This is a genomic window from Roseateles sp. P5_E8 (genome assembly GCF_054177665.1).
This window is the reverse complement of record NZ_JBGCUM010000017.1, coordinates 1-54370: the sequence shown is the minus strand read 5'-3', so window position 1 is coordinate 54370 and position 54370 is coordinate 1. Positions and strand designations below refer to the sequence as shown.

General features: G+C 68.8%; 53 protein-coding genes and 1 pseudogene (1 of these 54 cut by a window edge). 29 read left to right on the top strand and 25 right to left on the bottom strand.

The window, feature by feature from the left end; translation table 11 throughout:
* Nucleotides 1–961, top strand: the 3' portion of a protein-coding gene (locus ACXRVZ_RS12440) for an endo-1,4-beta-xylanase (protein WP_457422226.1). Its footprint begins 191 nt before the window's first position; the window shows 961 of its 1152 coding nt (coding positions 192–1152); the start codon falls outside the window, past its left edge; the stop codon is at nucleotides 959–961.
* On the opposite strand, the gene ACXRVZ_RS12435 is transcribed toward ACXRVZ_RS12440, so the two are convergent.
* Genes ACXRVZ_RS12435 through ACXRVZ_RS12425 form a run of 3 tightly spaced genes read right to left on the bottom strand, consistent with a single transcriptional unit; the run spans nucleotide 949 to nucleotide 4043 of the window.
* The gene (locus ACXRVZ_RS12435; RefSeq protein WP_457422223.1) at nucleotides 949–1479 is read right to left on the bottom strand and encodes a hypothetical protein; all 531 of its coding nucleotides are present in this window, start codon (nucleotides 1477–1479) and stop codon (nucleotides 949–951) included. The two genes, ACXRVZ_RS12440 and ACXRVZ_RS12435, sit on opposite strands and share 13 nt — an antisense overlap.
* 51 nt (nucleotides 1480–1530) lie before the next feature.
* The gene (locus ACXRVZ_RS12430) at nucleotides 1531–2667 is read right to left on the bottom strand and encodes an acyl-CoA dehydrogenase family protein (RefSeq protein WP_457422221.1); all 1137 of its coding nucleotides are present in this window, start codon (nucleotides 2665–2667) and stop codon (nucleotides 1531–1533) included.
* A 56-nt stretch (nucleotides 2668–2723) separates the two neighbouring features.
* Nucleotides 2724–4043, bottom strand: a complete 1320-nt coding sequence (locus tag ACXRVZ_RS12425) for a hypothetical protein (RefSeq protein WP_457422219.1) — start codon at nucleotides 4041–4043, stop codon at nucleotides 2724–2726.
* Between the two features lie 100 nt (nucleotides 4044–4143).
* Between ACXRVZ_RS12425 and ACXRVZ_RS12420 the strand changes: the two genes are divergently transcribed.
* Nucleotides 4144–5958: a PAS domain-containing sensor histidine kinase gene (locus ACXRVZ_RS12420; protein WP_457422217.1), complete on the top strand. Its 1815-nt coding sequence runs from the start codon at nucleotides 4144–4146 to the stop codon at nucleotides 5956–5958.
* Nucleotides 5955–6314: a response regulator gene (locus tag ACXRVZ_RS12415; RefSeq protein ID WP_457422215.1), complete on the top strand. Its 360-nt coding sequence runs from the start codon at nucleotides 5955–5957 to the stop codon at nucleotides 6312–6314. The genes ACXRVZ_RS12420 and ACXRVZ_RS12415 overlap by 4 nt, the downstream gene beginning before the upstream one ends.
* A 237-nt stretch (nucleotides 6315–6551) precedes the next feature.
* Here the strand turns inward: ACXRVZ_RS12415 and ACXRVZ_RS12410 are convergent, their stop codons facing one another.
* From ACXRVZ_RS12410 to ACXRVZ_RS12380, 7 genes are all read right to left on the bottom strand, one after another.
* Nucleotides 6552–7022, bottom strand: coding sequence for a MaoC family dehydratase (locus tag ACXRVZ_RS12410; RefSeq protein WP_457422213.1), 471 nt, complete (start codon nucleotides 7020–7022; stop codon nucleotides 6552–6554).
* Between the two features lie 166 nt (nucleotides 7023–7188).
* Nucleotides 7189–9222, bottom strand: a complete 2034-nt coding sequence (locus ACXRVZ_RS12405; RefSeq protein WP_457422211.1) for a GDSL-type esterase/lipase family protein — start codon at nucleotides 9220–9222, stop codon at nucleotides 7189–7191.
* Nucleotides 9219–9884 carry an SDR family oxidoreductase gene (locus ACXRVZ_RS12400; RefSeq protein ID WP_457422209.1) on the bottom strand — a complete coding sequence of 222 codons (666 nt, stop codon included), beginning with the start codon at nucleotides 9882–9884 and terminating at the stop codon, nucleotides 9219–9221. The genes ACXRVZ_RS12405 and ACXRVZ_RS12400 overlap by 4 nt, the downstream gene beginning before the upstream one ends.
* Nucleotides 9881–10507 (bottom strand): LysE family translocator, encoded by a 627-nt coding sequence (locus tag ACXRVZ_RS12395; protein WP_457422207.1) that lies wholly within the window; start codon nucleotides 10505–10507, stop codon nucleotides 9881–9883. The genes ACXRVZ_RS12400 and ACXRVZ_RS12395 overlap by 4 nt, the downstream gene beginning before the upstream one ends.
* Nucleotides 10507–11685: an acetyl-CoA C-acyltransferase gene (locus tag ACXRVZ_RS12390; protein WP_457422205.1), complete on the bottom strand. Its 1179-nt coding sequence runs from the start codon at nucleotides 11683–11685 to the stop codon at nucleotides 10507–10509. Before ACXRVZ_RS12390 ends, ACXRVZ_RS12395 begins: the two co-directional genes overlap by 1 nt.
* Before the next feature lie 45 nt (nucleotides 11686–11730).
* Nucleotides 11731–12528: a hypothetical protein gene (locus ACXRVZ_RS12385; protein WP_457422203.1), complete on the bottom strand. Its 798-nt coding sequence runs from the start codon at nucleotides 12526–12528 to the stop codon at nucleotides 11731–11733.
* Nucleotides 12525–13373 carry a helix-turn-helix domain-containing protein gene (locus ACXRVZ_RS12380; protein ID WP_457422201.1) on the bottom strand — a complete coding sequence of 283 codons (849 nt, stop codon included), beginning with the start codon at nucleotides 13371–13373 and terminating at the stop codon, nucleotides 12525–12527. The genes ACXRVZ_RS12385 and ACXRVZ_RS12380 overlap by 4 nt, the downstream gene beginning before the upstream one ends.
* A 60-nt stretch (nucleotides 13374–13433) precedes the next feature.
* Between ACXRVZ_RS12380 and ACXRVZ_RS12375 the strand changes: the two genes are divergently transcribed.
* On the top strand, nucleotides 13434–14792 hold the full coding sequence (locus tag ACXRVZ_RS12375) for a cytochrome P450 (RefSeq protein ID WP_457422198.1): 1359 nt from the start codon (nucleotides 13434–13436) through the stop codon (nucleotides 14790–14792).
* Nucleotides 14789–15175, top strand: coding sequence for a hypothetical protein (locus tag ACXRVZ_RS12370; protein ID WP_457422196.1), 387 nt, complete (start codon nucleotides 14789–14791; stop codon nucleotides 15173–15175). Before ACXRVZ_RS12375 ends, ACXRVZ_RS12370 begins: the two co-directional genes overlap by 4 nt.
* On the opposite strand, the gene ACXRVZ_RS12365 is transcribed toward ACXRVZ_RS12370, so the two are convergent.
* Entirely contained in the window at nucleotides 15166–15417 is a 252-nt protein-coding gene (locus ACXRVZ_RS12365) for a DUF3297 family protein (protein WP_457422194.1), read from the bottom strand. The genes ACXRVZ_RS12370 and ACXRVZ_RS12365 overlap by 10 nt on opposite strands.
* Nucleotides 15418–15506: 89 nt before the next feature.
* On the opposite strand from ACXRVZ_RS12365, the gene ACXRVZ_RS12360 reads away from it, so the two are divergent.
* Genes ACXRVZ_RS12360 through ACXRVZ_RS12350 form a run of 3 tightly spaced genes read left to right on the top strand, consistent with a single transcriptional unit; the run spans nucleotide 15507 to nucleotide 18910 of the window.
* Entirely contained in the window at nucleotides 15507–16046 is a 540-nt protein-coding gene (locus ACXRVZ_RS12360; protein WP_457422192.1) for an ECF-type sigma factor, read from the top strand.
* Nucleotides 16043–18601, top strand: a complete 2559-nt coding sequence (locus ACXRVZ_RS12355) for a protein kinase domain-containing protein (protein ID WP_457422190.1) — start codon at nucleotides 16043–16045, stop codon at nucleotides 18599–18601. Before ACXRVZ_RS12360 ends, ACXRVZ_RS12355 begins: the two co-directional genes overlap by 4 nt.
* Before the next feature lie 12 nt (nucleotides 18602–18613).
* The gene (locus ACXRVZ_RS12350) at nucleotides 18614–18910 is read left to right on the top strand and encodes a hypothetical protein (protein ID WP_457422188.1); all 297 of its coding nucleotides are present in this window, start codon (nucleotides 18614–18616) and stop codon (nucleotides 18908–18910) included.
* Between the two features lie 151 nt (nucleotides 18911–19061).
* On the opposite strand, the gene ACXRVZ_RS12345 is transcribed toward ACXRVZ_RS12350, so the two are convergent.
* Entirely contained in the window at nucleotides 19062–19685 is a 624-nt protein-coding gene (locus ACXRVZ_RS12345; protein WP_457422186.1) for a hypothetical protein, read from the bottom strand.
* Nucleotides 19686–19870: 185 nt separating this feature from the next.
* On the opposite strand from ACXRVZ_RS12345, the gene ACXRVZ_RS12340 reads away from it, so the two are divergent.
* Together ACXRVZ_RS12340 and ACXRVZ_RS12335 are read left to right on the top strand one after the other, a co-directional pair.
* Nucleotides 19871–20239 carry a VOC family protein gene (locus ACXRVZ_RS12340; RefSeq protein ID WP_457422184.1) on the top strand — a complete coding sequence of 123 codons (369 nt, stop codon included), beginning with the start codon at nucleotides 19871–19873 and terminating at the stop codon, nucleotides 20237–20239.
* A gap of 80 nt (nucleotides 20240–20319) precedes the next feature.
* Complete coding sequence (locus tag ACXRVZ_RS12335) at nucleotides 20320–20682, top strand: hypothetical protein (RefSeq protein WP_457422182.1); 363 nt, start codon at nucleotides 20320–20322, stop codon at nucleotides 20680–20682.
* A 13-nt stretch (nucleotides 20683–20695) separates the two neighbouring features.
* Here ACXRVZ_RS12335 and ACXRVZ_RS12330 read toward each other — a convergent pair whose 3' ends face one another.
* Nucleotides 20696–21280, bottom strand: a complete 585-nt coding sequence (locus tag ACXRVZ_RS12330; protein ID WP_457422180.1) for a hemerythrin domain-containing protein — start codon at nucleotides 21278–21280, stop codon at nucleotides 20696–20698.
* Between the two features lie 145 nt (nucleotides 21281–21425).
* On the opposite strand from ACXRVZ_RS12330, the gene ACXRVZ_RS12325 reads away from it, so the two are divergent.
* Complete coding sequence (locus ACXRVZ_RS12325) at nucleotides 21426–22571, top strand: MORN repeat-containing protein (protein WP_458232440.1); 1146 nt, start codon at nucleotides 21426–21428, stop codon at nucleotides 22569–22571.
* A 26-nt stretch (nucleotides 22572–22597) separates the two neighbouring features.
* On the opposite strand, the gene can is transcribed toward ACXRVZ_RS12325, so the two are convergent.
* The 3 genes from can to ACXRVZ_RS12310 all read right to left on the bottom strand — a co-directional run bounded on the left by can (nucleotide 22598) and on the right by ACXRVZ_RS12310 (nucleotide 25462).
* A complete protein-coding gene (gene can, locus ACXRVZ_RS12320) occupies nucleotides 22598–23275 on the bottom strand; it encodes a carbonate dehydratase (RefSeq protein ID WP_457422176.1) in 678 nt (225 codons plus the stop codon).
* A 23-nt stretch (nucleotides 23276–23298) separates the two neighbouring features.
* Nucleotides 23299–24477: an isovaleryl-CoA dehydrogenase gene (locus tag ACXRVZ_RS12315; protein WP_457422174.1), complete on the bottom strand. Its 1179-nt coding sequence runs from the start codon at nucleotides 24475–24477 to the stop codon at nucleotides 23299–23301.
* Between the two features lie 88 nt (nucleotides 24478–24565).
* A complete protein-coding gene (locus ACXRVZ_RS12310) occupies nucleotides 24566–25462 on the bottom strand; it encodes a LysR family transcriptional regulator (protein ID WP_457422172.1) in 897 nt (298 codons plus the stop codon).
* A 108-nt stretch (nucleotides 25463–25570) separates the two neighbouring features.
* Here ACXRVZ_RS12310 and ACXRVZ_RS12305 point away from each other — a divergent pair, with 108 nt between their 5' ends.
* The 3 genes from ACXRVZ_RS12305 to ACXRVZ_RS12295 all read left to right on the top strand — a co-directional run bounded on the left by ACXRVZ_RS12305 (nucleotide 25571) and on the right by ACXRVZ_RS12295 (nucleotide 29926).
* The gene (locus ACXRVZ_RS12305) at nucleotides 25571–26257 is read left to right on the top strand and encodes a Bax inhibitor-1/YccA family protein (protein WP_457422170.1); all 687 of its coding nucleotides are present in this window, start codon (nucleotides 25571–25573) and stop codon (nucleotides 26255–26257) included.
* Nucleotides 26258–26348: 91 nt separating this feature from the next.
* Entirely contained in the window at nucleotides 26349–28064 is a 1716-nt protein-coding gene (locus ACXRVZ_RS12300) for a molecular chaperone HscC (protein ID WP_457422168.1), read from the top strand.
* Nucleotides 28061–29926, top strand: a complete 1866-nt coding sequence (locus tag ACXRVZ_RS12295) for a hypothetical protein (RefSeq protein WP_457422166.1) — start codon at nucleotides 28061–28063, stop codon at nucleotides 29924–29926. Before ACXRVZ_RS12300 ends, ACXRVZ_RS12295 begins: the two co-directional genes overlap by 4 nt.
* A gap of 7 nt (nucleotides 29927–29933) precedes the next feature.
* On the opposite strand, the gene ACXRVZ_RS12290 is transcribed toward ACXRVZ_RS12295, so the two are convergent.
* A complete protein-coding gene (locus ACXRVZ_RS12290) occupies nucleotides 29934–31904 on the bottom strand; it encodes an OPT family oligopeptide transporter (protein ID WP_457422164.1) in 1971 nt (656 codons plus the stop codon).
* 124 nt (nucleotides 31905–32028) lie between these two features.
* On the opposite strand from ACXRVZ_RS12290, the gene icmF reads away from it, so the two are divergent.
* Nucleotides 32029–35304 carry a fused isobutyryl-CoA mutase/GTPase IcmF gene (icmF, locus tag ACXRVZ_RS12285; protein WP_457422161.1) on the top strand — a complete coding sequence of 1092 codons (3276 nt, stop codon included), beginning with the start codon at nucleotides 32029–32031 and terminating at the stop codon, nucleotides 35302–35304.
* Nucleotides 35301–36134: a hypothetical protein gene (locus tag ACXRVZ_RS12280; RefSeq protein ID WP_457422159.1), complete on the top strand. Its 834-nt coding sequence runs from the start codon at nucleotides 35301–35303 to the stop codon at nucleotides 36132–36134. Before icmF ends, ACXRVZ_RS12280 begins: the two co-directional genes overlap by 4 nt.
* A gap of 68 nt (nucleotides 36135–36202) precedes the next feature.
* On the opposite strand, the gene ACXRVZ_RS12275 is transcribed toward ACXRVZ_RS12280, so the two are convergent.
* The gene (locus tag ACXRVZ_RS12275; RefSeq protein WP_457422157.1) at nucleotides 36203–37606 is read right to left on the bottom strand and encodes a serine hydrolase domain-containing protein; all 1404 of its coding nucleotides are present in this window, start codon (nucleotides 37604–37606) and stop codon (nucleotides 36203–36205) included.
* A 17-nt stretch (nucleotides 37607–37623) separates the two neighbouring features.
* Nucleotides 37624–38604: a transglycosylase SLT domain-containing protein gene (locus ACXRVZ_RS12270; RefSeq protein WP_457422155.1), complete on the bottom strand. Its 981-nt coding sequence runs from the start codon at nucleotides 38602–38604 to the stop codon at nucleotides 37624–37626.
* 65 nt (nucleotides 38605–38669) lie between these two features.
* Between ACXRVZ_RS12270 and ACXRVZ_RS12265 the strand changes: the two genes are divergently transcribed.
* From ACXRVZ_RS12265 to ACXRVZ_RS12250, 4 genes are read left to right on the top strand one after another with little or no spacing between them, the layout of a single operon-like run.
* On the top strand, nucleotides 38670–39251 hold the full coding sequence (locus ACXRVZ_RS12265; RefSeq protein ID WP_457422153.1) for a TMEM175 family protein: 582 nt from the start codon (nucleotides 38670–38672) through the stop codon (nucleotides 39249–39251).
* A gap of 2 nt (nucleotides 39252–39253) precedes the next feature.
* Nucleotides 39254–39850: a YdeI/OmpD-associated family protein gene (locus tag ACXRVZ_RS12260; protein ID WP_457422151.1), complete on the top strand. Its 597-nt coding sequence runs from the start codon at nucleotides 39254–39256 to the stop codon at nucleotides 39848–39850.
* A gap of 3 nt (nucleotides 39851–39853) precedes the next feature.
* Nucleotides 39854–40234, top strand: coding sequence for a DUF1801 domain-containing protein (locus ACXRVZ_RS12255; protein ID WP_457422149.1), 381 nt, complete (start codon nucleotides 39854–39856; stop codon nucleotides 40232–40234).
* Between the two features lie 4 nt (nucleotides 40235–40238).
* Nucleotides 40239–40724, top strand: coding sequence for a hypothetical protein (locus tag ACXRVZ_RS12250; RefSeq protein ID WP_457422147.1), 486 nt, complete (start codon nucleotides 40239–40241; stop codon nucleotides 40722–40724).
* A gap of 92 nt (nucleotides 40725–40816) precedes the next feature.
* Here the strand turns inward: ACXRVZ_RS12250 and ACXRVZ_RS12245 are convergent, their stop codons facing one another.
* A complete protein-coding gene (locus tag ACXRVZ_RS12245) occupies nucleotides 40817–41167 on the bottom strand; it encodes a DUF2200 domain-containing protein (RefSeq protein ID WP_457422145.1) in 351 nt (116 codons plus the stop codon).
* Between the two features lie 300 nt (nucleotides 41168–41467).
* Between ACXRVZ_RS12245 and ACXRVZ_RS12240 the strand changes: the two genes are divergently transcribed.
* Nucleotides 41468–41584 (top strand): PEP-CTERM sorting domain-containing protein, encoded by a 117-nt coding sequence (locus ACXRVZ_RS12240; protein WP_457422143.1) that lies wholly within the window; start codon nucleotides 41468–41470, stop codon nucleotides 41582–41584.
* Between the two features lie 86 nt (nucleotides 41585–41670).
* Nucleotides 41671–42306, top strand: coding sequence for a response regulator (locus ACXRVZ_RS12235; RefSeq protein WP_457422141.1), 636 nt, complete (start codon nucleotides 41671–41673; stop codon nucleotides 42304–42306).
* On the opposite strand, the gene ACXRVZ_RS12230 is transcribed toward ACXRVZ_RS12235, so the two are convergent.
* A complete protein-coding gene (locus ACXRVZ_RS12230; protein ID WP_457422139.1) occupies nucleotides 42292–44010 on the bottom strand; it encodes an ATP-binding protein in 1719 nt (572 codons plus the stop codon). The genes ACXRVZ_RS12235 and ACXRVZ_RS12230 overlap by 15 nt on opposite strands.
* 185 nt (nucleotides 44011–44195) lie before the next feature.
* Here ACXRVZ_RS12230 and ACXRVZ_RS12225 point away from each other — a divergent pair, with 185 nt between their 5' ends.
* The gene (locus ACXRVZ_RS12225) at nucleotides 44196–44876 is read left to right on the top strand and encodes a cysteine hydrolase family protein (protein ID WP_457422137.1); all 681 of its coding nucleotides are present in this window, start codon (nucleotides 44196–44198) and stop codon (nucleotides 44874–44876) included.
* Nucleotides 44873–46468, top strand: coding sequence for a hypothetical protein (locus ACXRVZ_RS12220; protein ID WP_457422135.1), 1596 nt, complete (start codon nucleotides 44873–44875; stop codon nucleotides 46466–46468). The genes ACXRVZ_RS12225 and ACXRVZ_RS12220 overlap by 4 nt, the downstream gene beginning before the upstream one ends.
* A 102-nt stretch (nucleotides 46469–46570) precedes the next feature.
* Here ACXRVZ_RS12220 and ACXRVZ_RS12215 read toward each other — a convergent pair whose 3' ends face one another.
* From ACXRVZ_RS12215 to ACXRVZ_RS12205, 3 genes are read right to left on the bottom strand one after another with little or no spacing between them, the layout of a single operon-like run.
* A complete protein-coding gene (locus ACXRVZ_RS12215) occupies nucleotides 46571–46978 on the bottom strand; it encodes a hypothetical protein (protein ID WP_457422133.1) in 408 nt (135 codons plus the stop codon).
* A 17-nt stretch (nucleotides 46979–46995) separates the two neighbouring features.
* Nucleotides 46996–47670: a hypothetical protein gene (locus ACXRVZ_RS12210; RefSeq protein ID WP_458232439.1), complete on the bottom strand. Its 675-nt coding sequence runs from the start codon at nucleotides 47668–47670 to the stop codon at nucleotides 46996–46998.
* Nucleotides 47671–47715: 45 nt separating this feature from the next.
* Nucleotides 47716–48216, bottom strand: coding sequence for a hypothetical protein (locus ACXRVZ_RS12205; RefSeq protein WP_458232438.1), 501 nt, complete (start codon nucleotides 48214–48216; stop codon nucleotides 47716–47718).
* 829 nt (nucleotides 48217–49045) lie between these two features.
* Here ACXRVZ_RS12205 and ACXRVZ_RS12200 point away from each other — a divergent pair.
* The 5 genes from ACXRVZ_RS12200 to ACXRVZ_RS12180 all read left to right on the top strand — a co-directional run bounded on the left by ACXRVZ_RS12200 (nucleotide 49046) and on the right by ACXRVZ_RS12180 (nucleotide 54079).
* Nucleotides 49046–50320 (top strand): amino acid deaminase, encoded by a 1275-nt coding sequence (locus ACXRVZ_RS12200; RefSeq protein ID WP_457422127.1) that lies wholly within the window; start codon nucleotides 49046–49048, stop codon nucleotides 50318–50320.
* A 69-nt stretch (nucleotides 50321–50389) separates the two neighbouring features.
* The gene (locus ACXRVZ_RS12195; protein ID WP_457422125.1) at nucleotides 50390–51490 is read left to right on the top strand and encodes a lactonase family protein; all 1101 of its coding nucleotides are present in this window, start codon (nucleotides 50390–50392) and stop codon (nucleotides 51488–51490) included.
* 138 nt (nucleotides 51491–51628) lie between these two features.
* Complete coding sequence (locus ACXRVZ_RS12190) at nucleotides 51629–51901, top strand: hypothetical protein (RefSeq protein ID WP_457422123.1); 273 nt, start codon at nucleotides 51629–51631, stop codon at nucleotides 51899–51901.
* 547 nt (nucleotides 51902–52448) lie between these two features.
* A complete protein-coding gene (locus tag ACXRVZ_RS12185) occupies nucleotides 52449–52913 on the top strand; it encodes a CreA family protein (protein ID WP_457422121.1) in 465 nt (154 codons plus the stop codon).
* A complete protein-coding gene (locus ACXRVZ_RS12180; protein WP_457422119.1) occupies nucleotides 52910–54079 on the top strand; it encodes a GGDEF domain-containing protein in 1170 nt (389 codons plus the stop codon). The genes ACXRVZ_RS12185 and ACXRVZ_RS12180 overlap by 4 nt, the downstream gene beginning before the upstream one ends.
* A 59-nt stretch (nucleotides 54080–54138) precedes the next feature.
* Here ACXRVZ_RS12180 and ACXRVZ_RS12175 read toward each other — a convergent pair.
* Nucleotides 54139–54370 (bottom strand): annotated as a pseudogene (locus ACXRVZ_RS12175) (IS110 family transposase); the annotation flags it as partial.

Sequence of the window (54370 nt, the reverse complement as noted above, 5' to 3'; positions counted from 1 at the left end):
TGCCGACCCCAACGGCTACAAGAACGCGATAGCCAACCCGGTCATCCTGAAGCACGCCAACTCGATCACCGGCGAAAACTGCTTCAAGCCCGCCAGCCTCGGCATCTCGCCCGGTGTCTACAACTGGACGACTGCGGACGAGCTGGCCAGCTTTGCCGCCGCCAACGGCATGGTCGTGCGCGGCCACACGTTGTGCTGGCATTCGCAGACACCCGATTGGTTCTTCGCCGGCACGGCCGCCGAGGTGCGCGCCAGGCTCGAGACCTACATCCACGACGTGGTGACGCACTTCAAGGGCAAGGTGGCCTGCTGGGACGTCGTCAACGAGTGCACCAGCGACGACGCCAGCTCGGCCTGGCGGAACTCCCGTTGGCTGCAGATCCTCGGACCCGACTACATCGAGCACGCACTGCGCGCCGCCCGGGCCGCCGATCCCGATGTGAAGCTCTTCATCAACGACTACAGCACGGAGGACCCGGCCAAGCTCTCGCGCCTGATGACCATCGTGGCCAGCCTGCAGGCCAGGGGCGTGCCGCTCGACGGCGTGGGCCACCAGTTGCACGTGAGCACGGCCTCACCGACGACAGCCAATGTCGACAACGCGCTGCGCAGCGTCGCCAACAAGGGCCTCATCAACCACGTCACCGAGCTGGACGTGTCGCTCTACAACGACCCCGGCTCCTGCTTCGCAAGCCGGACCGGCTGCGCGGCCGACATCACCGGCGACGCCACGTTGCTGGCCGCCGCCCTGAAGGCGCAGGCCCTGCAGTACCGCGCGCTATTCAACGTCTTCAAGCAGCACGCCAGCCTGCAAAGCGTCAGCACCTGGGGCATTGCGGACAACAGCACGTGGCTGTCCGGCTTCCCGACGACGCGGGGGAATCGGCCGCTGTTGTTTGACATCGCCGGTATCGCCAAGCCGGCGGCGCGGGCGATCACGGACGACGGTTATGTGCCTTGAGAGAACGCGGGACTCGAGGCATCACTTCTGACAGTCGAGCTTGGCTTCATTTTTGATGCCCCCAAATCGATCTGAAGGGCTGCCGGTAATTTTCGATAGATCGCCGGGTTCAGCTGCAAGAAACCAGTGCCCTCGTTGCCTCTGAAGAGTTCAATTGTGGTGATCGCCTCGGTTGGCAGTTCGGTGCCTTCCAGTCTGACAACGAAATCCATATCCGGATCGAACACCCGATTTGTTCTCAACACCTTGAGCACCGTGATTCTTGAACCCACGCGGACCGGCGTTCTGAAGCCGACTTCAGAGCCTCCGATCCCCGGCGGCGGAATCAATGTGATGAGATCAACAGGCGCCTTCGAGTGCTCGCGAATGCCATAGGCATAGACCAATCCGACAACTTCGTAACGACTCCCGACGAAGGCCTTGATTTTGGGATCGTCACTAACGTCTTTGGGCTTCTCTCCCGAACAACCCTGAAGCATTCCAAGCGCAGCGAGCACGAGTAGCAATAGCTTCTTCATGATGTCATGCAGAAAATTCGGGGTCAGGCCTCAATTTCTAAATCCTCTTTCTCACCCCGCCGCCAACGCCCGCCCGATCAATATCTTCTGCACCTCGCTCGTGCCCTCATAGATCTGGCACACCCGCACATCGCGGTAGATACGCTCGACGGGGAAGTCACTGAGGTAGCCGTAGCCGCCGTGGATCTGGATGGCGTCGGAGCAGACGCGCTCGGCCATCTCGCTGGCGAACAGCTTGGCCATGGCGGCCTCTTTCAAACACGGCCGGCCGGCGTCTTTCAGGCTGGCGGCATGCCAGATCAGCTGGCGTGCGGCCTCGATCTGCGTGGCCATGTCGGCCAGTTTGAACTGCACGGCCTGGTGGTTGAAGATGGGCTGGCCGAAGGTGACGCGGTCACGGCTGTAGCGCAGCGCCGCCTCGAAGGCCGCGCGCGCCATGCCGACCGACTGCGACGCGATGCCGATGCGCCCGCCCTCCAGGCCCGACAGCGCGATCTTCAGGCCCTGGCCTTCTTCGCCGAGACGGTTGGCGGCGGGCACGCGGCAGCTCTCGAACAGGATCTGCGCCGTGTCGCTGCTGTGCTGGCCCATCTTTTCTTCAATGCGCGCCACCGTGTAGCCGGGCGTGGCGGTGGGCACGAGGAAGGCGCTGATGCCCTTCTTGCCGGCGGCCTTGTCGGTCACGGCCATGACGATGGCAATGTCGCCCTGCTTGCCGCTGGTGATGAACTGCTTGACGCCGTTGAGCACGTAGTCGTCGCCATCCCTCACAGCGGTGGTGCGCAGGCCGCCGGCCTCGGAGCCCACATGCGGCTCGGTCAGGCAGAAGGCGCCCAGCATGTCGCCGCGTGCCAGCGGCTTGAGGAAACGCTCCTTCTGGTCGGCATTGCCAAAGCCCATCAGGATGGAGCAGACCGGGCAGTTGTTGACGCTGACGACCGTGCTGGTGCCGCCATCGCCAGCGGCGATTTCTTCAAGGATGACGGCCAGGGCCAGGTAGTCCAGGCCCGCGCCGTCCCACTCAGCGGGCACGGCCACGCCGTAGCAGCCCAGGCTCGCGAGGCCCTTCAGCTGCTCGGCCGGGAAGTGGTGCGTCTTGTCCCAGGCGGCGGCATGGGGGGCGATCTCGGCCTGCACGAAGGCGCGGATGGCGTCCTGCACGGCGAGGTGGTCTTCGGATAAGAGCATGGTGAGCTCGACCTCTGGTTTTGGGGTGAGCCATTGTCCAGCCGCGCGCGCTGCCCCTACAGCGCCGGCAACCTGATCGGGTCGCGCATGCCTTTCAGCTCAAGCCGCGCCTGGCAGCCCGCAAAGCTCAGGCCGCCGGCCTTGCGCTCGACGCGAACCGCGCTCGGCAAAGGCTGGCGCTGGACGGTGGCGAGCAGCGTCTGGCGCAGCAATTCCAGGTCGACCTGACGAGCAACGTAGCTCTTCCAGTGACTGCCCACCGTGTCGAGCAGCCAGCGCGTCACCGTATTCCGCCAGGCAGGCAAGGGCGTGGTTTCGACCCAGGGCTCAGCCTGCAAGACTTCACAGGCGGCCGGCCCCGTCGCTGGAAGCGTGGACAAGAGCTGTAGCCAGAGCGCGTCACTGTCCTGCCGGCTCTGCTCGGGCATGGAACCCAGCGCGAACCGGCACAACTGACGGTCCAACCACGACCCCGCTGGCTCGCCCTCCGCGTCCTTCGCCTGATGGCAGCCACGCACCGGGTCCACCAGGTCGCTCATCACTTCGCGACCGTACTGGGCCTCGTGGGGAATCCAGTTGCGCGGGCTGAGCGTGAGCGCCGGCAGCGGCTTCAGCAGTGCCACCAATTGGGCACGATCCAGGCCCCGCAAGGCAATCACGTCACCTGCCAGCACCCAGTTGTTCTCCACCGCGCTCAATCCGACCATCGTGCCGATGAGGCTGCGCGAGCCCTCCAGCGCCCGGCGAGCAAGTTCGTCGGCACGGGCCAGCAGCGCGAGCGCGCGGCTGTCGTCCTTCTCCAGCACGGCCTGCATGCCCAGCCAGCGCACGCACGAGGGCAGACCGGCCAAGCGCGGCATGGGCAGGGCCGCGAAGGGCAGCGTGGCCAGCGGGCCAGCGTCGGGCCGCTGCGGCCACGCCTCCTCCTCCCAGGCCGGCATCTGCGCAATGCGCTCGCAGCGAGCGCCGAGCACGGCGGCCTTGCCCAGTTCCTGGCGCAGTGCCGCTGCCTGGTCGTGCCAAAGCCTGGCGCAGTCGCTCCTGCTGGCACGGCAGTTCCACAACTCGCCCGTCGGCCAGCGCAGCCGGTCGCCGGCGGGGGGCGGCAATCCCTTCAACGCAGCCTGGCCAGCGGCATCGATGTCCGCACCGTCAGGGGCATCCAATCCCTGCACGGCGACGAAGCCGTTGTGCTCCGGAGCCGCCTGCACCGGCCGCAACAGCAGTTCGCGCGGCACCGGCTGCGGCGCCGCATCGGCCCAGCGGCCGTTGCTGGCGACCCATGCCAGCGTCAACAGCAGCAACAGCCCCAACAGCCCGAGCCCCAATCGGCCTAACAACTTGAACACACGGCGCATCGGCAAGTTCTCCCTCATGGCCGGCCAGCATAAGCAGGCTCCGGGCGGCGCTGCAGGTGAGTTTTGCCGTCGGGGCGCTAAAGGTTCCCTCGCCGGCGAGCGCTGTGCATACTCGGCCATGGTGAGCTCCGCCCCCGCCTCCACCTCGTCCCCCGCGCTGCCACGCAGCGCGCGGCGCGTGGCCTGGTTGTTGTTGGTGATGGCGGCGCTGCTGGCGGCGCTGGGCTTGTTCGCCGTGACCTCGCTGTCGGCGGCGCGTGCCTATGTGACCGGCGAGAGCCAGTGGTCACGCGCGCAGAAGAGCGCAACGCTGGCCTTGCTGGTGTATCTGCAGTCCGGCGACGAGGCGCAGTTCCAGGTGTTCGAGCGCGAGATCGCCGTGCCGCTGAGCGACCGGCGCGCCCGCGAAGCGATGGACCGCGGCGGCGCGCACGACGCCGAAGCCGTTCAAGGCTTCATTGACGGGCGCAACCATGCCGACGACGCGCCCGGCATGATCCGGCTCTACCGCTGCTGCAGCGGCCTGCCCTACATGGCCGACTCCGTGGCCGTCTGGCGCGAGGCGGACACGTTGATCGCCGAGCTGACCGCGCTGGCTCACCAGGCGCGCGCCCTGCCCACCGCCGACCGCACCGCGCTGCAACCCCGCGTGCTGGCGCTGGATGCGCGGCTGACGCCGCTGGAGCAGCGCTTCTCCGACAGCCTGAGCCTGGCATCGCGGCTCACCGGCACCCTGCTGAACGGCCTGCTGATCGTCGGCGCCCTGCTCTTCGGCCTGGTCGCCGCCGGTCTGGTGCTGCGCCGCGCCCGCCAGGACCAGGCCGCCGGCCAGGCCTTGCTGCGCAGCGAGGCGCTGTTCCGCTCGCTGTGGGAGACCAGCATCGACGGCGCCGTCATCATCGACGCCGACAGCCACATCCGCTTCGCCAACCCGGCCATCCACACGCTGCTGGGCCATGCGCCGGGCAGCCTCGCCGGGCAGCCGCTGGCGGTGTTGCAGCCCGAGGCACTGCGGGCGGGGCATGTCGCCGGCCTGGCCCGCCACATGGCCACGGGCGAGAAGCGGCTGGACTGGCGCGCCGTTGAAGCGCTGGCCCGTCACGCCGATGGGCGGGATCTGCCGGTGGAGATCCGCTTCGCCCGTTTCGAGCTCGACGGCGAGACGCTGTTCGTCGGCTTCCTGCACGACATCACCGAGCGCAAGGCCGCCGAGCACGTGGCGGCCGAGCACCGCCGGCTGCAGGCCGCGGACCGGGCCAAGTCCGAGTTCCTGGCACGCATGAGCCACGAGCTGCGCACGCCGCTGAACGCCATCCTCGGCTTTGCCGACCTGCTGCGCACCGGTCGCAGCGGTCCGGTCACCCCGGAGCAGGAGCGCCAGCTCGGCTTCGTGGCCAGTTCCGGCCGCCACCTGCTGGCCCTCATCAACGACTTGCTGGACCTGTCGCGCATCGAGGCCGGCCGCGCGGAGGTCAGCGTCGCGCCGCTGGACATCGCCGAGGTCGCCGCCGAGGTGGCCGGCCAGCTGCGGCCGCTGGCCGAGACACGCGGCCTCACGCTGACGCTGGCCATGGCGCCGTCGCTGCCCTGGCGGGGCGACCGCCTCAAGCTGACCCAGGTGCTGCTGAACTTGGTCGGCAACGCGATCAAGTTCAGCGAACAGGGCGAGGTCGAGGTCACTGCGAAGCTTGAGGGCGAACGCCTCGTCATCGCCGTGCGGGACCACGGCCCCGGCGTGCCCGAGGCACAACGCGCCCTGCTCTTCCAGCCCTTTCGCCAGCTCGACGGCGGCCTCGCCCGCGCGCAGGAGGGCACGGGGCTGGGTCTCTACCTGAGCGCGCAGTTGCTGGGCCTGATGAACGGCCGCATCCGCCACGAGCCGGCCGAGGGCGGTGGCTCGCGCTTCGTCATCGAGGTTGAAGCATTGCCATGACACACGTCCTGCTGGTGGAAGACAACGACCTCAATGCCTACCTCGCGCGCTATGTGCTGGAGGCCGACGGTTTCGAGGTCGAGTGGGTGGTCAACGGCCAACTCGCCCTGGAGGCCGCCGCCGCGCGCCGGCCTGACATCATCCTGATGGACATGCGCATGCCGGTGCTCGACGGCTACGACGCCACGCGCCGGCTCAAGGCTGACCCGGCGTTGTGCGACGTGCCGGTGCTGGCGATGAGCGCCCAGGCCCTGCCCGAGGAAAAGACCCGCGCGCTGGCCGCCGGCTGCGACGCCCACATCGACAAGCCCATCGATGTGGCCACGCTGGCCGCGCAGATCAGGGCTTGGCTGTGAGGCCCCTCGTCTAGGCACGCATCGCTGAACGCGGTGCGCGCCCAACCGGTCTTGCAGACCGCGCAGCCGACAGTGCGGCTGCCCTTCGGCAGGCACGACAAGTCCACAGGACTCGTCGTGTCCGGCCTCAGCCCCCGAGGGGACGGCGATGCATGCGGCGTTGAGCCGCATGCACATCGCCATGGCGGGCCGGCTTGGGAGCGGCCCGGCGCTCGGCCCGGGTGCACTACTCCTGCTTCAGTCTTGCCCGGCCTTAACTAGCAGCGTGCCGCGCCCGATGACGCAAGGGTGGGCGTGCCGCACCGTGGCGCGGCCGTCGGCGTGGAAGAGCCAGCCGTCCAGCGAGGCATTCCATTCGACGCTGGCCACTCGCCAGTGCAGCACCAGCTCCTGCTCGGCAAACACCGGTGCCTTGAACGAGAAGTTGAAATTCAGGCACAGCAACTCGCGCTCCTGACCGTCTTCGCTGCGCGAGAAGTGGCTGGCCGCGAGGCCGATCATCAATGCCGTCGTCTGCTGGCCGCTTGCAATGATTTCGCCGTGGCGGGCACGCTGGGCGGCCTGCACGTCGTGGTGCAGCGGGTTGCTGTCACCGGTTACTCGGGCGAAGGTGGCAATGTCCTCGCGCGTGAAGCGCACGATGCGCTCGCAGGTTTCACCCACTCGCACGAGGGTGCTGGTGCCGGATTCGGCAACGGTGGCGTCCATCATTCCTCCTGGTACTGCAATTTGGGGAGCGTCTCGGCTTGTGACCGGACGTTTCCGATCAATATAAGCAAGCACGATGCCCGGAACATGACGTTAGCAGCGGCTACCACCTGCTCGGAGGTAACAAATGCTTGCGCCGGTGACGCCCGGCAACCGGCGTGCCTGCTCAGTGCCAGCCCTGCTCGTTCTGAGCCTTGGGCGGCTGGGCCAGCACCCACATGAAATACAAGGCCTTGGCGGCCTTGGCGCGGCTGACGACTTGCCGAGGCTCCAGAACATCGCCATTGAGCATGCGGCCGCGCACAATGCCCTGCTCCGAGCGTATCAGCCCCAGCTCATAGGCCCGCCTGACTTGGGGCACCAGCGGGGGCGCAACCTGGGCGCCATCGACCAGCGCGGCCCAGGGCAGCAAGGGGTCGTAGCGCGCATTGCGTGCGCCGCCGTCCAGGTTGGGGTCGCGGCTAGGCGCGTTGGCTACTGCACTGGCACCGTTGTAGTCGGTCATATAGGCCGGCTTGGTGCTGAACCTGGCGTCGTAGGCACGCAGCAGCAACACCGCCATGGCTTCGCGGGTCAGCGGCCCGGTGCCGGCAGCCTCTGCGGGCGGCAGATTCAACAGCCGGGCCAGAGCGACGGCGAACTCGCGGGCGTCCATGGGCTGGCCGGGATGGAACAGCCGCTGCGCATCCAGGCTCAGCACGCCCAGCTGCAGCAGCTTCTCGATCTGGTTGCGGTAGTAGGCGCCGTCGCCATCGACGATGTCGCGCGCGATCTCGGGGTAGACGGCCGACCAGTCGCCCGTCGCCAGCGCCGCCTTCACGTCGGGCCGCAGCCAGGCCACCACGCTGCCGGCCAGTGCGTCGCCCTGCCCCGCGAGCCGCGCCAACTCGGTGACGACCAGCCGCGCGTACTGCCGGGACATCGCTTCCTTGAAATGGGTGCCGTCGATCTTGTCCGCCGGGTGGCCGTTGGCATAGCTGCCGGTGTTGGTCTTGCCCGGCGTTTCGCCGGCCTCGATGGACATGACCATCGCCGTGACGGCCGCCGGCCCGGCCTGGTTGTAGAACGCCACGCTGCGCGCGTTCAGGTCGACGACCGGCACGCCCAGCTCGGCGCCCAGGCGGCGCAACAGCGCCGGGAAGCGCCGCGTCTGGAAGGAGTCCACATAAGCCTCCCCTGGCTTCAGCGCGACGGGCACGCGCGCCATGGGCGTCACCAGCACCGGGCGCAGGCCACGCGCACGGATGGCCGGCAGGTAGACCGCGCGGATCAGCTCCTCCACCATCGCCTCGCTGCCGCCGCGGCCCCAGCGGCGGGCCTCGTCGGTGCTCTCGTCGTTGTGGCCGAACTGGATCAGCACCACGTCGCCCACCCGCGCCGCCAACAGCAGGTCGTTCAGCCGCCCCTCGGTGTAGGCGCTGCGCCAGGAGCGCCCGCCCATGGCGTAGTTCTGCAGCCTGACCTGCTCAGCGTCGAACAGGCGCCCCAGCACCTGGCCCCAGCCGCTCATGGGCGCCTCGTCGAAGGTGTAGGTCTTCATCGTCGAGTCGCCCAGCGTGAACAGCGTCGGCGGCGCGCCGTCCGCGCGCGGCTCGGGCGGCAGTGGCAGCAGCTCGATCTCCTCCAGCCCCACGGCCACGCCGCGCCGCCGGGGCTCCACCTCGATGTCGATGAAGCCGCGGCCGTTGACGTGGCGGTAATGCCAGTCCCGGCCCTGCACGCGCAGGCGGTTGCGGTGCGGCAGCAGGCTGGCGGCGTCCCAGTAGGCGGTGGTCAGCAGGCGGCTGGTCTGCAGCCCGCTGATGGACACGGTGGCCTCGTCCGCGCCCACGGTTGTGCGCACGCGCACCGCATAGGCGCCCGGCGGCGCGGCGATGCGAAAGGCCAGGCCGTAGTGGTTGGCGTCGTCGCCCTCTGCGCCGGCCTCGAAATCGGGCTCGCTGATCGTTGCGCCGTCCGCGCCGCTGCGCACCGTCGTGACGTGCACCGTGCGCGCCGGCAGCGCCGACGTGCGCTCGACGAAGCCGTAGCCGGCGGCCGTATCGAAGCGGGGCGCGCCGCCGTCGGCGTTCCAGCGCAGGCTGACCGCGCCCGGCGCCGGCGAGGCCGCAAAGCTGAAATGCAGCGCCGGGGGCGCCGCCGCCGCCGCCAGGCTCAGCGCCAGCGCGGCGGCGCCAAGCCAGGCCCGCAGCGCCTTCACCAGGCCAGCCTCTGCCCGTCGTAGTTGAAGAATGACCCGGAGTCGCCCGGCTTGACGCTGGCCAGCACGGTGCGCATGCCGGCGATGCTGGTGGCCACGTCGATGTCGGCGCCAGCGCCGCCCATGTCGGTGCGCACCCAGCCGGGGTGGAAGCTGATGACGGTGGCCTTGCCGGCAAGCGCCAGCGAGGCGTCCTTCATCACCGAATTGACGGCCGCCTTGGACGCCGCGTACAGCCAGCCGCGCGTGCCAGCGCGCAGGCCGATGGAGCCCATGCGCGACGACAGGACGGCCACGCGCGCGCCCGGCGCCAGTGCCTCGGCGATCTGAGGCAGCAGGCGCATGGGGCCCAGCACATTGGTGTGCATGACGGCGTCGAAGTCGGCCACCGTGGGGGCCTCCAGGCCCTTGCTGTCGGGGCCATAGACGCCGGCATTGATGACGACGACGTCGAAGCGCTCGCCGTCGACCAGCTCGGCCAGGCCCGACACGCTGGCCGCGTCGGCCACGTCCAGCTTCAGCGCGCGGGCGCCGTGCTCGCGCAGCCTGTCCAGCGCGGCGTCGTCGCGCGCCGTGGCGGTGATGCGCGCACCGGCCGCGCGGTACTGGCGGACGAACTCCAAGCCGAGGCCGCGCGACGCGCCGATGATGAGGACATTCATGGTTTGGTGATGGCCAGCTTGGCCGCGAGCAAGGTGAAAAGGCCGGCGCCGCCCAGGTTGAGGCCGCGCCCCACCCAGGGCCTCGGCCTGGCGCGCCGCAGCGGTGCGACCAGGGCGATCAACGTCAGCATGAAGAGCAGGCCCTGGACGATGAACCAGCCGCCGAGGAAGAGAAAAGCCAGCGTCTTGTTGGGCGCGGCGGCGTCGATGAACTGCGGCAGCAGCGCCAGGAAGAACAGCGCCACCTTCGGGTTCAGCGCATTCGTGAAGAATCCCTGCCGCGCCGTGCGCCACAGCGATTGCGGCGCAGCCACTTCAGCGGTCGCCGCAGGCTTCAGCCCGGCCTTGGCCATGCCCCAGGCCACGTAGAGCAAATAGGCCGCACCCACGTACTTGACGACTGCAAACGCTTCGGCCGACGTGGCCAGCAGCGCCGCGAGGCCAAACGCCGCAGCCAGCGTGTGCAGCACGCAGCCACCCATGATGCCGACCGCCGCCGCCACGCCCTGGCGCCAGCCGCCGCGCAGCGTGCTCGCCACGGCGTAGGCCATGTCGACGCCCGGCGTCGCATTGAGCACGAAGACGGTGGTAGCGAACAGCGGCAGATCGTGGGTGCCGAGCATCAGATCAGCTCGACCGCCATCGCCGTGGCTTCGCCGCCGCCGATGCAAAGCGCCGCGAGGCCACGCTTAAGGCCGCGTGCCTTGAGCGCGCCCAGCAGCGTGACGACGATGCGCGCGCCACTCGCGCCGATGGGGTGGCCCAGAGCGACGGCGCCGCCGTTCACGTTGACGATGTCGTGCGGCAGCTTGAACTCGGCCATCGCCGCCATCGTCACGGCGGCAAAGGCTTCGTTGACTTCCCACAGGTCCACGTCGGACGCCTGCCAGCCGGCCTTGGCCAGCGCCTTCTGGATGGCGCCGACCGGCGCGGTCGTGAACCAGTCGGGCGCCTGGGCGTGCACCGAGTGGCTGACGATGCGGGCGACCGGCGTGAGGCCGCGCGCCTTGGCCGTGCTCTCGCGCATCAGCACCAGTGCGGCGGCGCCGTCGGAGATGCTGGACGAGGTGGCGGCGGTGATGGCGCCGTCCTTCTTGAAGGCGGGCTTGAGCGTGGGGATCTTGTCGAGCTTGGCCTTGAAGGGTTGCTCGTCGAACTTGATGACGGTGTCGCCCTTGGGCGAGCTGAACGTCACCGGCGCGATCTCCCAGTCGAAGGCGCCGCTCTCGTTGGCGGCCTTGGCGCGCTGCGTGGACGTGATGGCGAACTGGTCCATCGCCTCGCGGCTGAAGGCGTATTTGGACACGCACTGCTCGGCGAACACGCCCATGGCCTTGCCGCGCTCGTAGGCGTCTTCCAGGCCGTCGATGGCCATGTGGTCGTACATCTGCGCCGCGCCGTACTTGACGCCCTTGCGCGCGAACATCAGGTGGGGCGCGTTGGTCATGCTCTCCATGCCGCCGGCGACGACGACCTCGGCTGAGCCGGCCGCCAGCATGTCGTGGCCGAACATCATGGCGCGCATGCCGGAGCCGCACATCTTGCTCAGCGTCACGGCACCGGCCGAATCGGGCAGGCCGGCGCGGCGCATGGCCTGGCGGGCGGGCGCCTGGCCCTGGCCGGCCATCAGGCAATTGCCCATCAGGACTTCATCGACTGAATCACCCGGCACGCCGGCGCGTTCGACGGCGGCTTTGATGGCGACAGCGCCCAGTTCCCAGCCGGCAAGACCGGCGAAATCACCCAGCAGGCCGCCGATGGGGGTGCGGGCGGCGGACACGATGACGATGGCATCGGACATGTTCAAACTCCGTTGATGAACGAAGCCGACATTCTCGCGCGGGGCTCACCGCAATGTGGCCTGCGGCACGATGCCGCACTCCGCCGGGCGGACATCCGGCGCGTGCCGGCGCACCGATCGGCAGAGTTCGCGCCAGAACTGGCGGGTCCAGTCTGGGTGGCGCTGGGCCTGCTGCCGGGATGCCGGCGCGAAGTAGGGCAGCCGCGCCACCACCGGCGACCATTCCACCAGCGAGGCACGCAGTTCGGGGGCCACCGCCTCGCGCGCCACCAGCAGCAGGTCGAACCGGCTGGCGTGCAGCATCTGGGTGGCGCTGTCGAACATCTTGACGGGCTCCACGACCCAGCCGCGCGAACGCGCGATGTTCTCCTGCACCGACCCCTCGACGACGCCCACCCGCCAGCCCGCCGGCAGGCGGCCGCCGTTCCAGCCCTTGGGCGGCTGCACGCCGGGGCGGGCCAGCAGCACGACGTGGCCGAAGGCGGGCGCCCAGGCCGCGTCGGGCAGGCCTTGCGCGTCCAGCGGAAAGGCCAGCGTGCCCAGCCGCTCGGGCGTGGCGCTGTAGACCAGCCCGAAGTCCAGCAGTCCCTGCTCCAGCGAGGAGTTGAGTCGGCGGCTGGGCAGGCGCAGCAGCTCGGCGGTGCAGCCCATGCGCGCCAATGCATCGCGCACGGCCATGACCTGCCAGCCCGGCGGGTCGGCAAAACGCTCGCCCTGGCTCAGCAGCCCCGGGGGCATGGCGATGTCGGGAAAGCCGATGCGCAGCGGCTGTGGGCAGCCCGGCGCGGCTGCGGCAAAGCCCCAGGCGCAGCTGGCCAGCAGGCCCAGGAACCAGCGCTTCATCGCCACAGGCGATAGGCCCAGAAGGCCTCCTCGACCTGGATGCGGCGGCGCAGGTCCTCGGGGCTGAAGCCGGTCAGTCGGCGCGTCTCGCGGCAGAGGTGGGACTGGTCGGCGAAGTCGGCCTCGGCAGCGATATCGGCCCAGTTGAAGCCGGGCTGCCCCTCGGCCGCGACCACCGCGCAGAAGGCGTTCTCGGCGCGCGACACGGCGCGCAACTCGCGCATGGGCAGGCCGGCCCAGGCCTTGATGCGGCGCTCCAGCTGGCGCAGGCTGCGGCCAGCAGAGCTGGTGGCGGCGCGCACGGCCAGCGCCTCGGTCCAGGCGGCGTATCGGTGGCCTGGCTGCTGCGTGCCCAGCGCCTGCCAGCGCGGCACCAGAAAGGCTTCCAGCAACTGCAGCCGCGTCGCGTCATCCACCGCTGCAGACATGCGCCCGACCCAGTCGCGCCAGTCGGGCGGCAGCACATCGCGCGCGTCGACGACCTGGTTGACGTGGCGGTCCAGCACGACGCCGGTCATCGCCGTGAAGGCATCGGGCAACAGCAGCAGCTTGAAGGCGCACATGCCGCCCGGGTTGCGCGTGTGCGTGGGCAGTGTGAACGGCCCGCCAAGCAAAACCGGTGCGTGGCGCAGCCCGTCCGGCGGCGTTGAGAAACCCGGCGTGGCCAGCCACTCGCTGCTGCCTTCGGCCCACCAGAACAGCTGCACCAGCGGCGTCGCGGGGAAGTAGTTTTCGCGCTCAACAGCACCGAGCTGGCGGCCGCGCGTGTCGCGCATCATGACGCCGCGCACGCAGCCGGCCAGGGCCAGCGGTGGGAGCCAGAGATGGGTGCCTGCGTCATCCATGGGGGGTCAGTGTCGCATTCGTTCAAGACCCTCACGGGCATGAAAGCGCAGCATTCGGGCATGACTTCACTGAGCTGGAACGATCTCCCGAGCCATCCCACCCGCTGGTGGGGCTTCCCCGTGCTGATGGCGATGCGCCGCGACTACCTCGCCGTGATCTCGGCGCAGCGCCCGCTCGGCGACCTGGTAGCCCAGACCATCCTGGGCGAGCGCGGCGTGGACGTGTTCGACCCCGAGCTGCTGCGCGCCATCATGGTGGACCACGCCGACGCGCTGGTGCGCTGGAAGCGCGGTCCCGAGGTGTTCGCCGAGCTCATGGGCCAGTCCGTGCTTGTCACCGAGGGCGCCACCTGGCAGCGCCAGCGCCGCATGCTGATGCCGGCCTTCACGCCCAAGCGCGTGGCCGGCTACGCGGCGCTGATGACCGAGGCCGCCGTGCAGGGGCTGGACGCCGTGCGCCCGGGCGAGGTGGCGATGGACGCGCTGTTCAGCCACCTGACGATGGACGTCATCTCGCGCACGCTGTTCAGCACGCCCATCGGCAAGGACACGGCCGCCGCGGCCCAGGCCGTGCAGGTGCTCAGCGAGACGGCGCTGGCCGAGATGTTCTGGCCCTTCACGCTGCCCGACTGGCTGCCCCTGCCTGGCAAGGCCGCCAAGCGCCGCGCCGGCAAGCTGCTGCACGGGCTGCTGGGCGGCCACATCGACGCGCGGCGCACGGCGGGTGACGATGGCAGGACCGACCTGCTCGGCATGCTGAAGGCGCTGCGCGACGAGGCCACCGGCGAGGCGCTGTCGCCGCAGGAGGTCTACGACCAGTGCATGGTGAGCTTCCAGGCTGGCCACGAGACCAGCGCGACGGCGCTGCTGTGGTGGAGCTGGCTGCTGGCCGCCCACCCCCAAGCCCAGGCGCAGGTGCGCGCCGAGGTGGATGGCGTGCTGGCCGGCCGCGTGCCGACACCCGACGACGCGGGCACCCTGCCGTATCTGAGTGCCACGCTGAAGGAGGCCATGCGCCTGTACCCGCCCGTGGCCGCGCTGATGACGCGTCGGCTGACGCGCGACATCACCGTTGGCGGCGTGCGCCTGCCCGCCCGCACCCTCGTGCGCGTGACGCCCTGGCTGCTGCACCGCGACCCGCGCTGGTGGCCGGATGCGCCGCTGGCCTTCAAGCCTGAGCGCTTCCTGCCGGCTGCACGCGAGATCCCGCGCGGCGCCTACATCCCCTTCGGCATCGGCCCGCGCGTCTGCCTGGGCCAGCATTTCGCCGTGCTGGAGATGACGCTGATCGCAGCCCTGGTGCTGCAACGCTTCGAGCTGGCACCCGTGGGCCCCGAGGCGCCGAAGCCGCGCATGGCCGTCACGCTGCGGCCGGAGAACGGGCTGACGCTGAAGCTGACCGCTAGGAGGCCAGCATGAACGCGTGGCTTCTCGGCGCAGCGGCGCTCGTCTTCCTCATTGGTCTCGCGCATTCGTGGCTGGGCGAGCTGCGCATCTTTCGCCACCTGCGTGAAGGCGGCATCGTGCCCACTGGCGGCGCGCCGGTGCTGCGCGCCTTCCAGACACGCATCCTGTGGGCCAGCTGGCATCTGGTGACGGTGATGGCCTGGGCGTTCGCGGCGCTGCTGCTGTGGCTGGCCCAACCGGCCGCTCAGGCCGCGTCGGGCGGTGTCGTCGAGGGCGCCATCGCCGCCGCACTCACGGCCGGCGCGGGCCTGGTGCTGTGGAGCAACCGTGGCCGGCATCCGGCCTGGATCGCGCTGCTGGCGGCAGCAGCGCTGATCCTGATGGCTCAACGATAGAAGGCTTCGACCGCGCCCTTGAGCTTGATGCAAAGCGGCCGGCCCTTGCGGTCCAGCGTCTTGCCGGCGGGCACCTTGACCCAGCCTTCGCTGATGCAGTATTCCTCCACGTCGTTGCGCTCCTTGCCGTTGAAGCGGATGCCGATGTCGTGCTCGAAGACGGCGGCGACGTGGTGGGGGCTGCGCGGGTCGACGCTGAGGTGGTCGGGGAGTTCAGGGCGGGTGGCGGGAGCGTCGGACATGATCGTTCGGGTGCGGTGAGCAGGGCGCGCATTGTCGCGCGCCAAGGTGGGGGTTCCCTGCGCACGCGCTCGGAGGCAGCATCGCGCCCATGACGGAGATCACCCTGCTGCTGACGGCCCTCGCCAGCGGCGACGCACAGGCCCGCGACCGGCTCTACACGTTGCTCTATCCCGAGCTCAAGCGCTTGGCGCGCAGCCACCTGGCCGGCCACGAGCCCATGACGCTGGAGCCGGCCGCGCTGATCCACGAGGTGTGGCTGAAAAGCGCTGGCCGCGAAGGCGCGCTGCACCGCGGGCAGTTCTTCGCCCATGCAAGCAAGGTCATGCGCAGCGTCATCGTCGACCACGCGCGCGAGCGCCACGCCGACAAGCGCGGCGGCGGCGTGGCGGACGTGACGCTGTCCACCGCCGCCATGGAGCAGCTGGGCGCCCCCGACGTGCTCCAGCTCGACGAGGTGCTGCAAACGCTGGAGCGCGCCGACGGCCGGGCGCACCAGGTCGTGCAGATGCGCTTCTTCGGTGGGCTGGAGATGGAGGAGATTGCCGAGGTGCTGGGCGTGTCGGTGCCCACGATCAAGCGCGACTGGCGCAAGGCGCGGGCTTTTCTGTTCGAAGCTCTGCAAACGTGAACACGTCGGATCGGGCGGGCGCGCTGGCCGCCTTCGATGCGTGGCAGGACGCCACCCCCGCCGAGCGCGAGGCCCTGCTGGCCGCGCTGCCACCGGCACAGCGCGCGCGGCTGCAGGCACTCATCGCCGCAGACCGCGCCGCCGAGGCGCTGGACTTTCTCGCCGAGCCCGCCCAAATGCCCACCGCGCCCGAGCTTGCCGGCCAGGTGCTTGGCGCATGGACGCTGGTCGCGCCGCTCGGCAGCGGTGGCATGGGCGAGGTGTGGCGGGCGCGACGCAGCGACGGCGCCCACAGCGGCGAGGCGGCCATCAAGCTGCTGCACAGCCCCTGGCGCGGCGAGTCAGCGCGCGCGCGCTTTCGCCGCGAGGGCGAGCTGCTGGCGCGGCTGACCCACCCGCACATCGCCCAGTTGCTGGACATCGGCGAGACGAACCTCGGCGGCCTGGCCACGCGCTACCTGGTGCTGGAGCTGGTGGCGGGCGAGCGCATCGACGCCTGGTGCGACGCGCAGGGCCTGAGCACCGAGGCGAGGCTGCGGCTCTTCCTGCAGGTCTGCGACGCGGTGGCCCATGCGCATGCCAAGCTCGTCGTGCACCGCGACCTCAAGCCCGGCAACATCCTCGTCACCGACGCCGGCCAGGTGAAGCTGCTGGACTTCGGTGTCGCCAAGCTGCTGGCGGATGACACAGGCCCCGAGCTGACGCGACAAGCCGCTGCCGGCCTGACGCCCGAATACGCCGCGCCCGAGCAGCTGCGCGGCGAGCCGGTCAGCACGGCCACCGACGTCTACGCGTTGGGCCGCCTCCTCTGCCTGCTGCTCACCGGCCAGCGCGAACCGGGGCCAAAGCTGCGCGGCGAGCTGGCGCTGATCGTGGCGCAGGCGGTGAAGGAGAGGCCCGAGGACCGCTACGGCGGCGCCAGCGCGCTGGCCGACGACGTGCGCCGCTACCTGGACCATAGGCCCATCACCGCCAGGCCCGACTCGCTGGCCTACCGCAGCGCCAAGTTCGCGCGCCGTTACCGGCTGCAGCTGGCGGCGCTGGGCCTGGTGCTCGCCAGCCTGATCGCCGGCGTGACGGCCGCCACCTGGCAATGGCGCGAAGCCAGCCGCGAGGCCCAGCGCACCCGGCGCGTGCAAAGCGTGCTGACGGAGCTGCTGACCGGGCTGAGCCCCGATGCGTCGGGCAGCGCCACCGTACCCATGATCGAGCTGCTGCGGCGCAGCTGGGCCGAGGCGAAGCGGCGGCTGGGCGATGACCCGGCCCTGCTGGCGGACGTAGCCCGGCCCCTGGGCCTGCTGCTGGTGCAGAACGGCGATCTCGCGCAGGCACGGGAAGCGCTGCAGGTCAGCCGCACCGAGGCCCTGCGACGAGGCCATGCGAACACGGCCGAGCAGCGCGAGGTCGACTTCGAGCTGGCCACCGTACTGCAAAGGCAGGGCGAAGCCCTGCAGGCACAGGCCCTGCTGCGCGGGCTGGCCGCGTCGGGCAGCGACGACTTCGAACTGTTCGCGCGCGCCACGCTGGGCGAGATGGCGCTGGAAGCCGGCCACCTCGACGAAGCCCGCACGCAGCTGACGCAAACCGCCGAGAAGGCGCTGGCCCGCCACTCCGCGCAGCACCGCAGCTACATCAAGGCGGCCGACCTCCTCGCCGCCGTGGCGCGTGCCGAAGGCAAGTGGGACGAGGCCCGGCAGTGGTTTGCAGCCGTCGCTACGGCGACCGCATCGGCGCGCCCCGTCGACGCCGCGCTGGCTCGGCTTTCCGCCGCCACGCTGGAGGTGGAGCTGGGCCGCTACGCCCAGGCCGAGGCCCTGCTGCGCAAGGCCGTGGCCGAGCTGGAGCGCGTGCTGGGTGCGACCCACACGCAGACGCTCTACGCGCGGGCCTGGTGGGCGCAGGCGCTGTTTCACCATGGCCAGCCCGAGGCCGCGCTGGCCCAGGCCCGGCGCGCCCTGGCCGACGCGCAGGCCGCCGCCGACCCCGACACGCGGCCGCTGCTCGGCCTCATCCTGGCGCGGCTGGAACTGCGCTCGGGTGAGCTGCCGCAGGCCGAGGCACGCCTGCGCGCGGCCCAGGCCTATTTCTCGCCGACCAAGGGCTCCACCTCGGCCTGGCGCGCGCAGCTGCTGCTGGGCGAGATGGAACTGCGCCGCAGCCGGCCGCAGCAGGCGCTGACCTGGCTGGACGCGGCCGAGGCCAGCGGCGCGGCGGACCCGGCGGACCGCTGGCTGGGCCTGGCGTTGCTTGGCATGGCCCACCTTGAACTCGGCCATGCGGAGCCGGCGCGCCAGCGGCTGATCGCGGCCGTAGCGGCGGCCGACGTGGGTCTGCCGCCGGAACACCCGGACCGCCTGCGCGTGCAGGCCCTGGCCGCGTTGGCCGGCTGGGTCATCGAGCCCGCAGCCCAGGTGCGCGCCCAGGCCGCACTGGCGCGTTACGCCCAGGCGCTGGACACTCGTGCCGATGCGGGCCGGATCCGCACCGAACTGCTTTCGTTGTCCTCTTCCGCACGCCCGTCTCGGGCGGCCCTCCTCGCGCTGCTGCGCTACTGAAAGGACTCTCCCATGCGTCGCTTCATTGCCCTGCCGCTGAGCCTGCTGCTCGCGGCCACCGCCGCCCAGGCGGCCGACCCCGCGCCACAAGCCACCGGCGCAACCCCGGCCAAGAAAGCCCAGCCCAGCGCCGCCGCCAGTGCCACCACGGCGGGTGGCACCAACACCGGCGCCGCGCCGAACGCCGGTGGCTCGGGCGGCGGGGTTGGCAGCAACAAGGGCACCAGCGGCCAGCAGATCGGCCCCAAGAAGCCCAAGTGCCCGGACCCCACCAAGGTCTGCCCGGCAGAGCAGGTGATCACTAAATAGGCGGCATTCGGGCCGAGCGCCGGGCCGCTCCCAAGCCGGCCCGCGCTGGCGATGTGCTTGCGGCCCAATGCCGCAAGCATCGCCGTCCCCTCGGGGGACCGACCAGGTGCGCTCGCGTTCAGCGAAGCGCGACTGGGCGAGGGGCTTCTATTCAGCCCTTCGTGACGACGAAGGTGACGTCGTACTTGCCGCCGTCGCCGACGATGGTGATCGTCTTGGTCTTGGGGCCGGCCGCCACGTTGAGCAGGTTGGCGCTGAGCGGCACCTCCCTGGTCGAGCCCACACGGTCGTCGAAGTTGGGGAAGCCCGTCGGGATGCCCAGCGCGCCGTTGATGTCGGCCTTCAGCTTGTCGACGCGCTGAGCCCGCGTCATGCCGGCGGACGCCGCCAGCGCGCCCACGACGGCGGCCTTGACCAGCTCGCGTGCGGTGGCGGGCTTGCCGTCGTCGTGCTCCATCATCGACACGAGCAGGATGGCGTTGGCCGGGTTGGCAATGGCCTTGGCCTGGCCCGATGGACCCCAGGCGTTCACGCGCCAGACGAAGAGGGGCATGTCGCTGGGGTTGATGCCCGGCTGCAATGGGTGCGTGGTGCAGGTGTCGCCTGCGTCCACGCCGCCCCACGGGCCGTAGCGCGTGACCTCGGCGTTGGGCAGCAGCGGGTTGGACAGGTCCACCGCGGTGACGAGCACATAGGGCTCGTCCGAACCGACCTCGTCGGTCTCGATGCGGCACTTGATCTTCTTCAGGGCGATGGTGACGGGCAATGCGGCCATGATGGGCTCCGGTGAGTTGAAGCCCGACGACATGCCAGGCTCATCAACAAAGACGCAAAGCCCACCCCGCCAGGGATCACCGGCGCCGACGTGAAAACTACCGCTGGGCCTCGACCCTCGGCTGCTGACACGTCCCGTCAGCGCCGGCACCGAGCATGACCGCTCTCACTCAACGAAAGCCCGCCATGCAACCCGACTGCCTCATCCTCTACGTCAACAGCCCCGCCGAGAGCGCCCTCTTCTACCGCTCGCTGCTGGGCCGCGAGGCCGTCGAGCAGAGCCCCAACTTCGCGATGTTCATGCTCAACGACAAGACCATGCTGGGCCTCTGGGCCGCACACGACGCGCAGCCCGTGAGCAGCCTGCGCGGCGGTGGTGCGGAGATCGGCATCACCGTCGGCAGCGATGCCGAGGTGGAGGCCGCCTGCACCGCCTGGCAGGCCGCCGGCTGGCCCGTGTTGCAGGCGCCGACGGCGCTGGACTTCGGCTACACGGCCGTGACGGCCGACCCCGACGGCCACCGCGTGCGGGTGTTCCGGCCGACCCAGGGTTGAAGCGCTCGCCCTGTGACCGCGCCGCTATATTGCGCGCGGCTGCGCTCGCCGCAGACGGCCATTCACAGGGAGATTCCAAGATGACAACGACTATGCGCGCGCTGGCCACCATCAGCGCCCTGCTGCTTGCGGGACCTGCGCTGGCGCAGCAGCCTGCGAGTTCGGACGAGGTCTGCCGCGTGCAGGCCCCGAAGATCCCGGTCGTCGACTGGAGCGGCCAGGCCACCTACCGCGCCAAGGCGACGGTGAAAGACGGCAGGGTCGTTGCGGTCGAGATTTCGGCCCTCACCCGGGGTGTCGAGCGGCGCGCCCAGCGCAGCATCGTCCAGGCCGTCAGCGAGGCGCTACAAACCTCACGCTGCCAGCCGGGCGACCATGTCTTCGAGAAGACCTTCTCGTTCGACATCCCGCCAGCCGCAGCGGCGTCCGACGCCGGCCGCTGAAACCCGCCTCGCTTCAGCCCGTGCGCCGCGGCTTGCTCATGCCGCGCAGCTGAGCGCCGGCACTGGCATTGCCACGCGTCGCCGGCTTGTCGGCGGCCGGCTTGGCGGGCTTGACCAGGCCGGTCGCCGCAGACACGGACACGGTCTGGTACTCGGCGGCGTAATGCTTGCGCATGCGCACGATCTCGCGCTTGTACTTGCCGGCGAGCTGGTCCTTTTTCGTGTCTGACAGCAGGCGGCCAGCGACGTGGAAGAACTTGGATTCCTCTTCCTTCAGGTGGTGGCGCACCTTGAAGCTGAGCTGCTTTGCGGTCGCGATCCAGCCGTCCTGCTGCTTGTTGCGCACCGACAGGTCTTCGAGCAACTCATCCACCTGGTGATGCTCGTGCAGCGCATGCCGCGAGGCGTCCAGACCGCCGTCTTCCATCAGCAAGGGGATGTACAGAAAGCGCTCCTCGGCCGCCGCATGCGCCATCAGTTCAACCTTCAGCTGCAGGAACAGCAGCTGACGAGCAGACATGTCCCCGCGTGACGCGGTGAGCTTGCGGCACAGGTCGCGTTGCAGGTCGTGGCTTTCGCGAATGGCGTCGAAAATCATGCGGGCGTCTCCTGAGTCGTGGGCTGCGCCAATGCTGGTGGCCGCAAGGCCCCGCGTCTGTCAGACGGAGCCGCGCTGTAACCGTCCTGTTGCCGCAGCTGCTCTGCTAGGCTCGCGCCCCGCGAAAACAAGGGCGGAGCTCGAATTGACACTGATCGTCCAGCGGCACAAGCCCATGAACCGGACTTTGTTCAAGGCGCTGTGCGCGCTGTCGCTGTTGGCCCCTCTGGCCAGCCGCGCCGATGTCGAATGGATAGCCGATGCGCAGGGCTGCAAGCTGGAGAACCCACGCCCCTGGCCGCTGCAGTCGGTGACGTGGAGCGGCGCCTGCCGCGACGGCTTTGCCGAAGGCACGGGCCGCAAGCAGACTTCCGTCGATGGCGTCACGATCTCCACCTACGACGGCGAGGTGAAGGCCGGCCGCCTGGCCGGCCAGGGCGTGCTGACGACACCCTACGGCCAGCGCTACGACGGTCGCTTCGTGGACGGCCGATACGACGGTCCCGGGCTGCTGACCTTCCCGCGCGGCACGGTCTACCGGGGCGACTTCGTCGCCGGCCGCGCGGAGGGCGCCTGCTCCATCGCCTGGCCCGACGGCCACCACTACCAAGGCCAGTGCAAGGCGGCGCGGCCGCAGGGCCAGGGCGAAGTGCAGTTCGGCAATGGCGACCGCTACGTTGGCCCGTTCAGCCTCGGCCAGCCATCCGGCCAGGGGCGCTACACCTGGGCCGGCGGCGGCGTCTACGAAGGCAGCTTTGACGACGGCGATCTGCACGGCCAGGGCGACTACCGGTTCGTGGACGGCAGCCGCTACACGGGCCGGTTCGAGCACGGCTTCCCGTCCGGGCAAGGGCAGATCCAGCAGCCGGGAGGGCCCAGCTACAAGGGCCCGTTCGCGGTGGGTTCGCCGACGATGTCGGGCAGCTTCCTGAACGCCGACGGCTCGCCCGCGCCGGCGTCAATGGCACTGCGCGTGAAGCTGACACCACCCTATGCGTCGCCCCAGAAGCTGCTCTCGGCGAACCGCTACACCGCGCCCGCCGAAATCTGCCGCAAGAAGCTACCCCCTGAGGTGCCCAAGCTCGCATGGCCGGGCCGGCTGCAGTACCGGGCCTTCGTCATCATCCACGCGGGTGCGGTAACCCGGGTCGACGTGACCGCGACAGGCCCGGTCTACGAGGCCTTGCATGCGCAGTTCGTCGCCAACATCGAGCGCGCCATACGCGCCTACGACTGCCCTGGCGACCATGTCATCGAGCAGCCTTTCGCGTTTGAGTACGCGAACGACTGATCGCGCCTGAAGCTATCGGCCAGTCCTCAAGCCGCCGTGGCGTAGCGCGCCTTGACGCGCGCAAGCGCCAGGCGGTAGGCGGGCTCGACGTCCTCGGCCGTGCCCGCCGTCAGCTGCAGGTCTTCCAGCAGGCCGTTGTGCAGGCCGTAGACCCAGCCATGCACGACGATCTCCTGGCCACGCTGCCAGGCGTCCTGCACCACCGTCGTCTGGCAGGCATTGCGCGCCTGCTCCAGCACGTTCAGCTCGCACAGCGCGTCAACGCGTCGGGCCTCGGGCAGGCTGTCCAGCCAGGCGAGGTGGTCGTTGCGCACGTCCTGCACATGGCGGATCCAGTTGTCGGCCAGACCGGTGCGAATGTCGTACAGCGCTGCGCGCACGCCGCCGCAGTTGCTGTGGCCGACGACGATGATGTGGCGCACCTTGAGCTGGTCCACCGCGAACTGCATGACCGACAGGCAGTTCAGGTCCGAGTGCACGACGACGTTGGCGACGTTGCGGTGCACGAACAGCTCGCCCGGCAGCAGGTCGACCAGCTCGTTGGCCGGCACGCGGCTGTCGGCGCAGCCTATCCACAGGTATTGCGGCACCTGCTGCTTCAGCAGCCGCGAGAAGAAGCCCGGTTCACGCGCCTCGGTGTCGGCGGCCCAGCGCTTGTTGTTGTCGAGCAGATCCTGCAGTTCGTGGTTGGTCTCGGTCGTCATGCCGGGATTGTCTCAGCCAGCAGTTACATCGTCTCTGCAAACAGCTCCCGGCCGATCAGCATCCTGCGGATCTCGCTCGTGCCCGCGCCGATTTCGTAGAGCTTCGCGTCACGCCACAGCCGGCCCATCGGGTACTCGTTGATGTAGCCGTTGCCACCGAAGATCTGCACGCCTTCGCCGGCCATCCAGGTGGCCTTCTCGGCCGTCCACAAGATGACCGAGGCGCAGTCCTTGCGCACCTGGCGCACATGCTCGGCGCCGAGCAGGTCGAGGTTCTTGGCCACCGTGTAGGCAAAGCTGCGCGCGGCCTGCAGCACGGTGTACATGTCGGCCACCTTGCCCTGGATGAGCTGGAACTCGCCGATGCTCTGGCCGAACTGCTTGCGGTCGTGGATGTAGGGCACGACGTTGTCCATGACGCTCTGCATGATGCCCAGCGGCCCGCCGGTCAGCACGGCGCGCTCGTAGTCCAGGCCGGACATCAGCACCCGTGCGCCGTTGTTGACCCCGCCCAGCACGTTCTCGGCCGGCACTTCGACGTTGTTGAACACCAACTCGCCCGTGTGCGAGCCGCGCATGCCCAGCTTGTCGAGCTTCTGCGCGACGCTGAAGCCACGCATGCTCTTCTCGATGAGGAAGGCCGTCACGCCGCGCGCACCCAGTTCGGGTTCGCTCTTGGCGTAGACGACCAGCGTGTCGGCGTCGGGGCCGTTGGTGATCCACATCTTCGTGCCGTTGAGGACGTAATAGCCGCCCTTGTCCTCGGCGCGCAGCTTCATCGACAGCACGTCGGACCCCGCGCCCGGCTCGCTCATCGCCAGCGCGCCGACGTGCTCGCCGCTGATGAGCCGCGGCAAGTACTTTTCTTTTTGCGCGTCGTTGCCGTTGCGCTTGATCTGGTTCACGCACAGGTTGCTGTGCGCGCCATAGCTCAGGCCCACCGACGCGCTGGCGCGGCTGATCTCCTCCATCGCGATCATGTGCGCCAGATAGCCCATGTCCGCGCCGCCGTACTGCTCGGGCACGGTGATGCCCAGCACGCCCAGCTCGCCCATCTTGCGCCACAGGTCCATGGGGAACTGGTCGCTCTTGTCGATCTCGGCCGCGCGGGGGGCGATCTCTTCATCGGCAAAGGCGCGCACCGCGTCGCGCAGCGCGTCGATGTCTTCGCCGAGCTGGAAGTTGAGGCCGGGCAGATTCATGGGTGAGTCTCCTATGCCGCCCATTCAGCACCCGGTTGTGCCAGGCCCGCTGGGCGCTTTGATTGACGTAAACGTCAACTGTAGCAACTCAGTCAGAGGCGTCCGATGGCTGCGGCAGCAGCCGGCGCACCAACGGGTGGGCGATCTTCTTGTCCGTGCCGACGGCGTAGAAGGCCTCCTCCACGCCGACGCAGTCGCCCACGCGCACCAAGCCGTCACGCTGCACCAGTTTGTCGCTCATCAACGTCGCTGCCGGGAACACGCCCATGCCGGCCGCGCCGAAGGTGGCCAGCAGCGCGCTGTCCTCGAACTCGCCGGCCACCTTGGCGCGCACGCCATGGCGCTCCAGCCATTGGTTCAGCCGCGGGCGCACGGCGGCGTGGTCCGTGGGCAGCAACAGCGGCACGTCGGCCAGCGACGCGGGGAAGTCCCGCCGCGCCGCCGCCGCCCAGCGCGGGTGCGCGAACCAGGCCATCGGCGAGCTGCCCAGCGCATGGCTGTAGACGCGCAGGTTGGGGTTGGGCGGCGCGGGTCGGTCGGCCAGCACGACGTCCAGCCGGTGCAGGGCCAGGTCGCCCAGCAGGTCGTCGAACTCATCCTCGTGGCAAAGCAGGCGCAGATGGGGCGTGTCGATGATGGGCTGCAGCAGGCTCTGCACGACCAGCTTGGGCAGGCCGTCTGAAATGCCCACGGCCAGGCGCACGGCAGGGGCGGTGGCGGCGTCGCGCACGCGCTCGGGCAGCACCTCGCCCAGTGAAAAGATCTGCTCGGCGACTTCCAGCGCGGCCTGGCCCGCCTCCGTCAGCGTCAGGCCCCGGCCCGCCGGTTTCAGCAGCGACGCGCCCAGCGACTGCTCCAGTTCGCGCACCTGGGTCGACACCGTCTGCACCGACAGCCCCAGCCGCTCGGCCGCGCGCGTCAGCCCGCCCTCCTTGGCCACAGCCCAGAAGTAGTAGAGATGGCGGTAGCTGAAGCTCATGCTCATGTCGGCAACTCAACAAGTTATTCAGAAGAAAGGCTTCTTGATTCTCTGCTTTTATTTGATGTTCAGCCTGCTTACGCTCAGCTCGTTTTTTCTAACCGGAGGTCTGCCATGCAAACCCGCCAAACCGCCATTGCCGTGCCTGCTACGTCGTATGGCACCACGCTCGACCGCAGCACCACCCACCGCGTGCTGCGCAACACCTACGCGCTGCTGTCGATGACGCTGCTGTTCAGCGCCGCCGTCGCCTGGGCGGCCGTCGCCTTCAGCCTGCCCGCGCCGGGCATCATCATCACGTTGGTGGCCTATTTCGGCCTGCTGTTCGGCATCCACAAGCTGAAGAACAGCGGCATGGCCGTCGGCCTGGTGTTCGCACTGACCGGCTTCATGGGCTGGACGCTCGGCCCCTTGCTGACCCGCACGCTGTCGCTGCCTTCGGGTGGCATGGCCGTCATGCTGGCCCTGGGCGCCACCGGTGCCGTGTTCCTGGCGCTGTCGGCCTATGCCACGACCACCAAGCGTGACCTGTCGTGGATGGGCGGCTTCCTGTTCGCCGGCATGATCGTCGCGCTGCTCGCCGGCCTGGCCGCGATCTTCTTCCAGATCCCGGCATTGGCGCTGACCGTCTCCGCTGTCGTCGCCCTGCTGTCGGCCGGCCTGATCCTGTTCGAGACCAAGCAGATCGTGGACGGCGGCGAGACCAACTACGTGCTGGCCACCGTCAGCCTGTTCGTGTCCATCTTCAACCTGTTCACGAGCCTGCTGCATCTGTTCGGCTTCATGGGCTCGGACGACTGAACTTCCCCGCGCTCGCGGGATCACGCGGACGCAGGAACGGCGCCGACCGCATTAGCATCCCCGCCACAAAAAAGTGGGCGGGGAGGCCTCATTGATCGTCGGCATTGATCTTGGAACCACGAACAGCCTGGTCTCCGTCTGGCGCGACGGCCAGGCCCAGTTGATACCGAATGCGCTGGGCGAGGTGTTGACGCCGTCCTGCGTCAGCCTCGACGAAGACGGCTCCGTGCTCGTCGGCCGCCCGGCGGTGGAGCGGCTGCAAAGCCACCCCGAGCGCTCCGCCGCCCTCTTCAAGCGCCACATGGGCAGCAGCCGGCTCACGCGCATGGGCAAGCGGGAGTTCCGGCCGGAGGAGCTGTCGGCGCTGATCCTGAAGGTGCTGAAGGCCGATGCCGAGGCCTTTCTCGGCGAGCCGGTCACCGAAGCCGTCATCACGGTGCCGGCCTATTTCTCCGACGCGCAGCGCAAGGCCACGCGCGCCGCCGGGCAGATCGCCGGGCTCAAGGTCGAGCGGCTGCTGAACGAGCCCACCGCCGCCGCGCTGGCCTACGGCCTGCATCAGCGCGAGGCCGAATCACGCTTTCTCGTCTTCGACCTGGGCGGCGGCACTTTCGACGTGTCGGTGCTGGAGCTGTTTGACAGCGTCATGGAGGTGCGCGCCTCGGCCGGCGACAACTTCCTGGGCGGCGAGGACTTCGTCAACAGCCTCATCGAGACCTTCTTCGAACGCCTGCAGCTGCCGGCGTCGCTGCGCAAGCACGAGGTCTTCATGGCGCGGCTGCGCGCCGAGACCGAAGCCGCCAAGCGCCTGCTCAGCCTGCAGGCATCGGCCACCATCAAGGTCCGCCACGGCGACGTGGAACACACACTGGCCGTCGACGAGGCGCTGCTGGAGCAGACCTGCGCGCCGCTGTTCAAGCGCCTGCGCCTGCCCGTGGAGCGCGCGCTGCGCGACGCAGGCCTGCGCAGCAGCGACCTGGACAGCATCGTGCTGGCCGGCGGCGCCACCCGCATGCCGCTGGTGCGGCGACTGGTAACGATGATGTTCGGCCGCTTCCCGTCGACCGAGCTGGACCCCGACCAGGTGGTGGCCATGGGCGCGGCCGTGCAGGCCGGGCTCAAGGCCCGGGACGCCGCGCTGAACGAGATCGTCATGACCGACGTGGCGCCCTATTCGCTGGGCGTGGAGGTCAGCATCCGGCTGGACCAGCGCGCGGTGTCGCAAGGCCACTTCGACCCCATCATCGAGCGCAACAGCACGGTGCCCATCAGCCGGGTGAAGCAGTACGTGCCGATGGCCGCCGGCCAGCAGCAGCTGGACTTGCAGATCTACCAGGGTGAATCGCGCATGGTGCGCGACAACATCCACCTGGGCAGCCTGACCGTGCCGCTGCCGAATGCGGCGGTTCACGATTGCGCCGTCGACGTGCGCTTCACCTACGACGTGAACGGGCTGCTGCAGGTGGACGCCACCGTGCTGAAGACGCAGGAGACCACCAGCCTGCTGATCGAAGGCAACCCGGGCCTGCTGACCGAGAGCCAGATCGCCGAGCTGCTGCGCGCCATGGCCGAGCTGAAGATCCACCCACGCGACCAGATCGAGAACCGCACGGTGACGGCCCGCGCCGAGCGCCTTTACGAGCAGCTGCGCGGCATGGAGCGCGAACACCTGGGACTGCAGGTGCTGGGCTTCGAGCGCACATTGGCCGGCCAGGACCCGCGCGCCATCGTGCCCGCCCGGCGCGCCTTGAGCGAGCTGCTGGATGCGCTGGAGCGGCACAGCGCGCTGGACCGGGAGCCGACGTGAACGCGGCGGTCGACGACGCGCTGGCTCGGCTGGGGCTGCGCTCGGATGCGGACGCGCGCAGCGTACGGCGTGCTTACGCCCAACAGCTCAAGCGCATCGACCAGGAGACCCAGCCGCGAGAGTTCCAGGCGCTGCGCGAGGCCTATGAACTGGCACTGCATGTTGCCTCCCGGCGCGAAGCGGAGGCAGCGGCACAAGCTGATGCGCAGCCTGAAGCCCCCGTCGTCGCCGAAACGCCGCGCGAGCAGCCGAAGCCGCCCGAGCCCGCGGGCTTCTTGCCAACGGACAGCGGCGAGCTTGCCAAGGCCGTGTTCCAGACCTTCGCCGGCCGCGTCTCGACCGGGTTCAAGGAGGAGGCCGAGGCCTCGGCCGCGCTACAGGACGCCCTCGCCGACGACCGGCTGCTCAACCTCGAGGCCCGCACGCTGTTCGAGCTTCAGGTGGCTCACCTGATCATGGACGGCTGGCAGCCGGGGCACGAGTTCCTGTTCGGCCCGGCCTGCGAGGTGTTCAGCTGGGAGAAGGACCGCGCCCATCTGCGTGTCTTCGGCCAGCTCGGCGCGGCGCTGGATGCAGCGATCAACGAGAAGCTGATCTTTTTCCAGCAAACCCATGAGCAGTTTGACCGGCTGCGACACGTCATCCGGCGGCTGCGCAGCGACACACCACCGACGCCAACGCTGCTCCGGGAAGACCTGCCACTCGTGCAGATGCTGGTGCAGCGTTACCCGAACTGGCTGCGCCTCGTCACGTCGCAGTCCAACATCAACACATGGTTCCAGCATCTGCCTGAGGAGCCTCCCGCGCCGACCGCGCAAGCAGAGCCGCTGCCGGCGCTGCAACGCGGCTGGAAGCCCGGCCCGGCGCTGACGCCGTGGTTCTTCGTGCTGTGCGCGGTGATCATGCTGGGCAAGTTGTTCAGCACCCAGACACCCTCCTACCGACCGCCACCCGATCTGGGCCGCCCGCAGGCCAGCGTACCGAGCGGCCCGCCGATCAGCACCTGGCCACCGCAAAGCGCATCGGTGGACGATCCCTACGGCTTCGGCACGACGTTGCCGCGGAAGTCGTACGACCCATCACCGCACGAGGACGCGAGAGGAGGCCTTCAACTCGCCTTCATCGGCAACGTGACCTTCAATCGGCGCGATGGCCAGCTGATCGTGGACGACGTGGACGAACGCAGCCGCCGCGGCACCTCCTCACTCCGGCCTGGCGATCGACTACAGGACTGCGCGGACCTCGACAAACGCATCCCACTCGTCTTCCTCCTCGCAACGACACGCTGCGGCACGGAGAAGACCAGGGACCCGAAGGCCGGCACCATCACCTACACGTTTCGCGTGCTGCGCAAGGGTCAAGAGCTGACGGCTTCGCTGACGGCGCCGGACTCCCTCAGCACGGCGAGGGCAGGCGCAGCAGATGAACAGCCCCTGCCGCGCGAACGCGCATCGGAGGAAAACGTCGCCGGCACGGCCGCCCCGCAACAGCCACCGCAGGCGCGGCGCCCGGCACCGGAGGAGACGGTCCAGATCGGCCACGTCACGTTCGCTCGACGCGACGGCGCGCTGGTAGTCGCCGACGTGGGCGAGCGCACGCACTACAGCCACAGCACCTTGCAGCCGGGCGACCGACTGCTGGGCTGCATGTCCAGCAACTACCACCTGCCGCTGGTGCATCCCACCGAGGCCCGCAACTGCGTCGCCACCAACGTCACGAAGCCCGAAGGCGACATCACACCCTACTTGTTCCGAATCCTGCGCAACGGGGAGAGCATGCCGGCTTCGCTGACGCTGCGTGCTCCATCCGGAGAGCCCGCATCCAGCGCCGAAGCGCCCTTGAAATTCGGCGCCGCCAACTAGCGTCCGGTCACACGCGCTTCAACAACCAGCGGTACAGCCCGAAGCCAATGCCGGCAAAGGCCAGCAAGCCCAGCACCTGGCCGGCGGTGACAAAGCTGTCGCCCACCAGGGCCAGCGGCGCGCCCTGGCCCGAGAACACGACGACGGCCGCGAGGACAACGCCCAGCAGGCTCTCGCCGACGATGAGGCCGGAGGCCATCAGCACGCCGAGTTTCCGGGTGGCCTCGGGGTCGCGCTTGCGTGCGGCGGCGCGCTCGAACAGCCAGCCGGCCACCGCGCCGACGACGATGGTCAGCGTGCTGTTCAGCGGCAGGTAGATGCCCAGGCCCACGGCCAGCGGCGCGAGGTGGGCCTTGCCGCCGCTGCCGCGCTTGAGCAGCTCGTCGACGACGATGCAGGCCACGCCGATGCCGGCGCCAATGCCGATCAGGTTCCAGGCCAGGTCACCCTGGATGACGCCCTTGGCCAGCGCCGAGATCAACGCGGCCTGCGGCGCGGCGAGTGCCGTCTTGGGGTTCGCGCCGGGCACGCCGGCAAAGCCGTAGGCCTGGTTGAGCAAGTCAAGCACCGGCGGGATGACGACCGCGCCCGCAACGACGCCGACGATGAGGGCGACCTGCTGACGCCAGGGCGTGGCATCGACCAACTGGCCGGTCTTGAGGTCCTGCAGGTTGTCGTTGGAAATCGTCGCGACGGCGAACACGACGGCCGTGACGAACAGCGCGTAAGCCACAAGCGCCTGGCCGGCGGACGGCGGCAGCAGCGGCTTGACGACCAGCGCCAGCAGCAGCGCCACGCCGATGACGACGAGGATGCCCACGCCGGACAACGGGCTGTTGGACGAGCCGATCAGCCCGGCCATGTAACCGCAAACGGCGGCGACGAAGAAGCTCATCAGCACGACGTAGACGACTCCGCCGACGACGAGCAGGCCGAGTTGGTCACCCAGGCCCGCCGAGCTGGCGAACTGCGACAGCATGAAGCCGATGGGCAGCATGCAGGCCAGCGTGATGAGGCCCACCGTGCCGATGGGAATGTCCTGCTCGTTGCGCGGCAGCGTGTCGGCGTTGCCGGCCTTGCGCACGCGCGCCGACTTGGCCGCCGAGTGCAGGCCGGCGACGACGGGCTTGGCGAGCTTCACCAGCGTCCAGATCGCCGCGACGGCGATACAGCCAGCGCCGATGAAACGCACCTTCTTGCTCCAGGCAAACAACGCGACCGCCTCGGCCGCACCATCAACGCCTTGCGTCAGGAACGGCACGCCGCCCAGCCAGCCGATGCAGGCGCCGACGAGGATGGCGATGCCCACCCACAGGCCCACGAGGTGGCCCACGGCCAGCAGCGCGAAGCTGAAGTTGAGGTCGTAGCCCGTCGTGCCCCCGCGCTCGCCGGGCAGGCGGAAATACTGCGCCAGGTTGGCCGCGAACAGCTGCGTCGCGACGACGATGCTGAAGCCGGCCGACACGACGCTGCCGATGACGATGGCGGCCAGGCCCTGGCGACTGGTCTCGCCGCCGTCACTGGCATGGCCGACCTTGAGCACCTCGGCACAGGCCACGCCCTCGGGGTAGGGCAGCGGCGAGTTCGTCACCAGCGCGCGGCGCAGCGGGATGGAATACATGACGCCGAGCACGCCACCCAGCGCGCACAGCGACGTCGACATCCAGTAGGGGAAGCCCGTCCACCAGCCGATCATGACCAGGCCCGGCAGCACGAAGATGATGGACGACAGCGTGCCGGCGGACGACGCGATGGTCTGCACGATGTTGGTCTCGCCGATGGAGTTGCCCTTGGCCTTGCGCAGCAAGGCCATGGCGATGACGGCAGCCGGGATGGACGTGGCGAACGTCAGGCCGGCCTTCAAGCCGAAGTAGACGTTGGCGGCCGTGAAGACCAGCGTGATGAGGATGCCCAGCACGACGCCGCGCCAGGTCAGTTCGGTGCCCAGGTCGGGCGTGGTGGGCGATGAGGTGCTCATGCGTCGTGGGTGTGGAACGCCGGGTGCGGCGAATTGCGCATCATCGCGGCGGCGGGCGGAGCGGCCAATTGACGTTAACGTCAACCGACGACCTAGAATCCGTCTCCGATCAAGGAGACAAGCCATGACCGATCTCGCCGCCGACCACAAGGCGCTGGCCGAGTACCGCCCGACCCACAAGGTCCGTTTCGTCACTGCCGCCAGCCTGTTCGACGGGCATGACGCCGCCATCAACATCATGCGGCGCATCCTGCAGGGCATGGGCGCGGAAGTCATCCACCTGGGGCACAACCGCTCAGTGGACGAGGTCGTCACCGCGGCGCTGCAGGAGGATGCGCAGGGCATCGCCATCTCCTCCTACCAGGGCGGCCACGTCGAGTACTTCAAGTACATGGTGCAGCTGCTGAAGGAACGCGGCGGCGAGCGCATCCAGGTGTTTGGCGGTGGCGGCGGCGTCATCGTGCCGGCCGAGATCCGCGAGCTGGCCGAGCATGGCGTGCGCATCTTCAGCCCCGAGGACGGCCAGCGCATGGGGCTCCAGGGAATGATCGGCGAGATGGTCATGAAGGCCGATCAGGACTTCAGCGTCTACGCGCCCGAGAACCTGTCGGCGATCACCGGCCACTCGGAAGCCGCCTGGCGGTCGCTGGCCCAGTTGCTGACGGCGCTGGAGAACGGCAGGGCAGAGGGATCAATCGTCGATGCGCTGCGTTCGCAAGCGAAAGAGATCAAGACGCCCGTGCTGGGCATCACCGGCACCGGCGGCGCCGGCAAGTCCAGCCTGACGGACGAGCTGATCCGCCGCCTGCGCCTGGACCAGGGCGACGCCCTGCGTGTGGCGCTGATCTCCATCGACCCCTCGCGCCGCAAGAGTGGTGGCGCGCTGCTGGGCGACCGCATCCGCATGAACGCGATCGGCCCCTGGTCGCAGGGTCAGCGCGTCTTCATGCGGTCCTTGGCCACACGCGACTTCGGCTCCGAGATCTCCCCCGCCCTGCCCGATGTCATCGCCGCCGCCAAGGTCGCCGGCTTCGACCTCGTCATCGTCGAGACCTCGGGCATCGGCCAGGGCGACGCGGCCATCGTGCCGCTGGTGGACGTGCCCATGTACGTGATGACGCCCGAGTTCGGCGCCGCAAGCCAGCTCGAGAAGATCGACATGCTGGACTTCGCCGAGTTCGTCGCCATCAACAAGTTCGACCGCAAGGGTTCGCTGGACGCGCTGCGCGACGTGAGCAAGCAGGTGCAGCGCAACCGCGAGGCCTGGGGCCAGTCGCCGGAGGCGATGCCGGTGTTCGGTACCATGGCCAGCCGCTTCAACGACGACGGCGTGACGGCGCTCTACCAGGCGCTGAAGGCTCGCCTCGGCCTCGGCGCGGGGCGACTGCCAGCGGTGAACACCCGCCACAGCACCCACCAGACGCCCATCGTGCCCGCAGCGCGCGTGCGCTATCTGGCCGACATCAGCGACACCGTTCGCAGCTACAAGGCCCGCGCGCGCCGGCAGGCCGCGCTGGCCCGTGAGATCCAGCAGCTGGAGGCCAGCCGCGCGATGCTGGAGGCGGCCAACCCCGACAAGCAAGGTGCACGTGCCGCCTTGGGCGACCTCGCCGAGCAGCGCCGCACACGCCTCGACGGCGACGCGCGCCAGCTGCTCACGCAATGGCCCGACATGGTCCGGGCCTACGCCGGTGACGAGTACGTCGTGAAGATCCGCGACAAGGAGATCCGCACGGCGCTGGTCACCAAGAGCCTCTCGGGCACCAAGATCCGCAAGGTCGTGCTGCCCGCCTACGAATGCCATGGCGAGCTGCTGAAGTGGCTGATGCTGGAGAACGTGCCCGGCAGCTTCCCCTACGCGGCCGGCGTGTTCGCGTTCAAGCGCGAGGGCGAGGACCCGACCCGCATGTTCGCCGGCGAAGGCGACGCCTTCCGCACCAACCGCCGCTTCAAGCTGGTCAGCGAAGGCCTGCCCGCCAAGCGCCTGTCCACCGCCTTCGACTCGGTCACGCTCTACGGCGCCGACCCCGCGCCGCGGCCAGACATCTACGGCAAGGTCGGCAACTCCGGCGTGAGCATCGCGACGCTGGACGACATGAAGGTCTTGTACGACGGCTTCGACCTGTGCAACCCGAGCACCAGCGTGTCGATGACGATCAACGGCCCCGCGCCGTCCATCCTGGCCATGTTCATGAACACGGCCATCGACCAGAACCTGGCCAAGTTCCGCACCGACAACGGCCGCGAGCCGACGGCCGACGAAGCCGCCAAGATCAAGGACTGGGTGCTGGCCAATGTGCGCGGCACCGTGCAGGCCGACATCCTGAAGGAAGACCAGGGCCAGAACACCTGCATCTTCTCGACCGAGTTCTCGCTGAAGGTCATGGGCGACATCGCCGAGTTCTTCGTGCACCACAACGTGCGCAACTTCTACTCGGTGAGCATCTCTGGTTATCACATCGCCGAGGCCGGTGCGAACCCGATCAGCCAGCTCGCGCTGACGCTCTCGAACGGCTTCACCTTCGTTGAGGCGTACCTCGCGCGCGGCATGCACATCGACGACTTCGCGCCCAACCTGAGCTTCTTCTTCAGCAACGGCATGGACCCGGAATACACCGTGCTCGGCCGCGTCGCTCGCCGAATTTGGGCCATTGCCATGCGCGACCGTTACGGCGCGAATGAGCGGAGTCAGAAGCTGAAGTACCACGTGCAGACGTCAGGCCGCAGCCTGCACGCGCAGGAGATCGCCTTCAACGACATCCGCACGACGCTGCAGGCGCTGATCGCCGTCTACGACAACTGCAACTCGCTGCACACCAACGCCTACGACGAGGCGATCACCACGCCCACCGACGAAAGCGTGCGCCGCGCGATGGCCATCCAGCTCGTCATCAACCGTGAGTGGGGCCTGGCCAAGAACGAGAACCCGAGCCAGGGCGCCTTCATCATCGACGAGCTGACCGAGCTGGTCGAAGAGGCCGTGCTGACCGAGTTCGAGCGCATCAGCGAGCGCGGCGGCGTGCTGGGCGCGATGGAGACCGGCTACCAGCGTGGCCGCATCCAGGAAGAGTCGATGCACTACGAGATGCTCAAGCACACGGGCGAGTACCCCATCATCGGCGTCAACACCTTCCGCAACCCGCACGGCGAGACGGTGCCAGAGCACATCGAGCTGGCGCGCTCGACGGACGAGGAGAAGCAGTCTCAGCTGACGCGGTTGGCCGAGTTCCAGGACCGCCACGCGGCCGAGGCGCCGGCGATGCTGTCGCGGCTGCAGCAGGCCGTCATCGAGAACCGCAACGTGTTCGACGTGCTGATGGACGCTGTGCGCGTGTGCTCGCTGGGCCAGATCACCGGTGCGCTGTTCGAGGTGGGTGGGCAGTACCGAAGGAGCATGTGAGCCCCGCCAAACGCAAGCTCTGGTGGGCGTTCGCAGGACTGGTCGCCTGGGCGACGGCTTTCGGCCTTCACCGTCTGAACGACACGCCCTTGGAGTTCAACGTTGACGACTGCGACGTGGTCACCGCGCGGCAGGGCATCGACATCAAGTCGCTGCGCGCGCCCGACGGTGTCGACAAGGCGGCTTTGCTGAAACTGCTGAACGCCTACATCCCGAATAGCCGGCGCGACAAACAGGGCGAGTGGCTGCTGCGCGGCAAGATCGACCTTGCGGTAGCCGAGGCGCTGGAACAGCGGCTGGCCCAGGGCCCGGCGCCGAGCGCGCTGCGCGTCAACAGCTACGGCGGCGACGAACGCGCAGCGATCCGCATCGCCAACCTGATCGCCAAACACCAGCTCCCCGTCATCGTCGACGGCGTCTGCGGATCGGCATGCGCCAACTATCTGCTGGCCCCGGCACCCAAGGTCATGGTCGACGGCCTCGTGCTGATGCACGGCTCACCGGCCGGATGCCAGGCCCGGTTGGGAACGTTCGGTGCGTTCGACAAGCTCGGCTGGAGAGCCGCCCTGTTGCTGCGCAAGGCGGCTCAGCGCCAGCTCAACTTCGAGGAACGGCATCCGCGCTTCAAGGCGCTGGTCGAACTCAGCGTACCGACGAACCGCGGCGACCCGAGCGGCGCCACGCATGTGTGGCGCTTCGTGCCGGCACGCGAGCTGATGGCGGCACACCCAAGGCTGACGATGGGTCCGCACCACGCGGAAGTCGCGGCAGCGTTCCGCGCACTGCTGCAGGCCAATCCGGCCCTGAGCGACGCCTATTTCCCGGAATAGCGGGCTCGGTCAAGCTTGCAAATTGAGCACGGTGCGCTCAATTTGCAAGGACGTTCTCTGAGCGCTGACTACTCCGCCAACCTGAGCGTCAGCCGCCGCCCCGCCAGCCCCTCCACGCGCACGCTGCTATCCGCCTGCGCCCGCCAATCCGCCAGGCCTATGGGCGTCACCAGCGCGGCCCGTGCCAGGTCGCCCTGCAGGCCGATGACGACGAGCTTGTCGGCGGCCGGCTGCGGCCCCGGGTTGACAACCTTGGCCAGTGCATCGGGCAGGCTCAGCTCGCCACGACACAGGCCGTCCGCGTCGCGGCGGAAGCTGGCGCGGCCTTGCAGTGCGGCGCCGTCCAGCTCGCCCTCGAAGCGGCCGGCCTTGAGCGGGCAGGGCTGTGCTGACAAGCCCGGCACGGGCGGGCGCAACGGCGCGCTCAGCAGCTCGGCGCTGCGTTCGATGGACGAGGTCCATATCGCGTTGGACAGCAGGCTGACGCTGATGCCACCGCCCTCGCCCTGAGGCCACAACAGCAGCACGCTGCGCGCACCCAGCGTGGTGCCGGCGTGGTGGATGGTCTTGCGGCCTTCGGCGTCGGTATCCAGCCGCCAGCCAAAGGCCATCTTGAAGCTGCGCTCGCGCACCGCCTGGCCGGCGTTGTCGAGCACGGGCTGCCACATCCAGTCACGCGTCGCGGCGTCGACGACGCGGCCCTGCAGCACGCGGCTGCCCCATTCCGCCAGCGCGGGCGCACTGGCGGCCATGCCGGCGCCGCCCCAGCTGTAGCTGAAGTCGGCGGCCGGTGCCGCCTGCGGGCCCTGCGCACTGAGCACATAGGCTTGCGACATGGTCGGCGACTGGCCGGTCTGGTCGGGCCCGATGGCCAGGCCCGGCACGACCTTGCCGGACAGCAGGTCGAGATAGGGCTGGCCAGCGGCGGCTTCGACCACAGCGGCCAGCAGCGTGTAGCCCCAGGTTGAATAGTTATAGCGGCTGCCCGGCGCCGACTGCAGCTGCCGACCCTTCAGATAGACCAGCGATTCGCGGGCCGTCACGTGATGGGTGGCGCCGACCGTGGCGTCACGCGCTTCGTAGTGCGGCAGTCCGCTCAGATGGGCGGCCAGCTGGCGCGGCGTTACGGCGGCGAGCGCCGGGTCCAGGCCGGGCAGCAGCGCGCCGACGGGCTGGTCGACGTCGAGCTTGCCCTGGGCCTTCAACTGGGCGGCGGCCGTCGCCGCGAAGAGCTTGGACACGCTGGCCAGGCGAAAGCGTGTGTCCGCCTGCACCGGCACGCCTTGCTCGACATCACGCAGGCCGCTGCTGCCCTGCCAGCGCAGCCTGCCGTCCTGCCACACCGCTGCGCCCATGCCGGGCACGCCGTTGGCCTCGCGCAAGGCGTCGAGCAGGGCTTGCGCCTGGCGCTCCGGGCTGGCCTGGGCATGGGCCGCCAACACAAGGAGCGCGAGAGTGAGCGGCTTGATCATGCGGCGCATTCTGAAAGTCAACGCGACTGAATGACCTGCATCTGCGCCTTCACGCGGAGCAGCATGGGCGACGCGCCCGCCGCCTTGGCATCGAAGGGGTGCAGGCGCTGGCCGCCCACGGACGCCATGATCTTGCGCACATACAGCCGCGTCTCTGCATAGGGCGGCACGCCCAGGTAGCGGTCCACGGCGCGCTCGCCGGCGTTGTAGCCAGCCAGCGCCAGCATCACGTCGCCTTCAAAGTAGGCCAGCAGCCAGCGCAGATAGGCCATGCCGCCGCGGATGTTCTGGGAGGGGTCGCGCAGCCGGATGACGTTGAAGCGCGTCGCCGTGTCGGGCATCAGCTGCATCAGGCCCTGCGCCTTCTTGGGCGACTCGGCCAGCGGGTCGAAGTTGGACTCCTGGGCCATCACCGCCAGCACCAGCGCGGGCGACAGCTGGTACTCCGGCGCCAGCAGCTTCACGTAGTTGACGATGGCCGGCGGTGCCTGCTGCGGCAGCGGCAGCGTGGCCCACAACGACACGGGCTTGGCGCCGCGCGCAGGCGGTGGCGCAACCGGCAGGGGGTCGGTCTCGGGTGGGCGCAGGCAGGGCGGTGGGTCGCCCAGCGGCGTGCCGCCCATGCGGTCGAGCATGTTCTGGGCCTGGTCCATGCCCTGCTCGGCGGCGGCCGCGAACATGTGGGCGGCCTCGGCATCGTTGCGCTGGATGCCGCGCGCATTGGTCAGCATCCAGCCCAGGCTGTACTGGGCCTCGGCGTCGCCGTAGCGGGCGGCGCGGCAATACAGCTTGGCGGCGGCCACCTCGTCGCGCTTCATGCCGTCGCCGTACTCCAGGGCCTTGGCCTCCTGGCGCCAACGCTCCACCTGAGCGGGTACGACGGGGCCGCGCTCGCCGGGCGGCATGATGGGGCGGGGCAGTTGCTCCAGCGTCAGCGAGGGCAACTGGGCCAGGGCGGTCAGGGGCGCGAACAGCAGCGCCAGAAGCAGGGTTCTCACGGACGGCAAGGGCAGTGTGCAAACGGGCCGGAAGTCTAGACTGCCCGAAAACAACCGCTGGCCTCATGACAAAGACCCGACTCGAAGCCTTCAGCGATGGCGTCATCGCCATCATCATCACCATCATGGTGCTGGAAATGAAGGTGCCGCACGGCAGCGACTGGGAAGCGCTGAAGCCCCTTTGGCCGGTGCTGCTGTCCTATGTGCTGAGCTTCGTCTACGTCGGCATCTACTGGAACAACCACCACCATCTGCTGCACGCGGTGCACAAGATCAACGGCGGCGTGCTATGGCCCAACCTGCACCTGCTGTTCTGGCTGTCGCTGCTGCCGTTTGCCACCGGCTGGATGGGCGAGAACCATTTCGCACCGCTGCCGGTGGCCGTCTACGGCGGCATCCTCGTCATGGCGGCGCTGGCCTGGGTGCTGCTGCAGCGCGCGCTGGTCTGCATCCCCGGCAACAACACCGCGCTGGCACAGGCACTGGGCAAGGACTGGAAAGGCAAGCTCTCGCCCGTGGTCTATCTCGCAGCCATCGCGCTGGCCTTCGTGCACGTGGGCCTGTCGCTGGCCGGCTACGCCTTTGTCGCGGCGCTCTGGCTGATCCCGGATCGGCGCATCGAGCATCACCTCAACAGCCACGAGTAAGCATGCCAACCCTGGACCCCCGCATCGACAGCTACCTCGCCGCCGTGCCGGCGTTCGCTTTGCCCATCCTGCAGCGCCTGCGCGAAGACGTGCATGCGGCCTGCCCCGATGTCATCGAGACCATCAAGTGGAGCCGGCCGCATTTCATGCTCGATGACAAGCTGCTGTGCGGCATGTCGGCCTTCAAGGCGCATTGCGCTTTCAGCTTCTGGGAGCGCGAAGGCGCGACCGAGGGCAAGGCCGGTGCGATGGGCGATTTCGGGCGCATCGAGACGATGGCCGACCTGCCTTCGCGCACCGAGTTGCGCAAGCAGATCAAGGCCGCCGCCGCGCTGTTGCAGGCCGGTGCACCGCGCGCACAAAAACCCAACCGCGAGCCGCGCGCCCAACTGGACATGCCAGCCGACTTCGCCACCGCACTCGCCAAGGTCAAGGCCGCACAACAGCACTACGACGCCTTCCCGCCCAGCAAGCAGCGCGACTACGTGGAGTGGGTGCTGGAGGCCAAGCGCGAGGACACGCGCGCCAAGCGCATCACCCAGGCCGTCGAGTGGCTGGCCGAGGGCAAGTCGCGGAACTGGAAATACGAGGCCTGTTGAACCATGACGACCAGCAATGAATCCCCCGCCCAACTGATAGACGCCAAGATCGCCGCCCTCGGCGACTGGCGGGCCGACACGCTGAAACGACTGCGCGAACTCATCCTCGCCACCGACGACGCCGTCGTCGAGACGTGGAAATGGGACGTGCCCGTGTGGGAGCGCGACGGCATCCTGTGCACCGGCGAGACCTACAAGGCCAAGGTCAAGCTGACCTTTCCGCACGGCGCGGCGCTGGCCGATCCGAAGGGGTTGTTCAACTCCAGCCTGGAGGGCAAGGTCAGGCGGGCCATCGACTTCGGGCCGGCGGATGAGGTGGATGCGGCGGCGTTCAAGGCGTTGATCCGGGAGGCGGTGAAGTTCAACGCGGCAGGCAGGAAGTAGCGCAATGGAGCCCTGGTGGCATGAGTCTGTTGAGCTCCTAGAAGCGGGTCGAAAGGCACAGGCCATCAATGTCGTGCGTGCCGCTGCGGAGATGGGAAGCCTCGGCGCAAAGGTTCGGCTCGCTCGCTTTGGAGAAGCGGCTGGCATCTCTGGCGACGAAGCGGACGGCGTCGTCGAGGCGGCTGTGCGCATGGCCAAGGACGACGATGCAACCGCGCACTGGAACCTTCATACGGCGTCGCAGCTTCTGCTGGGCAAGTGCGAACCGGAGGAGAAATATCACCGAGCCCAGCGCCACCTGGAGTTGTATGCGCTCGCTAGCGGCGACCCATTCGCAGTGGTCACAGTGGCGCGCAGTTACGCCAATGGCACGGCAGTGGCTCGGCCAGATCCTGTCAAAGCAGTTGACTGGTACTTCTGTGCAGTGGCGCTAGGCGATGAAGATGCGCCGCTCGAATTGCTGTCACTGCTTGACGATCTATGCCCGTAGGTTGGGGTGAGCAGTGCGAACTCCAGCGAGCCTCCGAGGCCGGATCGTTGGGGTTCACTGCGTTCACCCCAACCTGCCGAACTGCCAAAGGGCTAAGCCCGCAGGATCTTCTCCATCGCCTTGCCCTTGGCCAGCTCGTCGACGAGCTTGTCCAGCCAGCGGATCTTCTGCATCAGCGGGTCTTCGACTTCTTCCACCCGCACACCGCAAACCACGCCTTTGATGAGGGCCGTGTTGGGATGCAGGGCCGGGGCCTCGGCGAAGAACGTCGCAAAGTCGGCCGCAGCGTCCAGCTGCCGGCGCAGGCCCGCCTCGTCGTAGCCGGTCAGCCAACGGATGACTTGGTCGACCTCTGCCTGCGTGCGGCCCTTGGCCTCGGCCTTGCGGACGTAGAGCGGGTAGACCTTGGCGAAGGCCGTCGTGAAGATTCGGTGGGCGGGCATGGTGGGCGATCTTGTCTCAAAGCCAGAGTTGACGCTCGCCAGCGGCGGCTGTGGCGCAGGCCGCAGGAGGCCGCTGCTCATCCAAACGGATGCCCCCACTCATGCCCGGCACCGTCGACAACATCGCCGGCACGGTGTCCTTCACGGCCAACACCTTGGTCGGGACCGGGCCGGCCGTCACGGGCGGCGGCGTGATCATGCACCTGTAGTTCCAGGCGCTGGCCCCGGGGGCAGAGCAGCCTGTCGTTCGGCAACGTCGTCCTGCTCGATTCTGGTTTTGCGGAGCTCGCCACGACGTCCATGGATGGCGCCATCACCGTCTCCAGCGTGCCCGAGCCAGCGTCCGTCGCCCTGTTCGGCATCGGCCTGGTCGCCGTCACGGCGGGCGCTCGCCGGCGCATGTGCAACCGGGATTGAGCTCAGCCTCTCACCAGTTCAGCCACGTCCCCGAATCCAGCGCCAAGCTGGCACCACCCCGAATTTGGCGGCATCATGGCCCGGCCATGACCGCGCCATCGAACGCATTCCACCTCCTCATCGTCGACGACCACCCGGTCGTGCGCGTCGGCATGGCGCAGCTGCTGCGCACGCAGCGCGAGGGCTGCGAGGTGAGCGAGGCCGACAGCCTGGCCGCCGCGCAGGCGCTGCTGGCCTGCCGGCCCGACGTGACGCTGGTCGTGCTCGACGTGCACCTGCCCGGCCTTGCGCCGTTGAAGGCCCTCCAACAGCTGCGCGCGGAATGGCCGCTGCTGCCGGTGCTGCTGATGTCCGCCGACACCGACCCCCTGCTGGCCATGCGCGCGCTCGACGAAGGCGCCGCCGGCTGGCTGCCCAAGAGCGCCGACGTGGGTGTGCTGGTCGGCGCGCTGGAGCTGGTGCTGGCCGGCGGCTGCTACCTGCCGCCCTTCCTGCTGCAGCGCGGCACCGACCTGCCGGACGAGGCGCTCACGCAGCGCCAGGCCGAGGTGCTGGCCGAGCTGGTGAAGGGCCGCAGCAACAAGGAGATCGCGCGTGAGCTGGGCATGGGCGAGCCGACGGTCAAGGGTCATCTGGTGACGATCTTTCGCATCCTGCGCGTGCGCAACCGCGCCGAGGCGGCGATGGCGGGCCAGGCGCGGCTGGCCTCAATGCGGTTCTGAATGGGGCTCTGAAGGCGCGCTGAGCCAGGCGCGCAGCGCCGCCGCCGGCAGCGGCTTGCGCGCCGGCTGCACGCGCAGCGCACGCAAGGCCTTGGCGCTCATCGGCAGGGTCTCGCCGCTGATGAGCAGGGCCGGCAGCCGGTCGCCGAAGACCTCGCGCAAGGCCTCGATGGCGCTCAGCCCGTCGCCTTCGGCCAGCCGCCAGTCGCTGATGAGGCGCTGCGGCCGGGCACCGGCGGCGCGCAGGCGCGCCAGCAGCGGCGCCACCGCGGCCTCGGCCCAGACCTCACAGCCCCACGTGCGCAGCAGAGTCACGGTGGCCTCGCGCACGGCTTCGTCGTCCTCCACCAGCGCCACGCAGCGGCCCTGCAGCGGCTGGCCCTGCGGCACGGTGTGCGGCTCGGTCAGCAGGCGGGGCACGTCTTCGGCCAGGCTGACGGCAAAGCAGCTGCCACGGGCCAGGCGGCTGCGCAGGCCCACGGGATGGTCCAGCAAGCGCGCCAGCCGCGCCACGATGGCCAGGCCCAGGCCGTGGCCGCGCTTCCGGTCTCGCCCCGGGTTGGCGAGCTGCACGAACTCCTGAAAGATGCGCTCGTGGTGCTCGGGCGCAATGCCCGGGCCGGTGTCCCACACGGCGACCTGCACCCGGCCCGCACGCCGCCGAGCCGCCAGCAGCACACCGCCGTGCGCGGTGTGCGCGAGCGCGTTGGACAGCAGGTTGCGCAGCAGGCGCTCGAGCTGCTGCGCATCGCTGCACACCCACAGCGCGGTCGGGCGCAGCCGCCATTGCAAGCCCTTGGCCTCGGCCAGCACCGCGTACTCGGTGGATAGGCGCTCGAACAAGGGCTGCAGCGGCAGCGAGCGCCACTGCGGCTGCACGGCGCCGCCGTCCAGGCGCGACACGTCGAGCAGGCTTTCCACCAGCCCGTCCAGCGCCTGCGCCATGCTCTGCAGCTGCTCCGCCGTCTGCGCCGCGCGCCGGCCCTTCAGCTCGTGCGCGGCCTGTGCGGCCAGCAGGCCCAGCGCATGCACGGGCTGGCGCAGGTCGTGGCTGGCGGCGGCCAGGAAGCGCGTCTGTGCCTCGCGCGCCGCCTGGGTCTCGGCCAGCAAGGCCTCGCGCTCGAAGCGCATCGCGTGGCTCTCGCGCAGCAGCCGCGTGTGGCGCAACGTCAAGGCCATCGCCAGCGCCACGGCGGCCAGCACGAGCAAGGCGTTGTAGGCACCGCTCCAGCTGCCCAGCGACAGAAACAGCGCGATCAGCGCCACGGCAACGGGCGCGATCAGCATCACGAAGGCGCGCGGCTGCGGCGCCATCACATTGATGCTGGCCACGCAGGTGACACAGGCCAGCATGGCGGCGTACATCCGGCTGGCGCTCTGCTGCGCGTCGAAAGCCATCACCAGCGCCAGCGCCCACAGCCCGCCGGTGAACAGCGCCCCCAGCTCCGCGCGGCGCTCCCACGGTGCGGGGTCCACGGTCTCCGGCAGCTGCGCCACCTGGCGCTTCCAGTGCGCGCGCAGCGCGATCAACACAGCAAATGCCGCGCCCCAGGCCAGCAGCACCGGCAGCGCCACCCGGTCGATCTGCGTGCCCACATGCATGGGCACCAGCAAAGCCGCCGCCACCAGGCTCACCCCGCTCTGGGCGTAGAACAGCAGCAGCATCGCGCGGCGCGTGCGTTCGTCCTGGGGGTGGGGCAGCATGCCCCACATCATGCCCAGCCGCGCGTGCGTTGCCAGCCCTCCGAACGGATAGGGTGCCACCCGCTGGCTTGCTTTTTGCAGTCCTGCTGCTGACCCGGCGCTTTACCGGCCGGCGTGCATCAACTCGGGGCGGCCATGCGCCAACTTGAGCCCAGCCGTCATGCCAGGACAGTGAGGTGCGGACCATGCAAGTCACCATCGACGCAGCGCCCGAGCCGGTGGCCATTGACCCGGCCCGCACGGCGGTCGTCATCATCGACATGCAGCGCGACTTCATCGAGGCCGACGGCTTCGGGGCCAGCCTGGGCAACGACGTCTCGCTGCTGCGCGCCGCCATCGCCCCCTGCCAGGCGCTGCTGGCGGGCGCGCGGGCGGCGGGCATGCTGGTCATCCACACACGCGAGGGGCACCGCCCCGACATGACCGACGCGCCACGCGCCAAGGTGGAGCGCGGCGCACCCAGCCTGCGCATAGGCGCGGCCGGCCCGATGGGGCGCATCCTCATCCGCGGCGAGCCTGGCCACGCGCTCATCCCCGAGCTGCAGCCACTGGCCGGCGAGCCCGTCATCGACAAGCCCGGCAAGGGCGCCTTCTACGCCACCGACCTGGGCGCCATCCTGCAGCACCGCGGCATCGAGGCCTTGATCGTCTGCGGCGTGACCACCGAGGTCTGCGTGCACACCACCGTGCGCGAGGCCAACGACCGCGGCTACCGCTGTGTCGTGCCGGGCGACTGCTGCGCCTCCTACTTCCCCGAGTTTCACGAGGTCGGTCTGCGCATGATCCAGGCGCAGGGCGGCATCTTCGGCTGGGTCACCGATTCGGCGCGCGTGCTCGCGGCCATCAACACAAGGAGCGCTCCATGACGATGACCAAGACCACCTCGCCAAAGCTCTGGGTGCCCGGCGACTGGAACGCCCTCTTCGGCTTCGGCACCAACATCCTCGTCAACCTGCTGACGCTGACCGCGCTGCTGCGCTTCGTGCTCAAGATGCCCGACGAATTGGTGTTCGGCCGCATCCTGCCGGCCGCCGGGCTGATGATGTTTTTGTCCACGGCCTACTACGCCTGGCTGGCCTGGAAGCTCGCCAAGGCCACCGGCCGCAGCGATGTGTGCGCCCTGCCCTCGGGCATCAGCGTGCCGCACATGTTTATCGTCGTGTTCGTCATCATGCTGCCCATCTCGCTGAAGACGGGCGACCCGGTCAAGGGCTGGGAGGCCGGGCTCACCTGGGTGTTCGTGCAGAGCTTCGTGCTGATGGTGGGCGGCTTCATCGCGCCGGTGATCCGCCGCATCACGCCGCGCGCCGCGCTGCTGGGCACGCTGGCCGGCGTGTCCGTCGCCTTCATCGCGCTGCGCCCGGCGCTGGAGATGTTCATGACACCGGCCCTGGGCCTGGTGTGCTTCTCGGTCATCCTGGTCAGCTGGTTCGGCGGCGTGCGCTGGTTCCGCGGCATTCCGGCGGGGCTGGTGGCCATCGCGCTGGGCTGCGCCATCGCCTGGGGCTCCACCGCCTTGGGCATGCCCATAGGCGGCATGAGCCTGGCCGCGCTGGGCGCCTCGTTCGCCAACTTCGGCTTCTCGGTGCCGCTGCCGGCCTTCGGCCATGTGTTCTCGGGCTTCGAGTTCCTGGCCATCATCCTCGTCACGGCCATCCCCTTCGGCATCTACGACCTCGTGGAAGCGATGGACAACGTGGAGAGTGCCGCCGCCAGCGGCGACAGCTTCCCCACCACGCGCGTGCTGACGGCCGACGGCGTCGTCAGCCTGATCGGTTGCCTGATGGGCAACCCCTTCATCAACGCCGTCTACATCGGTCACCCGGGCTGGAAGGCCATGGGCGGGCGCATCGGCTACTCCCTGGCCACCGGCGCGGCCGTGCTGGTGATGTGCTGGCTGGGCGTCATCGCGGTCATGACGACGCTGATCCCGGTCGTCGCCATCGCGCCCATCCTGCTCTACATCGGCATGCTGATCGGCGCGCAGGCCTTCCAGGAGACGCCGCGCAGTCATGCACCGGCCATCATCCTGGCCTTCATGCCGCACATGGCAGCCTGGGGCAAATTGCAGATCGACAACGCGCTCGGCGCGGCCGGCACCAGCGCTGCGGCGGTCGGGCTGGACAAGCTGGGCCAGACGGGCGTGCTGTATCACGGGCTGGAAGTGCTGGGCGGCGGCGCCATCCTCGGCGGCCTGGTGCTTGGCGCGATTGCCGTGTTCATCATCGAACGCCAGCTCGCCAAGGCCGCCACCTTCGCCGTGGCAGGCGCCGCGCTGACCTTCTTCGGCTTCATGCACGGCGAGCAGATCGGCATCGGCAAGAGCCTGCCGCTGGCGCTGAGCTATATGGGGTTTGCGGCGGTGCTGCTGGCGTGTGCGAAGTTTGCGCAGACGGCGCTCAAGGCGGTGGAGGTGCATGGGGAGCGGGGGGAGATCGACGAGCCGGTCGCGGCTTGATGCGCGTTAGCGCGCGGCCTGTGCCGGCTGGTAGTGCTGATCAACGTCAATGCTCAGCGGGCAGCGAAGCCGTCCGCTGCAGCAATGGGTTGAACAGAAGCGCTACTTCTGCCATTCAGGCCTCTTGGTGTTTCGGCAAAGCGCTCGGGCGGCCACTTTGTTGTCGGGCTCAATCTTTGAGTCGAACTCGCTGAGTTTCTCAATGATCTTTGCATTGGTTCGGTACTTGTGCTTCAAACCGGCAAGCTTCGCATCGGTGCCCTGGCATGTCTGACAAGTCGCCCAAGCAATTTCCGCCTTGCGCTCATCGTCGTAGCCGTCCTCGCCGCGCCAGTGGTCGCAAGACTCCCGGGTCGCCAGAAAGTCTGTGACGTCCTTCGGGAGCGGTGCTGCTTGGCACACGCTCGCGACGGCAAACAGCAGCAACGCAATAGCGGAATGGATCATTGCTGTTAAACGTGCAAGCTCAGCGGACGGCGAAGCCGTCCGCTGCAGCGAAGGGTTGAACATCCGCCCAATTAGCGGAGCTACTTCTGGACGGTGGAGAAAGAACCAACTTCGACTTCCGTGAAGCCCATTGCCTCGAGGGTACGCAAGAGGCTGTCGAGCATGTATGGCTCAGACGAGCCGAAATCAACGAGAGTTTGCCAGTAGTCGTCCTTGATGGACGGATAGATGACGCTGTGAACGACGCCAAGCAACTGGCCTTTTGGGACAGTTTTTGTATCCGAGAGGTCTATCCAGCGCTCTGCCCAAGTGGTGAGGGGTTCAATGGTGGCCGGTCGCTCTTTGGACCTGAGCTCAACTCGATTCCAGACGAACGGGTGAACAGTGACTTTGAAGGCCTTTGAGAACTGGAACGTTCGCGGGCTGAACTGTTTAAAAGGCTTGTCGTGCTCGTAGCGAGATGACTCAAACTTGCCATCGAGATTCGAGACGAGGTCGAGGCGCACTTGATCGTATGGCCGCGGAACGGTCATGCCAGCGGGCCGTATAAGAAGTTCGTTCACGCAGACGTTGGCCTTCTCTTTGCACCAGCGTGTGAATGCTTCCTTGAGGTTGCTCACATAGTATTTCTGCTCAGCTGATGCGATGGCTCGAATCTGAAGGCTGGCATCCTCTTGACCAGCAACTGCGGATGCTTGCACCGCTATGCAAGCGACAAGTGCGATGCAAAAACGATGATGCAAGTGCATGTTCAACGTCTGAGCTCAGCGGAAGGCGAAGCCGTCCGCTGCAGCGGATGGTTAGGCTGCGAATGCACAAGAGCGCTGCACATCGCGATACAGCTCTATCCAGAGTGGCTTGCTCACGTCAACCCACTCATTGAGTGCCTGTTGCGTGGCGTTCGGGTAATCAACTACTAGTGGCGGACCACCACAATCCGCAAACAGCACTAAGGGCCCAGTTTTCGCCGACAGCACCAGCGCTATTGCGACATTGAGTTCTGTAGTTCCCTTGTCGAACCAGAAGTCGTTAGCCTGTTCATAGCCTTGATGCTTCTCGACGTTAAGTGCAGCCCAGACTTCTTCAGCTCCGGGTTCTCCGTTGCTCAATAGCGCTTGCCAGCAGTAGCCCAATCCATTGTCGTTGTACTGCACCTTAATTCGTGGAAAGCACTCGACGGCATATTTCAACTCGTTGCCGGTAGGCCAACGCGACGCTCTGTCCGAGCATTCAATGCCCTGCTCCAGCAGCCACGCTTTCGCGTCCGCAGTCGCAAGACTCACTGTATAGATGATCCCCATCCTCGCCTGCCTAACGTGGCAGGTAAGCGGCGCCACGCAGTGGCGTCCGTTTTAGCGACAGGTTCTCTGGAGCTACTGCGGGGCACGTCAGAGAGGTTGTTTGCGGACCTGTCTGTGCGCCAAAAAGCCCCGGTAAGGCTGATACGTTCACGCTGCGTTGCAGGCTCGTCCGCACCAAGCTCGCTTGGGCGAGCGCGCCTGCTACGCAGCGCAAGCTAGCAGTTTTTCGATGCTGTATAAACATACAGTTTTTCGCTATCCTGCTAGGTTTGCGAGCAGTAGATCAAGGGAACGTGTTGTAGATGGATCGTTAACGATTTCTGCCTAACATTTGAGCATGCGAACGTACCGCCCCGCCACCAGCGCTGAACGCGATGCACGCGCGGAGCGGCGGCTGGCCCGTGACGCTGCGGATGGCCATGCCCAGCTTCAAGTGGTTCGAGAAGATCACCGGCAGCCGTTTGACTGGACTTTCGCTTGCGGCGGCGTTTCGTGGCACCTGCACTTCGAGCCCAATCCGAGAGACGTCAGGCAATGGCGCGTCTTCAGGGATGGGCAGCCTTGGATGTGTGCAGGGCTCGAACGGGTTTGGCGGACGATGCAAAAGGAGATGGCTCCCGCGCTGGGTCGGCAGCATTGGCGCTAACCGCCCATGTAGACGCGGTTGAAGGCGCCAAAGTCGCGGGCGTCTGTGCCTCGATGCCGCCGTCGACGATCTGGCCGGCGGCGCGCACCGGCAATTGACCTGACACGTAGACGAAGTTGCCGGCGCGCACGGCGAGGGACGGGGCTGCCGGTCGCTGACGGTGGGCAGCGCGATGATGGCGCGATGAACGACGCAAACACCCCGCGCCCCGGCTGCCTGGGCCCCTGGCTGAAAGGCTTCCCCGCGTTGCAGGCGCCGCTGCCGCTGGCCGACGTGGCGCAGCGCGGCTGGACGATTGAGCAACTGCCCACGCCGCTGGCTGTCGTGCGGCAGGCCGCACTGACTCACAACATCGCCTGGATGCAGGACTTCGCCACGGCGCGCGGCGTGCAGATGGCACCCCATGGCAAGACGACGATGAGCCCGCAGCTGTTCCGCCGCCAGCTCGATGCCGGCGCCTGGGGGCTGACATTTGCGAACGTGCACCAGCTGCGCCTGGGCCTGGCCGCCGGCGCGCGGCGGGCGTTGATCGCCAACCAGCTCGTCAGCGCGGCCGACCTGGCCGAGCTGCTGGACCTTCGCCGCCGCCACCCCGGCGTGGAGCTGGCCTTCTTTGTGGACTCGCAGGCGCAGCTGGACCTCATCGCCGCGCACTGGGCGCAGCTCGATGCAAACGAAGACCGCGTGGACGTGCTGATCGAGCTGGGCACCTCGCGCTGCGGCGTTCGCGAGCACGGTCCCGCGCTGGCGCTCGCGCGGGCGCTCAAGACCCACCCGGCGCTGCGTCTGCGCGGCATCGGCTTCTACGAGGGCTTGCAGGTTGTCGGCGAAACCGCGCCCGACCGCGCGCTGATGCAGCAATGGCAGGCGCGCGTCGAGGCGCTGCTGGCGGACATCGAGACCGAAGGGCTGATCGACGTGCAGCCGCTGTGGCTCAGCGGCGGCGGGTCGGCGCTGTTCGACCTCGTCGCGCCGGTGATTGCCGGCAAACCCGGGCGCCTGGGTTTGCTGCGCTCGGGCTGCTATGTCTGCCACGACCACGCGCACTACGGCCGCTATATGCGGACGATGGACGAGCGCATGGGTACGCCCCTGGGCGAACCCAGCCTGCAACCGGCGCTGGAGGTGTGGACGCAGGTGCTGTCCAGCCCCGAGCCCGGCCTGGCGCTGCTGAACGCGGGCCGGCGTGATGTGTCCTTCGACCAGGGCTGGCCGGTGCCGGTGTGGCACCTGAGCGGTGGCGAGCGGGTGGCGCCCAGGGGCTGGCAGGTGAGCGGGCTGAACGACCAGCATGCCTATCTGCGCTGGGACCCGGCCGAGACCGATGGGCCGGCGGTCGGCGAACGCGTGGCTCTGGGGCCGTCGCACCCCTGCACGACCTTCGACAAGTGGGCGTGGATGGCGGTCGTCGATGAGGACGACCGCGTCGTGGACGCCATCACGACGCATTTCGGTTGACGCCCTCGCGGCACAGCGCGCCGACGGCCGATGCGCGCGGCGATCCGCGCTAACGTCGCGGCTGTGATGATGAAACGCCGCCACCTGATCCTGCTGCCCGCCGCCACGCTGATGCCCGCCCTCGCCGCCCCGCCCGCCCGCTTCCTGCACGTCGGCACCTACGCCCCGGTGGGCCTCGGCCTGTACCGCTTTGCCATCGGTGCCGATGGCGGCTTGAAGCCACTCGGCCTGACGCCCAATGCGGGCAGCCCCAGCGGGCTGCTGGCCGCCGACGGGCGCATCTACGCGGCCGAGGAAGGCGCCAACCACATCGCCGTCTACGCGCAGGACGACGCCGGCGCCCTGACCCTGCTGCAGCGCGAACCCAGCGGCGGCCACAGCCCGGCGCAGGTGTCCCTGAGCGCGGGCCGCCTCTGGGTCGCCCATTACGCCGACGCCCGCTTTGCCGCGCTGCCGCTGCTGGCCGACGGCCGCCTCGGCGCCGCGCAGAGCTGGCCCAGCTGCGCCGGCCCCGACTGCCGCCCCGGCCCGCAGCGCGCCGCCAAGGCGCCACCCGGCAGCCAAGCCAACAGCGGCCACGACGCGCCGCATGCCCACATGATCCAGGCCACCCCCGATGGCCGCTGGCTGATCGGCACCGACCTCGGCCGCGACCGGCTGCTCGTCTGGCCGCTCACCGCTGCCACCCCGGGCGCACCGGCGCACGAGCTGGCCCTCAGCCCCGGCTCGGGCCCGCGCCACTTCGTTGTCGTGGGTGAACTCGTCTACGTTCTGCAGGAAGAGTCATCCACGCTAACCACCGTCGCCCTCGGCCCCGACGGCCCGCGCCTGTTGGACGAAATCCGCGTGCTACCGAACGGTTTCGCCGGCACCAGCTACGCCTCCGACCTGCTGGTCGCGCCCGGCGGCCGACATCTGTATGCCTTCAACCGCCTGCACGACAGCCTGGCCGTCATCTCGCTGGCCGACCCGCGCCAGCCCCGCCTGCTGGACCACCACTGGGTGCACGGCAGCTACCCGCGCAGCGCCTGCATCGCGGGCAGCCACCTCTACGTGTGCAACCAGCGCAGCGACCAGCTCAGCCACTTCGACCTGAACCGCCCCGAGGCGCCGAAGTTCACGGGCCGGCAGACGGCAGTGCCGAGCCCGGCCGGGGCGTGCGCCGCGTAGGGCGGTTTGGCGCCGGGGTCCAAGATCGTGCGGCCGCTTGTCGCCATCGAACGGAGGATCGCGACCCGCCCACGCTTGTTGGCATAGTCGTGTGCCAACGGCCACTCCATATCCAGCGGGGAGTCGTCAACAGAACTCATGGAAATCGCCGCACTGCTCATACTCGCCGCCCTCTTTGGATTCTTGGCCTATGACGCCAGGCGGCTGTCCGTGGACCCGCGTGATCTCCCCTACGAAGCACTGTCAGGAGAAACAACAGAGAGCGTGGCTGGCATTTCGAGGGCCGAGCTCGATGAGCGCAAAGGATGGCTCGTTCGGCACGGCGAGCGTGACTACCGCGGAGCTCACTTGCTCTGGATCATTCTGGCGGCGGTCTGCTTGGTTGGAGCCGTCTGGCAGTTCTTCGCGTGAGCCGCGTAGGACGGGTCGCGACCCGCCCTACAGGCTTTTTCTTTGGCGTGAGTGCGGGTTGATGGCAAGGCCCAGCCGGGAGTCTGCCCCGCCTAACGCCGGCTGCACGCCGAGCCCACGAGGAATCCAAATGCAGCGTCGCTCGGGCGCCGCGATCACTGCACAGCATCTACCGGAGCGTCGCCCCAGCGACGCGGCAATTCCTGGTGAGCCCGGCGTGCAGCCGGCGTTAGGCGGCGTGAAGGGGCGAGTTATGGCACTCGTCACAAGGACAGCAGCGAGAGCGCAGCGGGTCGCGTCTGCCCCCAACGCCAGTGGATGTTTTCGCGCGACGCTCAGGGCGCCGTCGCGATCGGGTGCGGTTCAGCGCCTCTCTTTTGGTGACTTTTCTCTGGCGCCGCAGAGAAAAGTTACCCGCCCGCCGGGGCGGACTCCCGGCATGGGATTGGCCACCAAGCCGCCGTCACCGCATCGCACGATCCCGCCATCGCGCCCATACGCGACCCGCCCTACCCCGTGTCCGCTGCGGCGCCTTAGACTGCCCTGCATGAAGCAAGCCGCCCTCCTTCTGCTGGCCGTCACGGCGCTGGCCCACGCCGAACCCATCGGCTCCGTCGACACCGCCTTCAAGCTCATCGGCCCCGATCACAAGATCGTCGTCGACGCCTATGACGATCCCAAGGTGCAGGGCGTGGCCTGCTATGTGTCGCGCGCCAAGACCGGCGGCATCAGCGGCGCCATCGGCCTGGCCGAGGACAAGGCCGAGGCCTCCATCGCCTGCCGCCAGGTCGGCCCCATCGCCATCAGCCAGCCGCTGCCCCGGCAGGAAGAGGTCTTCAACGAGCGCATCTCGCTGGTGTTCAAGAAGCTGCGCATCGTGCGCATGGTGGACGCGCAGCGCAACACCCTCGTCTATCTGACCTACTCCGACCGCCTCATCGACGGCTCGCCCAAAAACAGCGTCACCGCCGTGCCGGTCGGTCGCGAAACGCCCATCCCAATCCGCAAATGAGCTTCGCCCATGCCCTGTTCGCGCTGATGCCCATGCAGGCGCTGGCTGCGGCGCTGGTGCTCATCACCCTCGTCGGCTGGCGCGGCGCCAATGCGGGCGGGCGCTGGGCCCAGGTGGGCATGGTGGCGCTGGGCCTGGGCCTGGCGCTGTCCAGCCCTGCGCTGGGCCACCACTTCACGGTGCCGCATGGCCTGCGCAGCGCGGGCGTGGGCCTCACCAGCCTGGGCCTGTCGGCGCTGTGGTGGGCGCTGGGCCTGTGGCTCACGCCGCGCCCGGGTCGCTGGGCCATGGCGGCGATGCCCGTCGCGCTGGCCGTCGGCCACGCACTGCTGTGGGCCGACCGCACGGCGGCGCAGACGCTGACCGATCTCGCGCTCGGCGCCCAACTCATCTGGCTCGGCGTGGCGCTGACGCTGCCCGGCCGCAGCACCGTGCTGCAAGGCCTGAACAGCCGGCGTTGGCGCCTGCTGGGCCTGGCCGCCGTGCTGCCGCTGCTGACCGCCATGCTGGCGCGGGCCGCCGCCAAGCTGCTGGGCCTTGGCCTGGACGATGGGGCGCCCTGGCCCGACCTGCTGCTGGCCCTGGCCGGCCAGCTCGCGCTGCTGCTGGCCCTGCCCATGCTGCTGCTGGCCTGGCGCGGCCAGATCGAGGCCGAGCTGGCGCGCCTGGCCCAGACCGACGGCCTGACCGGTCTCAATGACCGCGCCGCCTTCACCGCGCGCTCGGTCGACATGATCTCCATGGCGCGCCGCTACGACGAACCGCTCGCCCTCGTCGTGCTGGACCTGGACGACTTCGTCACGCTGCAGTCCGAACGCGGCATGGACTTTGCCGACCGCGCGCTGGCCCTGTTCGCCAGTTGCGTGCAGACCCAGATGCGCCTGGGCGACCTGGCCGGCCGCCTGGCCGGCGAGCAGTTCGGCGTGCTGATGGCACGCTGCCTGCCCGAAGGCCCGCAGGCCCTCGATGAACGGCTGCGCAAGGCCCTGGCCGAGCGCGCTCCGGCGGAGTTGGGCATGCCCCTGTCCTTCAGCGCCGGCTGGGCCAGGCTGCGCCCCGGCGACCGCGGCCTGCCCGACCTGCAGCGCCGCGGCGAGACGGCGCTGTACGAGGCCCAACGCGCCGGCCGTGGCCAGCTGATGGCCGAACCCGGAGTCGCCGACTGACATGAAGCCCCTCGTCCTACGGGTACGTTGGCCGGTCCCCCAAGCAACTGTGTCTGGCGTCAAGCCCCAGAAGGGGTTTGAAGATGCTTGACAGCATCCCAAGTGGCTTGATCGCGCAACATGGCATTGATCACGGTGAGCAACTTGCGCATGCAGGCCACAAGGGCCACCTTCCTGGCCTTGCCGGCTGCGACCAGGCGTGCGTAGAAGACCTTGATCGCAGGGTTGTGAACGATCGCCGAGACCGTGGCCATGTACAGCACCGCGCGGACATCGGCACGCCCACCCCAG

Excerpts from the sequence above, each read along its gene's own strand:
- ACXRVZ_RS12435 (WP_457422223.1), bottom strand. The coding sequence starts at position 1,479 with ATGAAGAAGCTATTGCTACTCGTGCTCGCTGCGCTTGGAATGCTTCAG.
- ACXRVZ_RS12430 (WP_457422221.1), bottom strand. The coding sequence starts at position 2,667 with ATGCTCTTATCCGAAGACCACCTCGCCGTGCAGGACGCCATCCGCGCC.
- ACXRVZ_RS12425 (WP_457422219.1), bottom strand. The coding sequence starts at position 4,043 with ATGAGGGAGAACTTGCCGATGCGCCGTGTGTTCAAGTTGTTAGGCCGA.
- ACXRVZ_RS12420 (WP_457422217.1), top strand. The coding sequence starts at position 4,144 with ATGGTGAGCTCCGCCCCCGCCTCCACCTCGTCCCCCGCGCTGCCACGC.
- ACXRVZ_RS12415 (WP_457422215.1), top strand. The coding sequence starts at position 5,955 with ATGACACACGTCCTGCTGGTGGAAGACAACGACCTCAATGCCTACCTC.
- ACXRVZ_RS12410 (WP_457422213.1), bottom strand. The coding sequence starts at position 7,022 with ATGGACGCCACCGTTGCCGAATCCGGCACCAGCACCCTCGTGCGAGTG.
- ACXRVZ_RS12400 (WP_457422209.1), bottom strand. The coding sequence starts at position 9,884 with ATGAATGTCCTCATCATCGGCGCGTCGCGCGGCCTCGGCTTGGAGTTC.
- ACXRVZ_RS12395 (WP_457422207.1), bottom strand. The coding sequence starts at position 10,507 with ATGCTCGGCACCCACGATCTGCCGCTGTTCGCTACCACCGTCTTCGTG.
- ACXRVZ_RS12390 (WP_457422205.1), bottom strand. The coding sequence starts at position 11,685 with ATGTCCGATGCCATCGTCATCGTGTCCGCCGCCCGCACCCCCATCGGC.
- ACXRVZ_RS12385 (WP_457422203.1), bottom strand. The coding sequence starts at position 12,528 with ATGAAGCGCTGGTTCCTGGGCCTGCTGGCCAGCTGCGCCTGGGGCTTT.
- ACXRVZ_RS12380 (WP_457422201.1), bottom strand. The coding sequence starts at position 13,373 with ATGGATGACGCAGGCACCCATCTCTGGCTCCCACCGCTGGCCCTGGCC.
- ACXRVZ_RS12375 (WP_457422198.1), top strand. The coding sequence starts at position 13,434 with ATGACTTCACTGAGCTGGAACGATCTCCCGAGCCATCCCACCCGCTGG.
- ACXRVZ_RS12370 (WP_457422196.1), top strand. The coding sequence starts at position 14,789 with ATGAACGCGTGGCTTCTCGGCGCAGCGGCGCTCGTCTTCCTCATTGGT.
- ACXRVZ_RS12365 (WP_457422194.1), bottom strand. The coding sequence starts at position 15,417 with ATGTCCGACGCTCCCGCCACCCGCCCTGAACTCCCCGACCACCTCAGC.
- ACXRVZ_RS12360 (WP_457422192.1), top strand. The coding sequence starts at position 15,507 with ATGACGGAGATCACCCTGCTGCTGACGGCCCTCGCCAGCGGCGACGCA.
- ACXRVZ_RS12350 (WP_457422188.1), top strand. The coding sequence starts at position 18,614 with ATGCGTCGCTTCATTGCCCTGCCGCTGAGCCTGCTGCTCGCGGCCACC.
- ACXRVZ_RS12345 (WP_457422186.1), bottom strand. The coding sequence starts at position 19,685 with ATGGCCGCATTGCCCGTCACCATCGCCCTGAAGAAGATCAAGTGCCGC.
- ACXRVZ_RS12340 (WP_457422184.1), top strand. The coding sequence starts at position 19,871 with ATGCAACCCGACTGCCTCATCCTCTACGTCAACAGCCCCGCCGAGAGC.
- ACXRVZ_RS12335 (WP_457422182.1), top strand. The coding sequence starts at position 20,320 with ATGACAACGACTATGCGCGCGCTGGCCACCATCAGCGCCCTGCTGCTT.
- ACXRVZ_RS12330 (WP_457422180.1), bottom strand. The coding sequence starts at position 21,280 with ATGATTTTCGACGCCATTCGCGAAAGCCACGACCTGCAACGCGACCTG.
- can (WP_457422176.1), bottom strand. The coding sequence starts at position 23,275 with ATGACGACCGAGACCAACCACGAACTGCAGGATCTGCTCGACAACAAC.
- ACXRVZ_RS12315 (WP_457422174.1), bottom strand. The coding sequence starts at position 24,477 with ATGAATCTGCCCGGCCTCAACTTCCAGCTCGGCGAAGACATCGACGCG.
- ACXRVZ_RS12310 (WP_457422172.1), bottom strand. The coding sequence starts at position 25,462 with ATGAGCATGAGCTTCAGCTACCGCCATCTCTACTACTTCTGGGCTGTG.
- ACXRVZ_RS12305 (WP_457422170.1), top strand. The coding sequence starts at position 25,571 with ATGCAAACCCGCCAAACCGCCATTGCCGTGCCTGCTACGTCGTATGGC.
- ACXRVZ_RS12290 (WP_457422164.1), bottom strand. The coding sequence starts at position 31,904 with ATGAGCACCTCATCGCCCACCACGCCCGACCTGGGCACCGAACTGACC.
- icmF (WP_457422161.1), top strand. The coding sequence starts at position 32,029 with ATGACCGATCTCGCCGCCGACCACAAGGCGCTGGCCGAGTACCGCCCG.
- ACXRVZ_RS12275 (WP_457422157.1), bottom strand. The coding sequence starts at position 37,606 with ATGATCAAGCCGCTCACTCTCGCGCTCCTTGTGTTGGCGGCCCATGCC.
- ACXRVZ_RS12265 (WP_457422153.1), top strand. The coding sequence starts at position 38,670 with ATGACAAAGACCCGACTCGAAGCCTTCAGCGATGGCGTCATCGCCATC.
- ACXRVZ_RS12260 (WP_457422151.1), top strand. The coding sequence starts at position 39,254 with ATGCCAACCCTGGACCCCCGCATCGACAGCTACCTCGCCGCCGTGCCG.
- ACXRVZ_RS12255 (WP_457422149.1), top strand. The coding sequence starts at position 39,854 with ATGACGACCAGCAATGAATCCCCCGCCCAACTGATAGACGCCAAGATC.
- ACXRVZ_RS12250 (WP_457422147.1), top strand. The coding sequence starts at position 40,239 with ATGGAGCCCTGGTGGCATGAGTCTGTTGAGCTCCTAGAAGCGGGTCGA.
- ACXRVZ_RS12245 (WP_457422145.1), bottom strand. The coding sequence starts at position 41,167 with ATGCCCGCCCACCGAATCTTCACGACGGCCTTCGCCAAGGTCTACCCG.
- ACXRVZ_RS12240 (WP_457422143.1), top strand. The coding sequence starts at position 41,468 with ATGGATGGCGCCATCACCGTCTCCAGCGTGCCCGAGCCAGCGTCCGTC.
- ACXRVZ_RS12235 (WP_457422141.1), top strand. The coding sequence starts at position 41,671 with ATGACCGCGCCATCGAACGCATTCCACCTCCTCATCGTCGACGACCAC.
- ACXRVZ_RS12230 (WP_457422139.1), bottom strand. The coding sequence starts at position 44,010 with ATGCTGCCCCACCCCCAGGACGAACGCACGCGCCGCGCGATGCTGCTG.
- ACXRVZ_RS12225 (WP_457422137.1), top strand. The coding sequence starts at position 44,196 with ATGCAAGTCACCATCGACGCAGCGCCCGAGCCGGTGGCCATTGACCCG.
- ACXRVZ_RS12220 (WP_457422135.1), top strand. The coding sequence starts at position 44,873 with ATGACGATGACCAAGACCACCTCGCCAAAGCTCTGGGTGCCCGGCGAC.
- ACXRVZ_RS12215 (WP_457422133.1), bottom strand. The coding sequence starts at position 46,978 with ATGTTCAACCCTTCGCTGCAGCGGACGGCTTCGCCGTCCGCTGAGCTT.
- ACXRVZ_RS12205 (WP_458232438.1), bottom strand. The coding sequence starts at position 48,216 with ATGGGGATCATCTATACAGTGAGTCTTGCGACTGCGGACGCGAAAGCG.
- ACXRVZ_RS12200 (WP_457422127.1), top strand. The coding sequence starts at position 49,046 with ATGAACGACGCAAACACCCCGCGCCCCGGCTGCCTGGGCCCCTGGCTG.
- ACXRVZ_RS12195 (WP_457422125.1), top strand. The coding sequence starts at position 50,390 with ATGAAACGCCGCCACCTGATCCTGCTGCCCGCCGCCACGCTGATGCCC.
- ACXRVZ_RS12190 (WP_457422123.1), top strand. The coding sequence starts at position 51,629 with ATGGAAATCGCCGCACTGCTCATACTCGCCGCCCTCTTTGGATTCTTG.
- ACXRVZ_RS12185 (WP_457422121.1), top strand. The coding sequence starts at position 52,449 with ATGAAGCAAGCCGCCCTCCTTCTGCTGGCCGTCACGGCGCTGGCCCAC.
- ACXRVZ_RS12180 (WP_457422119.1), top strand. The coding sequence starts at position 52,910 with ATGAGCTTCGCCCATGCCCTGTTCGCGCTGATGCCCATGCAGGCGCTG.